The organism is Streptomyces sp. NPDC056144, from assembly GCF_042264145.1.
Taxonomy (GTDB): Bacteria; Actinomycetota; Actinomycetes; order Streptomycetales; family Streptomycetaceae; genus Streptomyces.
The window spans coordinates 908,826-963,930 of the sequence record NZ_JBHJVF010000002.1; the positions used below are offsets into that span (position 1 = coordinate 908,826).

Consider the following 55,105-nt stretch of genomic DNA (forward strand, 5'->3'; position numbering starts at 1 on the left):
TCCGCGTCGAAGATCCACAGCGGGTGGGCGTGTGTGAAGGCGGGCAGGTCCACGCCGCCCGGGGCGGGTCTGGCGCTGTCGACGGAGACGCCGATGCGGATGCCGAGGTCGGGATCGTCCTCCCACTGCCCGAGGACGAAGCGTCCCGGGCCCTCGATCTTCGGGAACGCGACCTTGACGCCCCCGCCGGCGAGCTGCGCGGGCAGGAGGTCGAGCGTGTTCCAGCCGGGCCAGAGCAGCCCTTCCTTCACCGCGAAGTCCTTGTCGACCCAGAGGCTCGCGCCGGGTGCGCCGAAGCCCTCCAGCTGCGGCACCTCCTCCCTCGGCGGGATGACGATCTCGTGGCGCGGGTCGAAGTGCAGCAGCACGTCGGAGGGTTCGCGCCAGACGGCGGTTCCGGGAACGGTCCCGTCCTTGATCCGGAACTCCAGACGCCCGTCGACCAGCCGGGCGGCCAGGTCGAGATGGCCGCCGTTCAGGACGACCCGCTCTCCGGCGGGCGCCTCGCGCGATGGCGGATCGGCGGCGCGTGCGGCCGGAGCGGCGGCCGCCAGGACGAGCAGGGCCCCGAGAGCGGCGGAGCGGAGAACCGGGGAGAGGGTGGGTGTGAGGCGTGCCCGCATGACGGGGCGGCTCCTTCGGGCGTACGGGGAGGGACGGGCGGACGGGTCCACGGCCGCGCCGGGGGCGGAGCGAACGGCGGGTGAGGCCGCCCCCGGCGCGGGGTTCGGGGAGGGGAGGGCGTCAGCCGATCTGGAAGGTGTACGTGGCGGAGGCGGCGGCGACCGGGGTGCCGTTGGCGAGGGTGCCGCTGACCGAGAAGGTCGCGGTGTACGAACCGGCCTTGGTGAAGACCCAGTTGGCGTGGTCGTGCTCGCCGGCGGTGACGGCCCGGGTGTTGGTGATCGTGGCGTCACCGCTGTCGAAGGAGCGGTTGTTCTTCGGGCAGAGGCCGTTCTTGTAGACGGTGAGCTTGCCGGGGCCGCTCACGGAGACGAGCTTGACCAGCACCTTGTCGCCCTGGAAGACGCCGGTGGCGAGGTGTTCGCCGGAGATGCCGGGCCAGAGCAGGCCGGTGTTCTCGACCTGCGGCAGGCGGTGGACGGTGGTGCCCGCCGCGCCGAGGTGGCTGTAGCAGGTGCCGGTGGGCACGGTGTACGCGGAGGCCGGCAGGGCGCGCAGGACGACGTCGGCCGGGGCGTACTCGACGCCCGGGGTCACGGACTCGTCGTGGACGTGCAGCGCGAGGCCGGTGCCGTCGTACTCGACGTCGAGGACGTCGACGTGACCGGTCGACAGGGTGGTCCCGGCGGCGTGGGCGACGGTCAGTCCGCCGACGGCGAGCGCGGCGGCGGCAGTTCCGGAAACGGCCAGAAAACGCGTGAAGGTACGCAAAAGAAGCCCCCCTTGGGCATCGTTGAGTGTGCGCGAACAAGGGAGACGATAATCGTTTTCATTAAGGGATGACAAGGGGCCCCTGGGGCCGAGCGGCTCCCCAGGGACGCGTGATGCCCCTGACCCGCTCAGCGGGTCAGGGGCATCACGGCACTACGCGTCGGATCAGCCGCCGAACTCGGCCATCCACGCCTCGACCTCGTCGGCCGTGCGCGGCAGGCCGGCGGAGAGGTTCTCGTGGCCCGACTCGGTGACGACGAGGTCGTCCTCGATCCGGACGCCGATGCCGCGCCACTCCTCCGGCACCGTCAGGTCGTCGGCCTGGAAGTACAGGCCGGGCTCGACGGTGAGGACCATGCCGGGCACGAGGGGACCGTCGACGTACTCGCCGTTCCGCGCGTCCGCGCAGTCGTGGACGTCGAGGCCGAGCATGTGGCCGGTGCCCGCGAGGGTGAAGCGGCGCTGGAGGCCGAGCTCGTAGGCGCGGTCGGCCGGGCCCTCGATGAAGCCCCACTCGACGAGCTTCTCGGTCATGCTCCGCTGGCAGGCCTCGTGGAAGTCGCGGTACGAGGCGCCGGGCTTGACCGTGGCGATGCCGGCCTCCTGGGCCTCGTACACCGCGTCGTACACCTTGCGCTGGACCTCGTTGAAGGTGCCGTTGATCGGGAGGGTGCGGGTGACGTCGGCGGTGTAGAGGGAGTTGGTCTCGACACCGGCGTCGAGCAGCAGGAGCTCGCCGGGGTTCACCGGACCGTCGTTGGTCGTCCAGTGCATGATCGTGGCGTGCGGGCCGGCGGCGCAGATCGAGCCGTAGCCGAGGGCGTTGCCCTCCAGGCGGGCGCGACGGAAGAAGGTGCCCTCGATCCAGCGCTCGGAGGTGGCGATGGCGCGGGAGAGCTCGGCGACGCAGTCGGTGAAGCCGCGGACCGTGGAGTCCACGGCCTTGCGCATCTCGCCGATCTCCCAGGCGTCCTTGACGAGGCGCAGCTCGCTGAGGACCTCCTCCAGCTCCTCGTCGGCGTCCTCGTCGCTGGTGACGGCGGCTTCGAGGGACGGGTCGATGCCGCGCACGATGCGGGTCGGGACGTCGGACGGGGCGGCGGCCAGGTCCTCGGCGATCTTGCGGACGTCGCGGGTGGCGACACCGAGGACGGTCGCGGCCTCGGCGAGGGAGCGGCGGCGGCCCATCCACAGCTCCGCGTGGTAGCCGAGCCAGAACTCGTCGTCGTCACGGCCGTCGCGGGGCAGCTGGTAACAGTAGGCGTCGTGGCCGCCCTCGGCGCGCGGCTCCAGGACGAGGGCGCAGTCGCGGGCCTGGTCGCCGGTCATGTGCACGTAGCCGGAGTACGGGCGGAAGGGGTACGTGTCGTCGTTCGAGCGGACCTTGAGGTTGCCGGACGGGATGACCAGGCGCTCGCCGGGGAAGCGGGCCGAGAGGGCGGCACGGCGGGCGGCCGCGTACGGGGCCTGCTCGGCGGGCTCCAGGTCCTGGAGCTCGGTGTCGGCCCACCCGGTCCGCATGAGGGCGGAGAGCTCCGGGGAGATCTCGTTGTACAGACCGTTCTTGCGCGCCTTCGCCTTGCCCATGCGATGCACCTTCTTCTCGGTGGGTTCCTGGGCCGCCGGTCCCCCCGGCGGCACCCGGACAGTACTGCTCGCGCGGCCCGCCGGGGGCGCGGTCGTGCCAGTGGCACGGATCGGCCATCCGGCCCGCGGTTCCCGGCCGGAGGGGAGGCCGCGCGGCGGGCCGTCGATAATGCTCACCATGGCGAACGCAAAGCTCAGCGAGGCTCTCCGGCTCCTGGGGATCGGTCCGGACGCGGGCCGGCTCTACCTGGAGCTCCTGGAGCGCGCGCCCGCGCCGCTGAGCGCGGTCGGCGCCGCCGCGGGGCTGGTGGGGGACGCGCTGTGGAGCGCGTACGGGACGCTGGTCGACGCGGGTCTCGCGAGCACGGCCGCCGGTACCGGGGACGTGGTGGTGCCGGTGCCGCCGGCCGCCGGTCTGGAGATCCTCGGCAGGCACCGGGCGGCCGAGCTCGACGAGTCACGGATCACCGTCGGGGGCGCGTTCGAGTCGTTCCGGCGGCAGCGGCTCGCGACCGAGAACGACCACCTGGTGGAGGTCGTCACCGGGGACGCGATCGGGCTGCGGATGCGCCAGGCCTGGGCCAGTGCCCGGAGCCAGATCCGGCAGCTGGACTCGCCCCCGTACTTCCCGCTGCCCGGCGCCACCGCCACCGAGGACGCGCTCGCGACCCTCGCGCGCGGGGTGACGCAGCGGGTCGTGTACTCGCGGGAGTCCCTCGAACTGCCGGGGAACCTGGAGACGGCGATCGAGCCGTGCATCGAGGCCGGTGAGCAGGCCCGGGTCCTGCCCTCGGTGCCGGTGAAGCTCGTCATCATCGACGAGTCGTACGCGCTGGTGTCCCTGTCGATCCGGGAGGTCGACGTCCACCACACGATGCTGGTCGTGCAGCCCTGCGGTCTGCTCTCGGCGCTCATCGCGCTCTTCGAGCAGACCTGGCAGAGCGCCCTCCCCTTCCACGGCCACACCGCGCGCCCCGGCGGTCTGCCGCCCGCCGACCGCCGTCTGCTGCGGCTCCTCGCCGGCGGCACGAGCGACGAGGTCATCGCCCGCGAGCTGGGCATCAGCCGGCGGACGCTGTTCCGCCGGATCCAGATCCTGATGGCCAGGCTCGGGGCGTCGAACCGGTTCCAGCTGGCCCTTCAGGCGCAGCGCTCCGGCTGGCTGTAGCCCGGGATCACGCGGTCCCGGGCCTCCGAGGTCAGGCGTCGGGGGCGCCCCCGAGCCGCTGCCGCAGGAAGGTGTACACCAGCGCGCTGTTGTGCGCGGCCTGCTCGTTGTCGCCCGCGCCCGCGTGGCCGCCGCCGGTGTTCTCGTGGAAGAGCACGGGGTGCCCGAGCTCCCGCAGCCGGGCCGCCGTCTTGCGCGCGTGGCCGGGGTGGACGCGGTCGTCGCGGGTCGAGGTCATGAGCAGGACCTGCGGGTAGACGGCGTCCGCCGCGAGGCGGTGGTACGGGGACAGGTCGCGCAGGTGCGGCAGGTCGGCCGCGTCGTCCGGGTCCCCGTACTCCGCGATCCAGGACGCGCCCGCCAGGAGCTTGTGGAAGCGGGTCATGTCGAGCAGGGGGACCTGTGCGACGATCGCGCCGAACAGGTGCGGGTAGCGGGTGAGCATCGCGCCCATGAGGAGGCCGCCGTTGCTGCCGCCCGAGGCGCCGAGCGTCTCCGGAGTCGTGACGCCCCGGGCGACGAGGTCCTCGGCGACGGCCGCGAAGTCCTCGAAGGCCCGCGGCCGCTCCGCGCGGAGCGCCGCCTGGTGCCAGTCGGGGCCGTACTCGCCGCCGCCCCGGATGTTGGCGATCACGTACGTGCCGCCGTTCTCCAGCCAGGCCCGGCCGCTGACGGAGGCGTAGTACGGGGTGAGGGAGACCTCGAAACCGCCGTATCCGTACAGCAGGGTCGGCCCGGGGCCCGTGGCGGTGTGGTCGGGGCCGATGACGAAGTACGGGACGCGGGTGCCGTCGGCGGAGGTCGCGAAGTGCTGCGCCACCGTCAGGCCGGCGGCGTCGAAGCGGGCGGGCGCCTCCTTGAGGACCTCCGACTCGCCGCCGATGACGCCCCGGTGGAGGCTGGACGGCTGGAGGAAGCCGGACACGTCGAGGAAGTACTCGTCGGACACGTCCGGGTCGGTGTCGACGACGCTGACGGCCGAGAGCTCCGGCACGCCGACGAGCGGCTCGCGGGTCCAGGCGCCGCCGTCGGTGGGGGTGAGGACCTCGATGCGGGTGCTGACGTCGCGCATCGTCTCCAGGATGAGGTGGTGCCGGGTCCAGGAGTGCCCGGCGAGGGCCGTGCGCGCGTCCGGGGTGAACAGCACCTCGAAGGTGCGGTCGCCGCCGAGGAAGGCGTCGAAGTCGAAGGCGAGGAGCGCGCCGGTCGGCTGCCCGAGCCAGGGGGACTTGAGCGTGACGATCAGGTGCCGGCGGTGGGCGTAGGCGACCGCGTCCTCGGGGACGTCGAGGCGGACGAGCGTGCCGTCGGGGCGCAGGAGGTGGGTCTCGCTGCGGAAGAAGTCGAGGGAGCGGCCGACGAAGTCCCGCTCGTAGCCGGGCGTGGCGTCGTGGTGGCCCCAGGACGACACGTCGGCCTGGTCGGCCTCGTACACGGTCTCGGCCTGCTCGACGGGGGTGCCGCGCCGCCAGCGGCGGACCTGGCGGGGGTAGCCGGAATCGGTGAGGGAGCCGGTGCCCGTGTCCGTGCCGACGAAGACGGTGTCCGCGTCGATCCAGCCGATCCGCGTCTTCGCCTCCGGCAGGCGGAAGCCGTCCTCGACGAACGTCTTGGTCGCGAGGGAGAACTCCCGTACGACCACGGCGTCCCCGCCGTCGCGCGAGAGCCGCACGAGCGCGAGGTCGTGCTCGGGGTAGCGCACCGAGGCACCGTCCCAGACCCACTTCTCGTCCTCGGCCGCCGCCAGCGCGTCGACGTCGAGGAGGAGCTCCCACTCGGGCGCGTCCTTGCGGTACTGCTCCAGGGTGGTGCGCCGCCAGACCCCCCGGACGTGCTCGGCGTCGCGCCAGAAGTTGTAGAGGTGCGCGCCGCGCCGGACGGTGTACGGGATGCGGTCCGAGGCGTCGAGGACCTCGCGCACGCGCTCCTTCAGCGGGGCGAAGGCGGGGTCGGCCGCGAGGACGTCGGCGGTCTCGGCGTTGCGCTCGGCGACCCAGGCGAGGGCGGCCTCGCCGGAGATCTCCTCCAGCCACAGGTACGGGTCGTCCTGGGTCATCGGTTCACTTCCCGTTCTCGCGTCGGAGGGTTGCCGCAAGGTGGTGCTGGAGGGCCTGGCCGACCGCCGCGAGGTCGTGGCGGAAGTCGAGGGTCCCGCCGTCCTCGGCCGGGGTGTAGCGGCGGCGGGTGGCGGTCACCTCCTTGGCCATGGGGGTCAGCGCGACGTGGTCGGTGGCGAGGTCGACCCCCTCGGCCGTCGCGGCGCCGACCAGGATCTCCGCGATCCCGGTGGGCTGGGTGATCAGCGCCTCGATCCGCCCCTCGGGCTGGATCCGCCACCAGCCGCTCTCGCGGGCGGCGGGCCGCTGCGGGAGGCCGTCGGCGTCGACGATCCAGGCGCGGGCCTCGTAGCGGAGGAAGGGGCGGCCGTCGTGGCTGAAGGTGACCTCCTGCTCGTACGCGAACTCCTCGGCGATCGTCGGGTACGCGCCCCGTCCCCGGCCGGTCCAGGTGCCGAGCAGCCAGGTCACCGGGGCGAGCTGGGGGTGGGGCACGGGAGCCTCGTCCGGCCCGAGGGCGTCGGGGTACGGGTGCTGCCGCTCGCGGTCGAACATGGGGTGCGCTCCTGGGTCGGGTCCGGTGCCGTGTCGCAGCTTAGGGCCTGTCCGGCGGACCCCAGGTGGCCCGCGCGTGCCGTGGCCCGACCGGCTCGGGAAGATCCTCGCCGCGCGCACGGTTGGTGGAACCGTGAACGAATTTGGGCCGGAGCCGGTCGCGGAGGTCAGGGCGGTGGACGTCGTCGTCATCGGCGCGGGGCAGGCGGGCCTTTCGGCCGCCTTCCACCTGCGGCGCACCGGTCTGGAGCCGGAGCGGGACTTCGTGGTCCTCGACCACGCCCCGCGCGCGGGCGGCGCCTGGCAGTTCCGGTGGCCCTCCCTCACGTACGGCAAGGTGCACGGGATGCACGCGCTGCCCGGCATGGAGCTGACCGGCGCCGACCCGGCGCGGCCCTCCTCCGAGGTGATCGGCGCGTACTTCGACACGTACGAGCAGACCTTCGGCCTGCGCGTCCACCGGCCCGTCGACGTCACCGCCGTCCGGGAGGGCGAGGGCGGGCGGCTGCGGGTCGAGACCTCCGAGGGCGCCTACGCGCCCCGGGCCCTGATCAACGCCACCGGCACCTGGGACCGGCCGTTCTGGCCGCGCTACCCCGGGCAGGAGACCTTCCGGGGCCGCCAGCTGCACACCGCCGCATACCCGGGCCCGGAGGCGTTCGCCGGGCAGCGGGTGATCGTCGTGGGCGGCGGGGCCTCCGGGACCCAGCACCTGATGGAGATCGCCGAGGTCGCGGCGGAGACGACCTGGGTGACCCGGCGCGAGCCCGTCTTCCGCGAGGGGTCCTTCGGCGAGGCCGAGGGGCGCGCGGCGGTGGCGCTCGTCGAGGAGCGCGTACGGCAGGGGCTGCCGCCGCAGAGCGTCGTCTCGGTCACCGGGCTCCCGCTCAACGACGCGATCCGCGCGGCGCGGGCGAGCGGGGTCATGGACCGGCTGCCGATGTTCGACCGGATCACCCCGACCGGGGTGGCCTGGGACGACGGGCGGACGGTCGACGCGGACGTGATCCTCTGGGCGACCGGATTCCGTGCCGCGATCGACCACCTGACCCCGCTGCGGCTGCGCGAGCCGGGCGGCGGCATCCGGGTCGAGGGGACGCGGGCGGTCCGCGACGAGCGGGTGCACCTCGTCGGGTACGGGCCTTCGGCCTCGACGATCGGCGCCAACCGGGCCGGGCGCGCGGCCGTCTCCGACATCCGGCGTCTGCTGGCGCGCTCGCCGGAACCGGAACCGGAACCGGCCCCGGCGGGCTGAGCCCCGGCGTCAGCCCGCGGCCCGGGCCTCGCGCCGGTTGGCGTTGAACTCCGCCACGTTCTCCTGATGGAGTCCGTAGTCGGCGGTGAAGCGGGTGTCCCCCGGCCCGACCGTGACGAAGTACAGCCAGTCCCCGTCCGCCGGACGGATCACCGCGTCCATCGCCTGCTCCCCCGGGTTCCCGATGGGCGTGGGCGGCAGGCCCTTCCGCTCGTACGTGTTGTACGGGTTGGCGATCTTCGTGTCCGCGACGGTCGTGTCGACGGTGCTGCGGCCGAGCGCGTAGTTGAGCGTCGAGTCCATCTGGAGCGGCATGCCCTGGGCGAGCCGGTTGTGCACGACCCGGGCGACCTTCGCCATGTCCCCGGGGCTGTCGGCCTCGGCCTGCACGATGCTGGCCGCGATCACGGCCTCGTAGGCGCTCATGCCGTGCTCCTTGGCGCCCTCGGCGATCCGCGCGGTGCCGAATCGCTTGCCCGCCGTGTCGACCATGTAGCGCAGGAGCGCTTCCGGGGTCGTGGCGTCGACGACCGGATAGGTGGCGGGGAAGAGGTAGCCCTCCGGATTGCCCTCGGCCGCCGCCGGGAGCGGGAGGTCGACCGCGGGCGCGGCCGCGGCCTTCCGCGCGGTCCCCTCGGGCAGGCCGAGCGCGCGGTCGACGGCCGTGTAGACCTGGCCGGCCCGGCGGCCCTCCGGGACGACGAGGGAGCGGGGCTGTTCCACGGCGGCCGGTTCGTCGTCCGGGAGCAGGATCATCGGGACGGTGATCACGGCGGTGACGGCGACGACGGCTCCGAGCAGGAGCGCGAGACGCCCGCGCCGGGTGAGCCGGGCCCGTCCGCGCGGCGCCCTGGGAGGGCGCGACGGGCGGGAAACGGAGGGGCGTTGGGGACGGAGGGGACGGGGGGAGGGTGCGTACGGTGAGGACTGCCGGTACGTCATGGCGGCACGCTAACCCGACGGTCACAAGATTCCCGGGAACCGCGCACGCGGCGGCGCCGCCGGTCCCCGGGGACGGGGAACCCGACGGCGCCGGGCACTGCGATCGTCAGACGAGCCAGCCAAGGAAGTGGAGGACGCCGGCGAGCAGGTTGGTGATGACGTTCATGGTGGTGCTTCTCCTCGTACACATACGTCAGTGGGACTGCGCGGTCGCGGTCTGCAGCCCGTCGCTCGCACTCCGTAATCTTCCGTCCCCGTACGGGAGTTGGGCAACGAATCCCGGGACGATCACACGTTCTGGGGAACAACCGCTCCCACGTTCGCCTGTTCGGTATCCGGGCGCCCGTCACGGCGGACCAGGGCCGCGTACCGCCCGTCCTGGGCGAGCAGCTCCTCGTGGGTGCCGCGCTCGGCGATCCGGCCGGACTCCAGGACGACGATCTGGTCCGCGTCCCGGACGGTGGAGAGCCGGTGGGCGATGGTGATGGTGGTGCGGCCGGCCGAGAGGGCGTCGATGGCCTGCTGGACCGCGTGCTCCGTCCGCGTGTCGAGGGCGCTGGTGGCCTCGTCGAGGATGAGCACCGGCGGGTCGCGCAGGATCGTGCGCGCGATAGCCAGGCGCTGCTTCTCGCCGCCCGAGAAGCGGTAGCCGCGCTCGCCGACCAGGGTGTCGTAGCCCTCGGGCAGCGAGGCGATGTGGTCGTGGATCTGCGCGGCGCGGGCCGCGGCCTCGATCTCCTCGTCGGTGGCGTCCGGCTTGGCGAAGCGCAGGTTGTCGGCGACGGAGGCGTGGAAGAGGTACGTCTCCTGGGAGACGACGCCGACCGCGCGCGCGAGGGTGTCGAAGTCCAGGTCGCGGACATCCACGCCGTCCAGGGCCACCCGGCCGCCGGTCACGTCGTAGAGCCGGGGCACGAGGTAGCTGAGGGTGGACTTGCCGGAGCCGGTCGGGCCGACGACGGCCAGGCTGCCGCCGGCGGGGACGGTGAGGTCGATGGCGTTGAGCGTGGCGCGGCCCAGGGGCTTCTTCGCCTGGTCGCGGGCGGCCTCCTCGGCGTCGTACCGGAAGTCGACCTTCTCGAAGGTCACCTCGCCGCGGACCTTCCCGAGCCGGACCGGCTCGTCGGGCTCCGTGATGTCGACGGGCAGGTCCAGGTACTCGAAGATCCGCTGGAAGAGGGCGAGCGAGCTCTGTATCTGCACGCCCGTGGAGAGCAGGCTCACGGCCGGCCGGAAGAGGCCCTGCTGGAGCGAGACGAAGGCGACGAGCGTGCCGAGGGAGATCTCGGGGGCGCCCGACTGGAGCGCGATGCCGGCGGCCCAGTAGATCAGGGCGGGCATGGCGGCCATGACGATGCCGATGGTGGACATCCGCCACCGTCCGGCCATGGAGGAGCGCACTTCGAGGTCGACGAGGCGCTCGGACTCCTCGGCGAAGGACTTGGTGAGCGAGTCGGCGCGGCCCATGGTGCGGCCGAGGAGGATGCCGCTCACCGAGAGGGACTCGGTGACGGTCGCGGCCATGGCCGCCATCTGCTTCTGGCGCTGGGTGGTGATCGCCTTGCGCTCACGGCCGACACGGCGGCTGATCCAGACGAAGACGGGCAGCAGGAGCAGCGAGACGAGGGTGAGCCGCCAGTCGAGGGCGAGCATGGCGACGACGGTCGCGACGACGGCGGTGAGGTTGGAGACGAGCGAGGTGGCCGTGGAGGTCACGGTCGACTGCATGCCGCCGATGTCGTTGGCGATGCGGGACTGGACCTCGCCCGTGCGCGTGCGCGTGAAGAAGGCGAGCGGCATGCGCTGGAGCTGCTCGTAGACCCCGGTGCGCAGGTCGTGCATGACGCGCTGGCCGACGGTGGTCGAGATGAGGGTCTGGAGAACGCCGAAGACGCTGGTCAGGACGGCGGTGGCGATCATGCCGAGGGCGAGCAGGCTGAGCAGCCCGGTGCGCCCTTCGGGGATCGCGGTGTCGAGGATCTCCCTGAGGAGGAACGGGGAGGCGACCGAGACGAGCGAGGCGGCGCCGACCAGGAGGCCGACGAGCGCGAGGCGGGCTCGGTAGGGACGGAAGAGCCGGAGGATGCGCCGCACCTGCGCGGGCTCCTTGGGGCGGCCTGCGTCACGGGGCGGGGGCGTCCAGTCGGACCGGTCGTGGGGATGCATGGGCTCCTACGGGTGTTCGATGAGTCTGCCGAAGCAGAGCCTAGCTCATTGTTACCTATGCTCACAATGAACAAGGTCCTGATATTGTTCCCGCATGAGCACCCCCGACGGCCCGCCCGCCGCCGCCGCCGACCCCGAGACGGACACCGAGACCGGCACCGAGACGGACGCCGCGACCGACGCCGACGGCCTCCTCGCCGAGCAGCTGCTGCGGCTCACCCGCCGCCTGCACCGCATCCAGAAGCGCCACCTGGAGCCGGTGGGCATCACCCCCGCGCAGTCCCGGCTCCTGCGCACCGTCGCGCACTTCGGCGAGCCGCCCCGGATGGCCGATCTCGCCGCCCGGCTCGAAGTCGTCCCGAGGGCCGTGACCAGTCTCGTCGACGGCCTGGAGGCGAGCGGCCGGGTGCGCCGGGTGCCCGATCCGAACAACCGCCGCGTGGTGCGGATAGAGCTGACCGACGCGGGGCGCGCCACGCTGCGGGAGCTGCGCAGCGCGCGAAGGGCGGCCGCAGAGGACATCCTTGATCCGTTGACCGTCGATCAGCGCGAGGTGCTCGGAGGTCTGCTGTCCGCCCTGGTCGACCGAGGCCCGGAGCGCGGCTGCTGATCCCCCGGGCACGTCCTCCCGGACACGGGCCGCGCCGAAGGGGAGCCGTGACATGCCGCTGCTTGAGCCGAACCCGCAGGCCCTCCGCCCCGGGACGAAGCGGACCCCCGCGCCGGACCGGGTCCCCGAGCTCACGGCGCGCGGAACCCCCCGGAGGCTGCGCGAGGACCTCGCCGCGCTCCTCGGCCCGGAGAAGGTCCTGTCGAAGGTCTCCGACCTCGTGCGGTACGCCTCCGACGCCAGCCCCTACCGGTTCGTGCCGCAGGTCGTCGTGGTCGCCGAGGACATCGACGACATCTCCGCCGTGCTGTCGTACGCGCACGGCAAGGGCCGCGAGGTCGTCTTCCGGGCCGCCGGGACCAGCCTCAACGGCCAGGCGCAGGGCGAGGACATCCTCGTCGACGTCCGGCGGCACTGGGTGGGCGTCGAGGTCCTCGACGAGGGCGCCCGGGCCCGGATCGGCCCCGGCACGACGGTCGTCCGGGCCAACGCGGCCCTCGCTCCGTACGGCCGTGTCCTGGGTCCGGACCCGGCCAGCGCCATCGCCTGCACGATCGGCGGGGTCGTCGCCAACAACGCCTCTGGCATGACGGCCGGGACGACCCGGAACTCGTACCGCACGCTCGCCTCGCTCACCTTCGTGCTCCCGAGCGGGACCGTGGTCGACACGGCCGACCCCGCCGCGGACGAGGAGCTGGAGCGCGCCGAACCCCGGCTGTGCGCCGGGCTGATGGCGCTCAAGGCCGAGATCGAGGCGGACACCGCCCTCACGGCCCGGATCCGCGCCAAGTACGCGATCAAGAACACCAACGGCTACCGGCTCGACGCCTTCCTCGACGGCGACACCCCCGCGCAGATCCTGCGCGGCCTGATGGTCGGCTCCGAGGGCACCTTCGGCTTCATCTCCGAGACCGTCTTCGACACCCTGCCGCTGGACCGCGAGATCTCCACGGCGCTCCTCTTCTTCCCCTCGCTCCCGGCCGCCGCGGCCGCCGTGCCGCTGTTCAACGACGCCGGAGCGCTCGCCGTCGAGCTGATGGACGGCAACACCCTGCGGGCCTCCGTGAGCGTGGCGGGCGTCCCCGCCGACTGGGCGGACCTGCCGAAGGAGACGGCGGCGCTCCTCGTCGAGTTCCGGGCTCCGGACGCGGCGGCGCGCGAGGCGTACGAGGAGGCCGCGCGGGCCGTCCTCGACGGGCTCGACCTGGTCGCCCCCGTGCCCTCCGTCGAGAACGTCTTCACCCGCGACCCCGGGAGGATCGGCGGCTACTGGAAGGCCCGCAAGGCCTTCGTGACGGCCGTCGGCGGCTCCCGCCCCTCCGGTACGACCCTGATCACCGAGGACTTCGCGGTGCCGCCGGACCGGCTCGCCGAGGCCTGCGCCGAGCTGCTCGACCTCCAGGCGCGGCACGGCTTCGACGCGGCCGTCGCCGGCCACGCGGCCCACGGCAACCTCCACTTCCTGCTCGCCTTCGACGCGGCCGACCCCGCCGACGTCGAGCGGTACGCGGCCTTCATGGACGAGTTCTGCAAGCTGACCGTGGAGCGCTTCGACGGCTCACTGAAGGCGGAGCACGCCACCGGCCGCAACATCGCGCCCTTCCTGGAGCTGGAGTGGGGCGCGAAGGCGACCGAGCTGATGTGGCGGGTCAAGGAGGTCGTCGACCCTGACGGGGTGCTCGCCCCGCGGATCGTCCTCGACCGCGACCCGCAGGCCCACCTCCGCGGCCTGAAGACGATCCCGACCGTGGAGCGGATCGCGGACCCGTGCATCGAGTGCGGCTTCTGCGAACCGACCTGCCCCAGCCACGACCTGACGACCACTCCCCGCCAGCGGATCGTGCTGCGCCGGGAGATGATGCGGCAGCCCGACGGCTCCCCCGTCGAGGCCCGTCTCCTGGAGTCGTACGGCTACGACGCCGTCGACACCTGTGCCGGTGACTCCACCTGCAAGCTGGCCTGCCCGGTCGGCATCGACACGGGCGCGCTGATGAAGGAGTTCCGGCACGAGCGGCACTCGCCGCGCGAGGAGCGGATCGCCGCGCTCGCGGCGAAGAACTTCCGGGCGGTCGAGGCCTCGGCGCGGCTCGCGGTCGCCGCCGCCGACCGGATCGGCGACCGGGTCCTGGAGAGGGCGACCGGCCTCGCGCGCAAGGCGGTGCGCCCCGACCTCGTACCGGAGTGGCTGCCGGAGATCCCCGGCGCGGCATCCCGGCGACTGCCCCGCACCCACCGCCCGGCGGCCACCGCCGTCTACTACCCGGCCTGCGTGAACCGCATCTTCGCCGGGCCCGACGGCGCTCCCGGCCCGTCGCTGCCCGAGGCGGTCGTCGCCGTGTCGGCGCGCGCCGGTAAGCCGGTGTGGATCCCCGACGACGTGGCCGGAACCTGCTGCGCCACCATCTGGCACTCCAAGGGGTACGAGCGGGGCAACGAGGTCATGGCGAACCGGATCGTGGAGGCGGCCTGGGGCTGGACGGCGGGAGGCCGCCTCCCGCTCGTCGTGGACGCCTCCTCGTGCACGCTCGGCATCGCGCACGAGGTCGTCCCGTACCTCACGGAGGACAACCGCGAGCTGCACGCCGAGCTGACCGTCGTCGACTCGCTCGTCTGGGCGGCGGACGAGCTGCTGCCCCGGCTCGACGTGCGCCGCCGGGTGGCCTCCGCCGTGGTCCACCCGACGTGCTCCATGCGCCACCTCGGCGACGCGGACAAGCTGACCGCGCTCGCCGAGGCCTGCGCGGAGGAGGTCGTCGTCCCCGCCGACGCGGGCTGCTGCGCCTTCGCGGGCGACCGGGGCATGCTGCACCCGGAGCTGACGGCCTCGGCGACCGCGCGCGAGGCGGCGGAGGTCACCTCCCGCCCCTTCGACGAGCACCTCTCGGCCAACCGCATGTGCGAGGTCGGCATGGACCGGGCGACGGGGCGTGGTTACGAGTCCGTGCTGCTGTCCCTGGAGCGCGCGACCCGGCCCTGACGGCCCTGGTGGAGGACCTCTCACCCCGCACGGTGAGAGGTCCTTCGTATGTTCGGGTGAGCTGCGGAGTTCGCTGACGCCGAGCGCGGGACACGGAACAGTACAGTCCGACTACCCGCCGTCTGCCCAGCTCCGGAGGTTCCGTGAACGATCAGGTGCCGCGCACTCCGAGCCGTCGGACGGTCCTCAGGACCACGGCGGGAGCCGCCGGGGCGGGCCTCGGCATCACGGCCCCCGAGACGGCGGCCGCGCGGCCGGCCACCGTCTCCGCCCCGGCCGAGACCGGGTCCACGCCGCCGCGCCGGGGCGCCACCATGGCGGGGGTCCCGTTCGAGGGCCGCTCCACGGTCCGGGTCGCCGTGATCGGCCTCGGCAACCGCGGCGGCGCCATGCTCGGCCTCTACCTCGCGCTCCCCTGGGTCAAGGTGGTCGCCGTCTGCGACCCGGTCAAGGAGAAGGCGCAGCGGGCCGCCGCGAAGGTGGTCGCCGCCGGCCAGCCGGCCCCCGCCGTCTACACGCACGGCGACGACGACTACGAGAACCTGTGCGCCCGTACCGACGTCGACTTCGTCCACGTGGCGACCCCCTGGGACCTCCACTTCACGATGGCCAAGGCGGCGATGCTGAACGGCAAGCACGTCGGCGTCGAGTGTCCGATCGCGATGCGCGTCCAGGAGCTCTGGGAGCTCGTGGACCTCTCGGAGCAGACCCGCCGCCACTGCATGCAGCTGGAGAACTGCTGTTACGGGCGGAACGAGATGCGGGTCCTGCGGATGGCCCACGCGGGGAAGTTCGGGCAGCTGCTGCACGGGGCGGGGGCGTACAACCACGACCTGCGCGGCCTGATGTTCTCGCCGACGTACTACGAGGGGCCCTGGCGGAGGCAGTGGCACACGCGACTGCGCGGGGACCTCTACCCCAATCACGGCTTCGGTCCCGTCGCCAACTACATGGACGTCAACCGCGGCGACCGCGTGGTGAGCATCAGCAGCTTCGGCACCCCGGCGCTCGGCCTCGCCGAGTACCGCGAGCAGCAGATGCCGGCCGACGACCCGAGCTGGAAGGAGACGTACATCGGGAGCGACCGGACGATCAGCCTGGTCCAGACGGCCAAGGGCCGGCTCATCCGCCTCGAACACGACGTGTCCACCCCGCACCCGTACAGCCGGATCAACAACCTGGGCGGCACGAAGGGCGTCTTCGAGGACTACCCGCCGCGGATCTACCTGGAGCCGGACCACAAGAACGACCAATGGGCCGACTTCGCCACGTACGCCGAGGAGTTCGACCACTGGCTGTGGAAGGAACACGCCAATCCGCCCGGCGGCCACGGCGGCATGGACTACATCATGCTGTACCGCCTGACCCAGTGCCTCCACCTCGGCCTGGTCCCCGACTTCGACGTGTACGACGCCGCCACGTGGACGGCCCCGGTACCGCTGAGCCACGCCTCGATCAAGGCGCAGGGAGCGCCGCAGTTCTTCCCCGACTTCACCCGGGGCGAATGGCGCAAGGCCCGCTCGGGCGTGGACTCGGTGAAGCCGGCCTGACCCCCGGCGAACCCGGCACCGCCGCGCCGACCGCCGGCTCCTAGGCTCCTCCCATGACGGGAACATGGTTCGTCCTCCTCGAAGAGGAGACGAAGGGGTACGCGAGCATCGACGGGCACGGACACGACCTGTACCGCTGGCACCTGACGCGGACCTCCGAGGCCCAGGCCACCCGGGCGGCGGCCGAAACCGCCGCCCGTGCGCTCGCCGACAGTCACGTCCCCGACGAGATCGCCCGGTCGCTCAACCCCGGTGGCCGGCCGGAGCGACGGGTCTACCGCATGCCGGACGGCGCTCTGCTGGTCCAGCTGGGGCGCGGATACGGCGAGTCCCGGTTCCGGGTGAGCGTCGGGGAACTGGTCAGCGCGCGGGAGGAGGTCAAGGGCAGGAGCGCCCCTTCCGCCCCGACAGGGCTCAGGCGTTTCTTCGGCTAGACACCCCGTAGATGTACGGACATGGCGCGATCTGTTCCCTCGTGGCCCGTCGCGCGGAAAATCGATTGCCTCGTCCCGGGGAAGACGCGAACCTTGCACGGTTTCCATCCCCCGCCGGACACCCGCGCCCCCTGGCCTTCGCACGCCACCGGTGCGTCCCCGGCAGACCGAAGACCCTGGGACGCCATGCAGATTCGAGATCTTCCCTACGCCGACCCAGGGGTCCCCGACGTCCGTTCGGGCACCCGGTTCCTGCTCTGGCTCGGCCGCAACCAGCTCGGCGGGCAGGTGAAGGCGCTCCTGTGGGGGCTGCTGCTCCAGCTGGGCATCGCCGCGCTGCCGGTGGGCATCGGGATCGCCGTGCAGGCGGTGGTGGACCGGGACGGCGGGCGGCTCGCCCTCGCCGGCGGGCTGCTCCTGGTGTTCGGTGTCGCGATCGCCGTCGGCGACACGATGCTGCACCGCACCGCCGTCACCAACTGGATCACCGCCGCCGCCCGCGTGCAGCAGCTGCTGTCCCGCAAGACCGCCGAGCTGGGTTCCGCCCTGACCCGGCGGGTCGCGGCGGGTGAGGTCGTCGCCGTCTCCACCGGTGACGTCGAGAAGATCGGCTGGTTCGTCGAGGCGCTCTCCCGGTTCGCCGCCGCGGCCACCACCCTGCTCGCCGTCTGTGTGGCGCTCGTCGTCTACCAGCCGGCGCTGGGCATCGTCGTCGCCCTCGGCGTCCCGGTCCTCGCGCTCGCCGTCCTGCCCCTGCTCCCCCGGGCGACGCGCCGGGCCGACGTCCAGCGCGAGAAGGCCGGCAAGGCCACGGAGCTGGCCTCCGACACCGTCGCCGGGCTCCGTGTCCTGCGCGGCATCGGCGGCGAGGAGCTCTTCCTCGGCCGCTACCGCGCCGCCTCCCAGGAGGTCCGCAGGGCGGCCGTGCACAGCGCGCGGATGTGGGCGCTGATCGCCGCGATCCAGGTCGTCCTGCCGGGCATCCTGCTCATCGTCGTGGTGGCGTACGGGGCGCGGCTCGCGCTCGACGGGCGCATCACGGTCGGCGAGCTGGTCATGATCTACGGGGCGGTGGCCCTCACCCACCACCCGCTGCGGAACTTCGAGGAGATCGCCATGGCGTACTCCTTCTCGAAGCCCTCCGCGAAGCGGGCCGCGCGGGTCCTCGCGCTGACCCGTACCGCCACGACCACCACGGCCAGCACGGCCAGCACGGCCACCGAGGGAGTGGACCGCGAGGCCGGCGGCGACCTGTACGACCCGCTGACCGGGCTCCTCGCCCCGGCCGGGCGGTTCACCGCCGTCGTCTGCGGCGACCCCGACGTCGCCGGGCGGCTCGCGGACCGGCTCGGCGGCCATCCCGCGGAGCCCGGCGAGGACCACACCTCGGTCCTGCTCGGCGGGGTCCCGCTCGACGAGCTGCCGCTGGAGACCGCCCGTACCGCCGTCCTCGTCCAGGACAAGGACCCGGTGCTGCTCTCCGGCACGCTCCGGGACCTCCTCGACGTGCCGTCCTCCGGGGCGGTGCGGGCCGAGGACGCGCTCGCCGCCGCCCAGTGCGGGGACGTCCTCGACGCTCTCGCGCAGGCCTCCGTCGACACGGACGGGGACCCGATGCGGACCCGGATCACCGAGCGGGGCCGGTCGCTGTCCGGCGGCCAGCGCCAGCGGCTCGCGCTCGCGCGCTCGCTGGTCACCGCCCCGTGCGTGCTCGTCCTCGACGAGCCGACCTCGGCCGTCGACGCGCACACCGAGTCCCGGGTGGCGGCCGGGATCGCGGAGCTCCGCGCGGGCGGGACCACCGTGGTCCTCGCCTCCTCGCCGCTCCTCCTGGACCGCGCCGACCGGGTCGTCCTCGTCCACGAGGGACAGGCCGTCGCCGTCGGCACCCATCGCGAGCTCCTCGCGAAGGAGCCGCGCTACCGGGCGGTCGTCACCCGCGAGACGGACGAGGAACTCGCCACCGCCTCCCGCGGCACCCATGAACTCACCGCACTGGAAGGGGAATCGGCATGATCGGCCTGGCGCCTCCGGAGTACGACCCGGCGGCCCCGACGACGGCGACGACGCTGCCCGTCGCGGGCGGCGCGACCGTGCGGGCCTACGTGCGCGAGCTGCTGCGCCGCCACCGCGGGGCCTTCACGCTGCTCATCGGGGTGAACGCGGTCGCCGTCATCGCCTCGATGGTCGGCCCGTACCTCCTCGGTTCGGTGGTCGACGAGCTCTCCGCCGGTGCCCGTGACCTGCATCTGGAGCGGACGGTCGCGTTCTTCGCGGTCGCGCTGCTCGTGCAGACCGTGTTCACCCGGCTCGTCCGGCTGCGCGGGGCGACGCTGGGCGAGGAGATGCTCGCCGACCTGCGCGAGGACTTCCTCGTCCGCTCGGTCGGTCTGCCGCCCGGCGTCCTCGAACGGGCCGGGACCGGCGACCTGCTGTCCCGGATCACCACCGACGTCGACCGGCTCGCCAACGCCATGCGCGAGGCCGTGCCGCAGCTCGTCATCGGCGTCGCCTGGGCGGGCCTGCTGCTCGGCGGGCTCGCGGTGACCGCTCCCCCGCTCGCGCTCGCCGCCCTGATCGCCGCGCCGGTGCTGATCGTCGGCTGCCGCTGGTACTTCAAGCGGGCGCCCTCCGCGTACCGCTCGGAGTCCGCGGGGTACGCGGCGGTCGCCGCCGCGCTCGCGGAGACCGTCGACGCGGGCCGTACGGTCGAGGCGCACCGCCTCGGCGCGCGGCGGATCGCGCTCTCCGAGCGGCGGATCACCGAGTGGGTGGCGTGGGAGCGGTACACGCTCTTCCTGCGCTCGGTCCTCTTCCCGGTCGTCACCGCGACCCACATGACGGTCCTGTGCGCGGTCCTGCTGCTCGGCGGGTTCTTCGTCTTCCGGGGCTGGATCGACGTGGGGCAGCTGACGACGGGCGCGCTGTTCGCGCAGATGCTGGTCGACCCGATCGGGATCGTGCTGCGCTGGTACGACGAGCTCCAGGTCGCCCAGGTGTCCCTGGGCCGCCTCGTCGGCGTCCGGGAGATCGAGCCGGACGCCGGCGACGGGAGCGTACGGCCCGAGGGCCGGGCGGTCCGGGCGGACGAGGTCCGGTTCGGCTACCGCGAGGGTGTCGACGTGCTCCACGAGGTGTCCCTGAAGGTGGCGCCCGGCACCCGGCTGGCCCTGGTGGGGCCCTCGGGCGCGGGCAAGTCCACGCTCGGGCGGCTGCTCGCGGGCATCTACGCGCCCCGCGCGGGTTCCGTGACGCTGGGCGCGGCCGAGCTGGCGCGGATGCCCGCCGAGCGGGTCCGCGAGCACGTGGCCCTGGTCAACCAGGAGCACCACGTCTTCGTCGGCTCGCTCCGCGACAACCTGCTCCTGGCCCGGACGGGCGCGGCCGACGAGGAGCTGTGGGAGGCCCTGGCGGCGGTGGACGCCGACGCCTGGGCGCGGGCGCTCGACGAGGGCCTGGACACCGAGGTCGGCTCGGGCGGCCGGGCGCTCACTCCGGCGCAGGCCCAGCAGATCGCGCTGGCCCGGCTCGTCCTGGCGGACCCGCACACGCTGGTCCTGGACGAGGCGACCTCGCTGCTCGACCCGCGCGCGGCCCGGCACCTGGAGCGGTCCCTCGCACGGGTCCTGGACGGCCGTACGGTCGTGGCGATCGCGCACCGGCTGCACACCGCGCACGACGCGGACCTGATCGCCGTGGTCGAGTCGGGCCGGATCAGCGAGCTCGGCAGCCACGACGAGCTGGTCGCGGCGGACGGGGCGTACGCGGCGCTGTGGCGGTCCTGGCACGGCTGAGCCGCGGGACACGAAAAAAGGGGGGCCGCGCCGGTGATCCGGCGCGGCCCCCTTTCCCGTACGGCTACAGGTAGCCGAGCGCCGAGGCCCCGCCCACGCCGCCGAGCAGCATGAAGACCGGCATGAGGACCTTCAGCTCGACCCAGCTGCCGGCGCGGAAGCGCAGCGCCTTCGGCGGGCCGACCGGGTACCAGCGCTTGCGGCCGACCGGGATCGGCCAGAGGACGGGGCAGCCGGAGACCGTCAGGGAGTCGCCGATGTCGTGGACGAGGGCGCCGAGGACGATCGGCAGGCCCAGCCACAGGTACTCCTGGCCGGGGGCGGTGAAGAGCCAGTCCGAGCCGTTGCCCGGCTTGTCGAGGACGCCCGCGAGTATCCAGGCGCTGGTCGCGCCGAGCAGCCACACCAGGACGTCGCTGGACATCCGGGCGGCCCGCCACAGCAGGCCCTCGACGGCGAGGACGAGGTGGACGAAGAGGATCGCGAGGACCGCCCACCGGCCGCCGGTGACGGCGGCGGCGGAGGCTCCGGCCCCGATCAGGACCGCCCAGAGCCACGTGTGGGTGAGCGTGCGGTGCCCGCCGGACCTGCGGGGGTCGGCGGAGGAGCGGGTCGCCTTGTAGACCGCGTACGACAGCTTGTCGACGATCTCGCACAGCCCGCGCGAGACCGGCCCGAAGGCGCGGGAGATCGTCGCCGACTTGTGGTCGAGGTCGGGCGCGAGGGCCGCGCCCGCGCAGATGAGCGCGCCGACGAGGAGTACGGGCCAGGGCATGGGGTGGTCGAAGGCGGCAGCCGCCGCTCCCACCCCGAGCCAGGCCGCCGCTCCGGACAGTGAGTGCGCCGGTCCCATCATGGTGTCTGCCGCCCCGTTTCTCGTACGCCGGCGCACAATTGACGACCGGTCGACGGACGAGCCTATCGTCCGTGAACAGCTCGTGATCAACGCGGTGGACCGCCGGTTCCCTCATCCGAGCGGATTCCGGGCAAGATGGGGTGGTGACCCTTATCGATCAGCTCCCGCCGAACGCCGACCCCGACGCCCTCTTCGAGGCCTTCTCCTCATGGGCCGAGGACCAGGGCATCACGCTCTACCCGGCCCAGGAGGAGGCGCTGATCGAGGTCGTTTCCGGGGCGAACGTGATCCTTTCCACCCCGACCGGCTCCGGAAAGTCCCTGGTCGCGGCCGGGGCGCACTTCACGGCGCTCGCCAACGACCAGGTGACCTTCTACACGGCGCCGATCAAGGCGCTGGTGTCGGAGAAGTTCTTCGACCTGTGCAAGCTCTTCGGCACGGAGAACGTCGGCATGCTGACCGGCGACGCCTCCGTGAACGCGGACGCGCCGGTGATCTGCTGTACGGCCGAGGTCCTCGCCTCGATCGCCCTGCGGGACGGCAAGGACGCCGACATCGGCCAGGTCGTCATGGACGAGTTCCACTTCTACGCCGAGGCGGACCGCGGCTGGGCCTGGCAGATCCCGCTGCTCGAACTGCCGCAGGCGCAGTTCATCCTCATGTCGGCGACGCTCGGCGACGTGTCGATGTTCGAGAAGGACCTGACCCGGCGCACGGGCCGGCCGACCTCGGTCGTCCGTTCGGCGACGCGGCCGGTCCCGCTCTCGTACGAGTACGAGATGACGCCGATCACGGACACGCTGACGGAGCTCCTGGAGACCAAGCAGGCGCCGGTCTACATCGTCCACTTCACGCAGGCGCAGGCCGTCGAGCGGGCGCAGTCGCTCATGAGCATCAACATGTGCACGCGCGAGGAGAAGGACCGGATCGCCGAGCTGATCGGCAACTTCCGCTTCACCACCAAGTTCGGCCAGAACCTCTCGCGGTACGTGCGCCACGGCATCGGCGTGCACCACGCGGGCATGCTGCCGAAGTACCGGCGGCTCGTCGAGAAGCTGGCCCAGGCCGGTCTGCTGAAGGTGATCTGCGGGACGGACACGCTCGGCGTCGGCGTCAACGTGCCGATCCGTACGGTGCTCTTCACGGCGCTGACGAAGTACGACGGCAACCGGGTGCGGACGCTCCGGGCCCGTGAGTTCCACCAGATCGCCGGGCGCGCGGGCCGGGCCGGCTTCGACACCGCCGGTCTCGTCGTCGCGCAGGCTCCCGAGCACGTCATCGAGAACGAGAAGGCGCTGGCGAAGGCCGGCGACGACCCGAAGAAGCGCCGCAAGGTGGTCCGCAAGAAGGCCCCGGAGGGCTTCGTCGCCTGGAGCGAGACGACCTTCGAGAAGCTGATCGCGGCCGAGCCCGAGCCGCTGACCTCGCGCTTCAAGGTCACCAACATCATGCTGCTCTCGGTGATCGCCCGGCCGGGCAACGCCTTCGAGGCGATGCGCAAGCTCCTGGAGGACAACCACGAGCCGCGCAAGAACCAGCTGCGGCACATCCGCCGGGCCATCGCGATCTACCGCTCGCTGCTCGACGGCGGTGTGGTGGAGCAGCTGGACACGCCGGACGCCGAGGGCCGCACGATCCGGCTGACCGTCGACCTCCAGCAGGACTTCGCGCTCAACCAGCCGCTGTCGACGTTCGCGCTCGCCGCCTTCGACCTCCTGGACCCCGAGTCCCCCTCGTACGCCCTGGACATGGTGTCGGTCGTCGAGTCGACGCTCGACGACCCGCGCCAGATCCTCGCCGCGATGCAGAACAAGGCGCGCGGCGAGGCGGTCGGCCGGATGAAGGCGGACGGGGTCGAGTACGAGGAGCGGATGGAGCGGCTCCAGGAGATCTCGTACCCGAAGCCGCTGGAGGAGCTGCTCTGGCACGCGTACGACGTCTACCGGAAGTCGCACCCGTGGGTCGGCGACCACCCGGTGTCGCCGAAGTCGATCATCCGTGACATGTACGAACGGGCTCTGACCTTCACGGAGTTCACGTCCTGGTACGAGCTGGCGCGGACCGAGGGCATCGTGCTCCGCTACCTGGCGAGCGCGTACAAGGCGCTCGACCACACCATCCCGGACGACCTGAAGACCGAGGACCTGGAGGACCTGATCGCCTGGCTGGGCGAGATGGTGCGGCAGGTGGACTCCTCGCTGCTCGACGAGTGGGAGCAGCTGGCGAACCCGGAGATCCAGACGGCCGAGGAGGCCCAGGAGAAGGCCGACCAGGTCAAGCCGGTCACGGCGAACGCGCGCGCCTTCCGGGTCCTCGTGCGGAACGCGATGTTCCGCCGGGTGGAGCTGGCGGCGCTCGACAACGTGGACGCGCTCGGCGAGCTCGACGCGGACGCCGGCTGGGACGCGGACGCGTGGGGCGAGGCGATGGACGCGTACTGGGACGAGTACGAGGACCTCGGTACGGGTCCGGACGCGCGCGGCCCGAAGCTGCTCTCCATCGAGGAGGACCCGGCGCACGGTCTGTGGCGCGTCCGGCAGACGTTCGCCGACCCGAACGGCGACCATGACTGGGGCATCAGCGCGGAGGTGGACCTCGCGGCCTCCGACGAGGAGGGCCGGGCCGTGGTCCGCGTGACGTCCGTCGGACAGTTGTAGAGGACCTTCCGGGACAAGGAGCGCAGCCGTGACCAACCCCGCCGAGAGGCTCGTGGATCTGCTCGACCTGGAGCGGATCGAGGTGAACATCTTCCGCGGGCGCAGCCCGCAGGAGTCGTTGCAGAGGGTCTTCGGCGGGCAGGTCGCCGGGCAGGCGCTCGTGGCGGCCGGACGGACCACCGAGGGCGACCGTCCGGTCCACTCGCTGCACGCGTACTTCCTGCGGCCTGGGCGGCCCGGTGTGCCGATCGTCTACCAGGTGGAACGGGTGCGCGACGGCCGGTCGTTCACGACGCGGCGGGTCACGGCGATCCAGGAGGGGCGGACGATCTTCAACCTGACGGCCTCCTTCCACAAGCCGGAGGAGAGCGCCTTCGAGCACCAGCTGCCGCCGAGGCACCTCGGCGACCCGGAGGCGCTGCCGAACCTCGCGGACGAGATCCGCGAGCACCTCGGCGCGCTGCCGGAGGCGCTGGAGCGGATGGCGCGGCGCCAGCCGTTCGACATCCGGTACGTCGACCGGCTGCGGTGGACGCAGGAGGAGGTCAAGGACGCGGACCCGCGCAGCGCGGTGTGGATGCGGGCCGTGGGGCCGCTGGGCGACGACCCGCTCGTCCACACCTGCGCGCTGACGTACGCCTCGGACATGACGCTGCTCGACGCGGTCCGCATCCCGGTGGAGCCCCTGTGGGGCCCGCGCGGGTTCGACATGGCGTCCCTGGACCACGCGATGTGGTTCCACCGGCCGTTCCGGGCGGACGAGTGGTTCCTGTACGACCAGGAGTCGCCGATCGCCACGGGCGGGCGGGGGCTGGCCCGGGGGCGCATCTACGACCGCGAGGGCCGGCTTCTCGTGTCGGTGGTGCAGGAGGGGCTGTTCCGCCCCCTGGCGCCGTAGGGCCTGTTACTGCCAGCCGGCGGAGTCGGTGCCGGTCGTCGTGCCGGTGGTGGTCGCGGCGGCCTCGGTGACGGTCGCCGTCGCCGAGATCGCGTGGTGCGGCGCGTCGGCCGCCTGGGCCACGGCCACGGGGGTGCCGAGGGCGAGGACGGTGAGGGCGGCGCAGGCAAGCTGAAGAGAACGCGTCATGGCAGGGCTCCGTGCGGTGTTCCGTGCGGTGGGTGGGTCGTGCGGCGAGCGCCGCCCCGTCATCGTGGACCGCAGGTCGGGCCGTGTGCCAGGGCCTGGGACGGCACCTTGGTGACGGGGCCGGAAGCTGCCATCGGAGGCCCGGGCGGCAGGGTGTTGCCACCCCGGAAGGTGACACGAAGCTGCCCCCGTGAACCGTCGACAGGCGCCCCGCCGCCGGGGGAAGGTGACGTCGGACGCCGGAGACCCGCTCCGCGTCCCGGCCCCGTCGTCGACCGCCATCGGGAGTGGGCGCATGTACCTGATCCACGTCCGTTTCCGGTCCTCGACCGTCGCGCCCGCCCCGCTGTGCCCGCCCGCCCGGCGGGCGGGGGTGCTCGCGTCCGTGGGGATCGAGCACCTGACCGAGTACCGGGGAGAGGAGCCGGGGACCGTCGTGCTGACCCTCTTCGTGCGCGCCTCCTCGCTGCCGCTCGCCGAGCTCAGGGCCCGTGCCGCCTGCCGGCCGCTGGCCGTGGGACCGTGGCACCTGGACGGGGTCTGGCCGGGCATGGTCGCCGAGTACTACGAAAAGCTGATCACTCGGGACGCACCGTGAGGGCGGCGCTCCGGCCGGCTCCGGTCAACCGTCCATCCGGGCGGGTCCCGGCCCCGGCTTTCGCCACCGTGTCAGGACGCTTCGTCGGCCTCCTCCAGCATGATCGGTTCTTCGTACACGAGGGGACCCCCATGCTCGAAACACTTGGCCTCGATCCACTGGCCGAGGCGACCTACCAGCTGATGCTCGGCGAACCCGAGATCGACGTGGCCGGGATCGCGCGCCGGACCGGCGCGGCGCCCGAGGAGGTGCGGGCCGCCATGGACCGGCTGGCCGCCCTCTCCCTGCTGCGCCGCCCCTACGAGGACGGCGCCCCCGCCCGGGTCGTCAGCCCCGAGTACGGCCTTGAGGCCCTCCTCGCCCAGCAGCAGGCGGAGCTGGTCGAGCGTCAGCACCGCATCGAGCAGAGCCGCGCGGCCGCCGCCGCGCTCATCGCGAAGTTCGCCCAGTCGCACGGGCTCGGCTCCCACCCGCACGTCGAGCACCTCGACGGCGTCGAGGCCGTACGGTCCCGCCTCGCCGAGCTCGTCGAGGACGTCACCGAGGAGCTGGCCGCCTTCAGCCCCGGCCGGGTGCAGACCGAGGAGAACCTCAACGCCGCCCGCCCGCTCGACGAGAAGCTCCTCGCCCGGGGCGTGCGGATGCGGACCCTGTACGCGGACAGCGTCCGCGGCCACCAGCCGAGCGCCGCCTACGCGGCCTGGCTGGGCGCCCGGGGCGGCCAGACCCGGACCGTCGCGGCGCTGCCGCTCCGCATGGTCATCTTCGACCGGCGCTCGGCCCTCGTGCCCGCCAACCCGGAGCGCAGCGACGAGGGCGCGGTCCTGCTGCACGGTCCCGGTACGGTCACCGCGCTGTGCGCGCTGTTCGAGCACGTGTGGGCGACCGGCATGCCGCTGATCGAGTCGCTGCCGGCCGAGGACGACCTCCTGGGCCGGCAGGAGCGCGAGGTGCTCCGGCTGCTCGCGCAGGGGCTCACCGACGAGGCGGTCGCCCAGCGGCTCGGCGTCTCGGTGCGCACCACACGCCGGATCACCGCGAAGATCATGGAGATCCTGGGAGCGAAGAGCAGATTCCAGGCGGGACTCCGAGCGGCGGAGCTTCGCATTCTCTGAGAAGCGTCCTTTCCCTTTTTCTTTCCCTTACCCCTCCGACGAAAGTGTGCATTCATGTCGAACGACATCAAGGTCCGTGCCGCCCGCGCCGAGGACTTTCCGCAGTGGCGCGCCCTTTACCGCGGTTACGCCGACTTCTACAAGGTCGAGCAGACCGAGGAGCAGGCGGAGCGCGTCTGGTCGTGGGTGAACGACCCCGCCCACGAGGTCAACGCGCTCGTCGCCGAGGACGGCGAGGGCCGGCTCGTCGGCCTCGCCCACTACCGCCCCTTCGCCCGGCCGCTCTCGGCCACCACCGGCGGCTTCCTCGACGACCTCTTCGTCGCCCCCGAGAGCCGTGGCTCCGGCGCCGCCGACCTGCTGCTCGGCGCGCTGCGCGAGGTCGCCGCCGAGCGCGGCTGGAGCGTCGTCCGCTGGATCACCGCGGACGACAACCACCGCGCCCGCTCCAAGTACGACCAGCTGGCGACCCGCACCATGTGGGTCACGTACGACATGGCGCCCGGCGGCAACTGACGCCTCCCCGCCGCGCACAGCGCGTTCGGCATTCCCTTTTTCCGGGGATGCCGGGCGCGCTTTTCCTTTTTCTCCCGCGCCGCCCATGGCATCCCTCTGCCATGTCACCTACCTGAACCGGCGATCCCTCGACACCGCCCTCCTCTTTTCGGCAGAGTTTTCCGCGAAGGGTTTCTCCCTTTCCGAATCCTCATTCGTTCCCTCGCGAAGCACGGACCTGCCATCATGAATTCGCCCTCCGCACGGCTCCACGGACTCTCCCGGTCCGGCGAGCGGTACTTCCTCGCCCCCGTCTGCCTGGTGCCCAACGGCCGCGCTCACCTCGGCCACATCGCCGGCCCCCTCCTGCGCATGGACGTCCTCAAGCGCCACCTGCGCTGGAGCGGCGCCGACGTCGCCATGGTGGCCACCAGCGACAGCCACGAGTCGCACGTCGCCATCCGGGGCCACAAGGAGGGCCGCACCTCGGTCGAGGTGGCCCGGGACTACCACGAGCAGATCCGGGGCGACCTCGGCGCGCTGCTCCTGGAGTACGACGACTTCATCGACCCGCTCTCCCCCGAGTGGGCGGAGCGCTACGCCGAGGTCAACCACGCCCTCCTGGACGCGGTGATCGCGGCCGGCAGCACCCGGATCGTCACCGACCCGATGCCCCGCCTGACCGCCGTCCCCGAGGGCGCCGACACCCCGGCCACGGGCCCGCGCCTCGGCGACATCGTCACCAGCGGCTGGCACCAGGGCTCCTGCCCGGACTGCGGCGAGGGCATGACCGGCTACTCCTGCGAGGGCTGCGGCGGCCTGCACGCCCCGCACCAGGTCGACGGCCTGCGCCCCGCGCACTTCGAGGGCGAGCTCACCTTCGACGACGTCCGGGTCCTCCACCTCGACCTGGCCGACGGCCCGGCCCGGCTCCGCGCCGCCGCCGAGGCGGCGGGCGTCCGCGGCGACTTCCTCGCTCTCCTCGACCGCTACCTCGCCCGCAACGGCACCGACGTGCGGCTGACCGTCCCGAGCCGCTGGGGCGTCCCCCGCACCGACGAGGGCCTCACCGAGGAGCAGGTCGTCTGGCACGGCGCCACGCTCCAGATCGCCTGCCACTACCTGGCCGCCGAGCGCTACAGCGAGCTGACGGGGCACCCGTACCCGCTGGCCACCGGTTCCGACATCACCACGGTCGTCGGCTTCGGCATCGACAACGCCCTGCCGTACCTGGTGGGCGGCCTCGGCGCGATCCTCGGCCAGGACACGTACAAGGCGATCGACCACTACCTGATCAACCAGTTCTACCGACTGGACGGGAAGAAGTTCTCCACCAGCCGCCGTCACGTCATCTGGGCCGGCGACCTGATCGAGACCGGCGGCGCCGACCCGGACCTGGCCCGCCTCTACCTGTGCTTCCGCAACCCCGAGTTCACCTCGGAGAACTTCGACCCGCGCGAGTTCGTGGAGTTCCACAACACCACCGCGGCGGAGATCGAGGCGGGCGTCGCCGAGGCCCTCGGCCTGCTCTCCGGCGCGCTCGCGCTGACCGACGGCCCGGTCGCGCCCTCGCACTGGGAGCGCGCGTTCCTCGCCGCCCACCTGGAGCGCCTCACCAGCGCCCTCGGCCTCGAAGGCCACACCGTCAACGGCGCCTACCGCGTGCTGCGCGAGTGGCTGGACCGCGGCGAGCTGCTGCTCCGCACGCCGTCCGGCGCCGCCACCTACCTCGCCGGTCTCGCGCACCTCGCGCTCCCGCTCATGCCGCGGTTCGCCACGGCCCTGTGGCAGCACCTCACCGGCGAGACCTCGCCCACGCTGGCCGGCCTGGACGCCGTCCTCGACGCGGGTCTCGACCTCCACCGGGCCACGGACGGCCTGCCGCCGGTCCTCGGCCGGCTCGACGCGGAGCGGTTCGCCGGCTGCGTCTCCCTCGACGGCGTCACGATGAACGCGGGAGTCTGATCATGTCCTCCGACACCTCCACCACCCACGTGGAAATGGAAGCCACCGCGATCGGGATCAACTTCGGTTCGATGCTGCTCACGGTCGACCCGGGCGGCCGCACCGAGGGCCACTCCCACGACAGCGCCGAGGTCTGGGTGACCGACTCCGGCGCCGGATACGTCGAACTCCCCGACGGCCGCCTGGAGATGCGTCCCGGCACGCCCGTGGAGATCCCGGCGCGCGCCTTCCACACCGTGTACTGCACCAGCGACGAGCCGATGGTCTTCCTCGCCCTGTGGTGGAAGCGGGTGAAGCCGTGAGAGCGGCGGTCATCGGCGCGGGCGCCGTCGGTCTGACCGTCGCCCACCTGCTCGCGGAGTCGGACGCCGTCTCCGAGGTCCACGTGTACGAGGCCCGCCCCGAGGCGGCCGGCGGCGCCACCGCGTACGCCGGCGCCAGCGACGTGCCGCACGGCTGGACCGAGCGGCACCGGCGCCTCGTCGAGAGCGGCGAGGAGTGGCACCGCTCCTTCGGTGCCGGGCTCGGCGCCGACGAGCGGTACCGGCACCGCACCGGCACGTTCTGGCGCTCCGGCACCCCGGAGTCCGACACCCGGATCCGCTGCATGGCCTACGGCGACCTCGCCGAGGTCACCCGCCCCCTGGCCCTCGACGGCGAGACGCCGGTCCGCGGCCTCCTCGGCGAGGGGTACGTCATCTCGCCGCAGCGGCTCACCGCCCTGCTGCTCGACCGGCTCCGCTCCGGCGGCCGGACGACGTTCCGCTTCGGCACCCCCGTCGCGGCGGACTCGCCCCTGGCCGACGGCGTCGTCGTCGACGCGGAGGGCGGGCGCGAGGAGTACGACGCCGTCGTCCTCGCGGCGGGCCCCTGGGCCACCGGCCTCCTCCCGGCGCTCGCCGAGGGCTCCGACGGCTCCGGCCTCGGAGTCCGTACGAAACAGGTGTACGGGTACCGCTTCGCGGGCGACCCGGAGCGCCCCCTCACCACCACCGTGGTCGACCTGGAGCAGGGCGCGTTCCTCTTCCCGCAGCCGACCCTCCCCGGCAGCTACGCCATGAGCGTCAAGCACGACGTCTTCGACGTGCCGGTCGCCGAGGGCGAGCCCAGCCCGGAGGCGGACGCGCGGGCCCTGGCCGTGGCCCGCGACCACCTCGGCCCCGAGGCCCGGCTCACCGAGCGCCGCATCTTCGTGGACACGTACACGGAGGGCAGCGTCCCCGTCGTCGCCGACCTGTCCGGCACCCGCCGCCTCGTCTGCGTCTCGGGCACCCACGGCTCGGGCATCCGGCTCGCCGCGGGCCTCGCCGTAGAGGCCTGCGGGCTCCTGGGGGTGGCGGCCTGATGGCGGCCCAGCTCCCGAAAGAGGCCGCCGTCCACGACCTCGTCGTGGTCGGACTCGGCCCCAAGGCCGCGGCGGTCTGCGCCAAGGCCGCCGCCGTCCGCGAGCTCGGGCTCGGCGCGCCCCGCGTCCTCGTCGTCGAGCAGCACGACCCGGCGGCCCACTGGGGCGGCGCGCACGGCTTCACCACCGGCACCGAGCACCTCGGCACCCGGCCCGAGAAGGACGTCGGCTTCCCCTACGCCAGCGCGGCGGCCTTCGGGCCGCGCGCGGCCGAGCTCGACCGGCTGATGACCCGCTACAGCTGGCAGGCGTTCCTCACCGAGACCGGCCGCCTCGGCGACTGGGTCGACCAGGGCTGCCCGGCACCGGAACACCGGCTGTTCGGCGCCTACCTGGCGTGGGTCGTCCGCTCCTGCGGCGACGCCGTCGAGGTCGTCCGGGCCCGGGTCACCGCGCTCGACGTGGTGGACGGGGAGTGGCTGGTCCACACCACGGGCCCCGCGGCGGCGGGTGCCCTCCGCGCCCGGGCCGTCCTGGTGACCGGCCCCGGCGTCCCGCGCCGGCTGGAGCCCGCGTCCTTCGCGCACCCGCGCCTCGTCGACGCCGGGGTCCACCGGCCCGAGCTCGCCCGGCTGCTCGGGGAGCGGCCGTCCGCCCGGGTCGCCGTGATCGGCGGCGGCGAGTCCGCCGCCAGCCTCGCCCTGTACGTGCACGGGCTCGTCCCGGACGCGCGCCTCGAACTCTTCACCCCTGGCGGGCTGCGGGTCCGCGACGAGTCCGACGACGTCAACCGCACGTACACGGCCGGTTCCGGCACCGACTGGGCCGCGCTCACCGAGGGCGACCGGCGCACGTTCATCTCCCGGACCGACCGGGGCGTGGTCTCCCCCGCCCTGTCCCAGCGGCTCGCCGAGGCCGTCGGCGGGCGGGTGCACCGGGCGGCGATCCGTTCGGTGACGGCGGTGGACGGCGAGCACGGCGAGTCCGGCGAGTCCGGCGAGTCCGGCGTCCTCGAACTCCACGGCGACGCGGGCTCGCTCGGCCGCTTCGACCTGGTCCTCAACGCCACGGGCTTCGACCCCTGGCAGCAGATCGACGGCCTCCTGACGGCCGGCGCCCGGGCGCTCCTCACCGACGGAGCGGACGGCACGTTCGACCTGGCGGCGGCCCAGCGCCGGATCGGCCCGAGCCTGCGCTTCGACGGCGCCGCGCCCGCCCTGTACGCCCCGGCGCTCGCCGGTGTCACCCAGGGCCCCGGCTTCGCCAACCTCAGCTGCCTCGGCCACCTGTCGGACCTCGTCGTCAGGGACGTCCTGGCACGCCGTACGGAGGAGCCGACCGCGCCCGCCGTGCCCGACGGCCGCTCCGCCGTCCGGTTCCACCACCTCGTCGCCCCCGCGCGGGCCCCCAGGAAAGAGGCCGTCCATGCCCAGGTCTGACCGCCACGAAGCGCCCCCGGTGACGGCCCCGCTCGTCGCCTTCGTCGAGGGCGCGTCCACCGGCAGCGGGCTGCGGCTCCTCGCGCACGCCGAGGCCGCCGGGTACCGCCCGGTGTTCGTCACCACGGACCCCGGCAAGTACGCCGAGGCACCCGGCCGCGAGGTGCTCGACACCCTGCGCGCCGACGGGCGGCTCGTCGTCTGCGCGTCCCTGGACGAGCCCGAGGTCCCCGCCGAGCTGGCGGCCACCGGACTGCTCCCCCGGATCAACGGCGTGGTCTGCGCCGCCGACCGGTTCCTGCTGAGCGGCGCCGCGATCAGCGAGGCCTGCGAGGCCGAGCTCTTCGGCGTCGAGGCCGCCGCCGTCATCCGCGACAAGCGGCGGATGCGCGAGCTCCTCGACCGGCTCGGCATCGCCAACATCGCCTGGACCGACGCCCGTTCGGAGGCGGAGGCGAGCGCCTTCACCCAGCTCCTCGGCAAGCCCGTGGTGCTGAAGAACGTGCGGGGCAGCGGCAGCCAGCAGGTGGCGTACGCGGCCACACCGGCGGACGCGGCCGGGAAGTTCACCGAACTCCTCGCCGAGGACCGCTACCTGGGCGGCGAGCTGATGCTGGAGGAGTTCGTCGACGGCCCGCTCGTCAGCGTGGAGGGCCTGGTCACCGGCGGCCGGTTCACGGCGCTCGGCGTCACCGACCGCGAGTTCGGCGCGCTGCCCTACTTCGTCGAGCTCGGCTGGACCTACCCGGCGGCGCTGCCCGCCGCCACGGTCGCGGAGATGACGGAGACCGTCCAGCGGATCGCCGACGCGCTCGGCATCCTCGGCGGCCCGCTGCACGTCGAGTTCATGCTCGGCGCGAACGGACCGGTCCTCGTCGACTTCAACGCCCGCCTGCCCGGCGGACTCATCACGCCGATGCTCCAGGACGTGTACGAGGGCAGGTACTACGACCTCGTCCTCTCCACGGCCACCGGCGTCACCCCGGCCGCCGTGCCCGCACCCGGCACCTTCGGGGCGATCCGCAAGGTGTTCCCCACGCAGGAGGGCGTCCTCGACGGCCTCTCCGGCCTCGACCTCGCGGAGAACGCGCCCGGGGTCCGCGAGGTCACCGGCGTCGCCGCGCCCGGCACCGCCGTGGCGCCGCCGCGCGACTACCGCGGCTCGCTCTTCCACCTGCGCGGGGTCGGCGACTCCGCCGCCGGAGCCCGCCAGGCCCTGCTCGACGCGGCGGCCGCCGTGACCGTCCGCGTCACCCCCCGCCCGAACCCCACGACCCCCACTCCCCCCTCGAACGAAACGAGCCGACCCCCCATGTACCGCACCCTCTTCAGCGCCAAGATCCACCGCGCCACCGTCACCCAGGCCGACCTGCACTACGTCGGCTCGGTCACCATCGACCGCGACCTGCTCGACGCGGCCGACCTGCTGCCGGGCGAGAAGGTCGCCATCGTGGACGTCACGAACGGCGCCCGTCTGGAGACGTACGTCCTGGAGGGCGAGCGCGGCAGCGGCGTCATCGGCATCAACGGCGCGGCGGCCCACCTGGTCCACCCCGGCGACCTGGTGATCATCATCGCGTACCAGCAGGTGCCGGAGTCCGAGGCGCGGGACTTCCTGCCCCGCGTGGTCCACGTCGACGCCGACAACCGCGTGATCCACCTCGGCGACGACGCCTCCGAGGCGCTCTCCGAGGGCGTCGAGCGGTCCCCGCTCGCGACGGGACGCCGGTGACGCCGGGAGCGGCCGCGGCCGCCGCCGGCCTCCGGGCCGAGGAGCCCTCCTGGGAGGACGCACCCGACGAGGAGACCGCCGAGGACCTGGCCGTCCACCGCTTCGCCTCCCTCGCCGAGGTCCCCGAGGACGTCTGGGCCGCCCTCTCCGAGGCCGACTCGCTGTACGTCAGCCGGCCGTGGAGCGAGGCCCTGACCCGCTCCAACCCGGCGCTGCCCGTCGCCTTCTGGGCCGTCGCCGGCCCGGACGGCGGCTGGCTCGCCGGGGCCCCCGTCCACCTCTTCGACGCGGCCCCGCCCAGCCCCACGTACAGCCCCTGGAGCCTGCACCCCGGGCTCGTCGAGGACGCCGACGCCGTCCGCGCCCTCCCGCACGCCCTCGTGGGCACCCGCAACGGCCAGGGCAACGGCCTCCTGTGGGCGCCCGGGGCGGCCGGTACGGAGCTCCGCGCGGCCGCCGTCACCGCGCTGGCCGCCGGAATCCGTGCCGCCCTGCCCGGCCACGCCGTCGTGTGGACGTACACGCCGCCCGCCCTGGCCCACCGCCTCGCCGAGGCGCTGCCCGGCGCGCGGGTCCTGTTCGCGGACACCACCGCCGAGCTCCGGGTCCCCGAGGCACGGGCGGAGAACGAGGAACCGGACTTCCTCGGGTCGGTACGGGCGAGCCAGCGGCGGCGCCTGCGCGCCGACCTGGCCGCGATCGCCGCGGCCGGCGGCCCGGTGGAGCCCGAGCTCGACCCGGAGGCCGTGGCCGGGCTGAGCGAGGAGCTCGCGCCCCTGCTCGGCCAGGTCATGGCCCGCCACGGCCACACCCCCGACGTCCCGGCCCTCGCCCGCTACCTGCGCGCGTGCGCCGCCCCCGACCTCCGCCCCGCCGCGTTCGTCGTCCGCGAGGAGGGCCGCGCGATCGCCTTCTCGCTGTGCGTGAGCCACGGGGACGAGATGTCGGTCCGCGTCTGCGGCCTCGACCACGAGGCCGTCGAGGCGCGCGGGGCCATGGACTACGCCCAGGTGTCCGTCCACGGCCCGGTCGCGCTCGCCGCCCGCACCGGCGTGCGCCGGATCGACCTCGGCGTCGGGACGCTCGACGCCAAGCTCATGCGCGGGGCCCACCCGCGCGCCCTGGCGACCGTCGTGTCGCTGCCGTCGGACGGCGGCCACGCGCTGCTGCCCGGCCTCGAACTCGCCCGTCTGCCGCTCCTGGTGGAGCAGAGCCGGGTGCTCGCCGCCCGCCGCCCCGAGGGTTGGAGTGACCTTGAGGACTGACGAACGGTGCGCCCCCGCGGCGGCCCCCACCCGCCCGTGGGACGACTTCAACCGTTTCTGGCTCAGCCAGTCGTGCGCCCAGACCGCCGGCCAGGTGCTCTACTACGCGTACCCGCTGATCGCCGCCGCGCTGCTCGGCCTCGACCCGGCCGAGATCGCGATCACCACCTCGCTCCAGTTCCTGCCGACGCTCGTGATGACGCCGATCGGCGGCATGATCGTCGACCGGGTCAACCGGCGCGTCCTGCTGCTCGTCTGTCACCTGGGCCGGGCCGCGCTGCTGGCCCTGGCGGCGGTGCTCGCCGCGGGCGGTCAGCTGTCGACGCCGCTGTTCTGGGTGCTGGTGACGGCCACCGGCGCGATCTCCTCCGTGGCCGACCTGACCACCCTCGCGGTGATCCCGCAGGTCTCCCCGAAGGGCGAGATCCTGGCGGCCAACTCCAAGATGCAGCTGACGCTGTCGGTCGCCCAGGTCGTCGGACCCGCGGTGGCCGGTGTGCTCATCGGGCTGTCCGGCGCGGGCGTCCTGGGCGCCATCGCCGCCGTGTTCACGCTCGGCGCGGTCCTGAGCCTGCGGGCGCGGCTGCACCTCGGCGAGCGGGTGACCACCGCCGAGTCGTGGTGGTCGCGCTTCACCCGGGGCGCGCGCGTCGTGCGGTCGAGCCCGCTGCTGCGGGCCCTGCTCGTCCAGGGCGGTCTGTTCAACTTCTTCGAGCAGGCGCTGATCACCCTGTACCTGATCCACGCCCTGCGGGTGCTCGGCATGTCGACGACGACGGTCGGCCTGCTGCTCGGCGTCGGCGCCTTCGGTTCGGTGGCGGGCGCGGCGGCGGCCTCGAAGCTCGCGACGCGGATGAAGCGGACCCACGTCATGGCCTGGGCCATGGGCTTCGCCTCCCTTGCGCCGTGCGCGCTGCCGCTGTCCCCTGCGGGTGCCCCGTACCTGGCGGCGGCCCTCGCGGCCCTGGCCTTCTTCGCGTACGGCGTCGGGCTCACGGTCTTCAACGTGCACTCGATCGCCATCCGGCACGAGAGCGTGGCGGCCGAGTACCAGGGCCGGGTCGGCGCGGTCTACCGCTTCTTCGCCTTCGGCGGTACGGCCCTGGGGGCGGCCTTCGCGGGCTGGCTGACGTCCTGGTTCACGCCGGACACGGCGATGTGGATCCCGTGCGTGGGCCTGGTGGCGGCGCTGCTGCTCTTCGTCCGCTCGCTGGGGCGGCTGCCCGAGGCCGGTTAGGACAGGCCTTATGCCCCGGGGAGCGTGTCCTGCACCACTTCGTGGCGGCGGGTGCGGATGTCGGGTCCGGCCGGGTGGAGCTTGGCGTCGCAGGTCGGGCCCAGGCCGGTGCGTCGGGAGTCCGCGCCGGTCAGGGGACGGCCGCAGAGGCGGCACCACACCCGGGCCGGCCCTTCGGCGGGTGCGGAATCGATCGCGAGGTCCAGTGGTTCGTCTCCCATGGTGTGATCCAACCCTATTTCCGTGTTTCCGACGAGGAGCAGCCCATGAGCCTGTACGACATTCCGCTGAAGACCCTGACCGGCGAGCCGGTCTCGCTCGCCGACTACCGGGACCACGCGGTCCTCGTCGTGAACGTGGCGTCGAAGTGCGGTCTGACCCCGCAGTACGCGGGTCTGGAGCGGCTGCAGAAGGCGTACGGGGAGCGCGGCTTCACGGTGCTCGGCGTGCCCTGCAACCAGTTCGCGGGCCAGGAGCCGGGGAGCGCGGAGGAGATCGCGACCTTCTGCTCGGCGACGTACGGCGTGTCCTTCCCGCTCCTGGAGAAGACGGACGTCAACGGGGCGGAGCGGCACCCGCTCTACTCGGAGCTGACGAAGGTCGCGGACGCCGAGGGCGAGGCCGGGGACGTCCAGTGGAACTTCGAGAAGTTCCTGATCGGCCGGGACGGGCAGGTCACCCGCTTCCGTCCGCGCACCGAGCCGGAGGCCGCCGAGGTCGTGGCGGCGATCGAGGCGCAGCTCGCCTGACGTACGCCCTCTCGCCGAAACGGCCCGCCCCTGACCGGGGGCGGGCCGTTCGCGTCATACGGCCCTGGGGCGCAGCCGGCAGCGGGCCGGGCCCTGCGGGGTGAGGGTGATCGCGACGGTGACGGGGACCTCGGTGTCGACGGCCTCGACGTCATACTTCTGGAGCATCATCGCGAGGGCGATGACGGACTCCAGCATGGAGAAGTGCTGGCCTATGCAGGCCCGCGGGCCGCCGCCGAAGGGGTACCAGGCGTACCGGGGGCGGGCGGCCTCCGCCTCGGGCGTGAAGCGGTCGGGGTCGAAGGTCTCCGGGTCGTCCCAGTAGTCGGGGTGCCGGTGGGTGACCCAGGAGGCGACGATGACGTCCGCTCCGGCGGGGATGTGCACACCGTCGACCTCGGTGGCCTCCACGGAGCGGCGGCCGATGGCCGGGGCGGCCGGGAAGAGCCGCATCGTCTCCTTGAGGACCCGGGTGACGTACGGCAGGGCGTCCAGGTCGGCGGCGTTCGGCGTCCGGCCCGCGAGGACCGTGTCCACCTCCTCCTGGGCCCGCTTGAGGACCTCGGGGTGGCGGCCGAGGAGGTGGAGGGCGAAGCCGAGCGAGGTCGCGGTCGTCTCGTGCCCGGCGAGCAGGAAGATGAGGACCTGCTCGCGCAGCTCGGTGGCGTCGAAGCTGCCGTCCTCGGCGCTCTCCGCCTCGGCGAGGAGGGTGAGGAGGTCCTGTCCCTCGCCGTCGGCCCGGCCGGTGTCGCGGCGGGCGGCGATGATGCGGTCGCAGACCTCGTACAGCGCCCGGTGGACGGCGGCGGCCTTGCGGTTGCCGGGGGTGGGCCACTGGCGCGGGATGGTGACCGGGGAGTAGCCGCGGCTCAGGACGTACTGGCCGAGCTCGGGGAAGCTGCGCTCGACGATGTCCACGGCCTCGTCGACGTCGGTGCCGAAGAGGATGCGGGCGACGGCCCGCAGCGCGAAGCGGGTCATCTCGTGGAGGACGTCGACGACCTCGGCGCCGCCCTCGCGCCACTCGTCCATGAGGGTGGTGACCTCGGTGGCGACGGCGGCGGCGTAGCCGTCGACGCGGCGCTTGGTGAAGAGGGGCTGGACCAGTCGGCGCTGGCGGAGGTAGTCCTCGTCCTGGCTGGTGAGCAGGCCGTTGCCGAAGGACTCGCGGATCTCCTGGTAGAAGGCGTTGTCCTTGCGGAAGTTGGCGGACTGCGTGGCGAGGACCTGCTGGGCGCCCTCGGCGGAGAACACGCCGTAGACGGTGGCGCGGATTCCGGGCGGGCCGGCGGTGATGCGGACGACGTCGCCGTGCTCGCGGTAGGCGCGCAGGAAGGTGCTGAGGGAGTCCTTCTTGAGTTCGAACATGGAGCCGAGCAGCGGGAGTCCCGCGAGCTCGGGCGCTTCGGCTGGAGTGGTGGTGGCCATGATCGCTTCCCCCTGGTCGGTCACCGGTCGGCGCCTGGACGGCACCTGGTCGTCACCGGCTGGGCGATTCTGCCTCAGCCCCTGACCTGCCGACAGGGCGCACTGAACTCCCGTCCGATTAAGAGGGGTTGGTCCGCGGCGTTACGTCCGGAAGGCGACTGTCAGTGGCATCTGAGAGGCTCGTCGCATGGACCGACCCGAGCTCAGCCTGCAGCTGACCATCGACTGCGACGACCCGCAGCGCCTCGTGCCCTTCTGGATCGACGCCCTGCGGTACGTCCCCGATCCGCCGCCGGGCGGGCACGCCAGCTGGCGGGAGTACTGGCGGGCGATCGGCGTGCCCGAGGAGGAGCTCGGCGAGGACGCCGGGGAGCTGCCGGAGTCGATCGTGGACCCGAAGGGCGTGGGCCCCCGGGTCTGGTTCCAGCACGTCCCCGAGCCCAAGACCGTGAAGAACCGCCTGCACCTCGACCTGAAGGTCGGCGGCGGGCGCGAGGTGCCTCTCGCGGTGCGCCGGGAGCGGGTGGACGGCGAGGTGGCCCGGCTGACGGCGATCGGCGCGACCGTGCTCTACACGATGGACGAGCCGAACGGCATGGACTACTACGCGGTGGTGCTCCAGGACCCGGAGGGCAACGAGTTCTGCATCGTCTGAGAGGGGGCGTGTCCGCCCCCTCTCAGCCTCTCAGCCTCTCGCCGTCTCGCCGCCTCGCCGTGCGGCTACTTGGCCAGCGCGCGGCTGATGACCATGCGCTGGATCTCGCTGGTGCCCTCGAAGATCGTGTAGATCGCCGCGTCGCGGTGCATCCGCTCGACCGGGTACTCGCGGGTGTAGCCGTTGCCGCCGAGGATCTGGATGGCCTGGCCGGTGACCTGCTTGGCGACCTCACTCGCGTACAGCTTCGACATGGAGCCCTCGGCGGAGGTGAAGGGCTTGCCGGCGGTCGCCATCCAGGAGGCGCGCCAGACGAGGAGGCGGGCCGCGTCGATCTGGGTGCGCATGTCGGCGAGCTGGAAGGCGACGCCCTGGTTCTCGATGATCGGGCGGCCGAACTGCACGCGGGTCTTCGCGTAGTCGAGGGCGACCTCGTACGCGGCACGGGCGGTGCCGACGGCCATGGCGCCGACGGCGGGGCGGGAGGCCTCGAAGGTCGCCATGGCGGCGTTCTTCACGCCCGCGCCGCCGCCCTGCTTCGCCTTCTCGCGGGCACGGGCGAGGCGCTCGTCGAGCTTGTCCTTGCCCCCGAGGAGGCAGTGGCCGGGCACGCGGACCTGGTCGAGGACGACCTCGGCGGTGTGGGAGGCGCGGATGCCGTGCTTCTGGAACTTCTGCCCCTGGGAGAGGCCGGGGGTGTTCGGCGGGACGATGAAGGAGGCGTGGCCGCGGGAGCCGAGCTCGGGGTCGACGACGGCGACGACGACGTGGACGTTGGCGATGCCGCCGTTGGTCGCCCAGGTCTTGGTGCCGTTCAGGACCCACTCGTCCTTGGCCTCGTCGTAGACGGCCCGGGTGCGCATGGCGGCGACGTCGGAGCCTGCGTCGGGCTCGGAGGAGCAGAAGGCGGCGACCTTCACGTCGTTGGCGTCGCCGTACATCTGCGGGACCCAGGTGCCGATCTGCTCCTCGGTGCCGTTGGCGAGGACGCCGACGGCGGCGAGGCCGGTGCCGACGATGGACAGCGCGATGCCGGCGTCGCCCCAGAAGAGCTCCTCCATCGTCATCGGGACGCCGAGGCCGGTCGGGTCGAAGAACTGCTGGGCGTAGAAGTCGAGGGAGTAGATGCCGAGCTTGGCGGCCTCCTGGATGATCGGCCAGGGGGTCTCCTCACGCTCGTCCCATTCGGCGGCCGCGGGGCGCATGACATCGGCGGCGAAGCCGTGCAGCCAGTCGCGGACCTGCTTCTGGTCGTCGTTGAGTTCGAGCGTGAACTCGGTCATCGTTCCCTCCCCAGCAGACGTTACTTGCGGTAACGTCAGTCTGTTACCGGCGGGTACGGGCTGTCAACCTGCGGCGGAGCGGTTCGGACGGCTCGGCGCCGAACGGCGTGCGGGTGTTACTTTGCGACAGCCTCACGGAATCGCACGGGCGGGGAGAGACGCTATGGACATCACACACCGGACCACCGACCAGCAGAAGCCCGCCGAACAAAGGCGGCGCGAACTGCTGGAGGCGGCGGACCGGGTGGTGCTCCGGGACGGGCCCAAGGCCTCGATGAACGCCATCGCGGCGGAGGCCGGCATCACCAAGCCGATCCTCTACCGGCACTTCGGCGACAAGGGCGGCCTCTACCGGGCCCTCGCGACCCGCCACACCGACGCGCTCCTCTCGGCGCTCCGCGCCTCGCTCGACGCCCCCGCCGACCGGCGCCGCCGCGTCGAGGCCACGCTCGACACCTACCTCGCCTCGATCGAGGCCATGCCGCAGGTCTACCGCTTCCTCATGCACCCCGCGGAGGAGACGCACCAGACCGAGCAGGGCTTCGACGTGGGCCGCCACTCGGCACCGCTGCTGCGCCGCATGGGCGAGGACCTCGGCCAGGTCATCGCCGAGCGCGTCGACCTCGGCCCCGCCGCCCAGACCCAGGCCCGGATCTGGGGGCACGGCATCGTCGGCATGATGCACGCGGCGGGCGACTGGTGGCTCGGCGAGCGGCCCTGCTCGCGGGCCGAGCTCGTCACCAGCCTCGCCGACCTGCTCTGGGGCCGCCTGGCCCTGGCGGACGACCGCCCCGGCGGGCCGGGCTTCTGACCCGTACGCCTTCCGCCCCGTAGGGAGCCCGTACGCCTTCCGAGCCGTGGGGAGAACGCGTACGGGAAGGGCTCAGGCGATGCGGTCGGCGCCGCTCCCCCACGGCTGCTTGCGCACCGCGCGCAGCAGGCGTGACTTGCGCCACCCCGTCACGTGATCGGCGTAGACCCCGCCCTCCAGGTGGTCGGTCTCGTGCTGGAGGCAGCGGGCGAAGAAACCCGTGCCCTCGATCCGTACCGGCGTCCCGTCGATCCGTACCCCTTCCACGACCGCGCGGTCGAACCGGGGCGTCGGCGCTTCGAGGCCCGGCAGGGAGAGACAGCCCTCCGGGCCCGGGATCACGTCGCCGTCGGCCGCGACGAGCGTCGGATTCACCACATGGCCCAGGTGGCGGACGTCCTCGTCGTCCGGGCAGTCGTAGACGAAGACCCGCAGCCCCACGCCGACCTGGTTCGCCGCCAGACCCACGCCGTTCGCCGCGTACATCGTGGCGAACATGTCCTCGACGAGCCGGGCCAGTTCGGGTCCGAAGTCGGTGACGGGCTCGCAGGGCGCGTGCAGCACGGGGTCGCCGAGCAGAGTCATCTCTCGCACGAGGCCGGAACTGCCGGGGATGGGGCGATTTCGCATGGCCGTAAGGGTACGGTCCGCCGCCACCAGGCTGTTTATCACCCTTCAGGACGGTGCCGCTGTTCGGGCTGCTGGCCGGATCTCGATAGGCTGAGCCCGGACCGACGCAAGGAGGAACAAGAACGATGTCAGGACACCCCGGTAATCCAGAGCCGCTGTCGCCGCGCGCCAAGCTGGCCGTGACGGCGGGCAAGGCCGCGGCCGCGGTGTCGCGGGCTGCGGGGCGCGGCAGCGGATCGGTGATCGGCGGCCGGGTGGCGCTCAAGCTCGACCCGGACCTCCTCGGTCGGCTCGCGCAGCATCTGGACGTCGTCCTGGTGTCGGCGACCAACGGCAAGACGACGACGACCCGGCTCATCGCCGAGGCCCTGCGCGCCAGCGGCCCCGTGGTCTCCAACGCCCTCGGCGCGAACATGCCCGCGGGCATCACCTCGGCGCTGGCCGGCGGCTCGGACGCCAAGTACGGCGTCATCGAGGTCGACGAGAAGTACCTCGCCGGCGTCGCCCGCGACACCACGCCCAAGGCCATCGCGCTGCTCAACCTCTCCCGCGACCAGCTCGACCGCGCCGCCGAGACGCGGATGCTCGCCGAGAAGTGGCGCGAGGGGCTCAACGGCACCAAGGCCGTCGTCATCGCCAACGCCGACGACCCGCTGATCGTGTGGGCCGCCTCCTCCTCGCCGAACGTGGTGTGGGTCGCCGCCGGCCAGGAGTGGAAGGACGACGCCTGGTCGTGCCCCGCCTGCGGCGGTGTGATGCAGCGTCCGGGCGACGACTGGTTCTGCGGCGAGTGCGGCTTCCGCCGTCCCGCGCCGAGCTGGGCGCTCTCCGGCGACCACGTGCTCGACCCGCACGGCTCCGCCTGGCCGATCCGGCTCCAGCTGCCCGGCCGCGCCAACAAGGCGAACGCCGCCACCTCGGCGGCCGTCGCCGCGGTCTTCGGCGTGCCGCCGCAGGTCGCCCTGGAGCGCATGTACCAGGTGCAGGCCGTCGCCGGACGCTACGACGTGGTCAACTTCCAGGGCCGCGACCTGCGTCTGCTGCTCGCGAAGAACCCGGCCGGCTGGCTGGAGACCTTCTCCCTCATCGACGGGCCGCCCGCTCCGGTGATCCTCTCCGTCAACGCCCGCGGCGCCGACGGCACGGACACCTCCTGGCTGTGGGACGTGGACTACGGCCGGCTCGCCGGCCACCCGATCATGGTGATCGGTGACCGGAAGCTGGACCTCGCGGTCCGCCTGGAGGTCGCGGGCGTGGACTTCCGCGTGTGCGAGACGCTCGACGAGGCCGTCGCGATGGCCCCGCCCGGACAGATCGAGCTCATCGCCAACTACACCGCCTTCCAGGACGTCCGCCGCCGCGTCGGCAACTGACCCGCAAAGGACTTGCAGCATGAGTGACAGCAGCCTGCGCCTGGTCTGGGTCTACCCGGATCTGCTCAGCACCTACGGCGACCAGGGCAACGTCCTCGTCGTCGAGCGCCGCGCCCAGCAGCGCGGTCTCCACGTCGAGCGCGTCGACGTCCGCAGCGACCAGCCCGTCCCGACCTCGGGCGACATCTACCTGATCGGCGGCGGCGAGGACCGGCCCCAGCGGCTGGCGGCCGAGCGGCTGCTCCGCGACGGCGGTCTGAGCCGGGCGGCGTCGAACGGCGCGATCATCTTCTCGGTCTGCGCCGGGTACCAGATCCTGGGCCACGAGTTCGTCAACGACGTCGGCGAGCGCCAGGCGGGCCTCGGCCTGCTCGACGTGACGACCGTCCGCGGCGAGGGCGCCCGGTGCGTCGGCGACGTCCTCGCGGACATCGACCCGCGCCTCGGCCTGCCCCAGCTGACGGGCTTCGAGAACCACCAGGGCGTCACCCACCTCGGCCCGACGGCCCGGCCCTTCGCCCGGACCGTCTTCGGCAACGGCAACGGGACCGGCGACGGCACCGAGGGCGCGTACAACGACACCGTCTTCGGTACGTACATGCACGGCCCCGTCATGGCCCGCAACCCGCAGGTCGCGGACCTGCTCCTGAAGCTGGCCCTCGACGTGAACGCGCTGCCGCCGGCCGACGACCGGTGGTACGAGGCGCTGCGCGCCGAGCGCATCGCGGCGGCGACGCAGCCCTCCTGAGGCCTCGCGCGTCCTCCGTGCCCCGCAGTGGACCCCTCGTACACCCGTACGTTGTCCACTGTGCGGACAGCCGGTTCGGCCCCGCCACCCTGCGGCGATAGGGTGGCGGGGATCCAGCCGGACGACGTGGTCCGGGAGTCGGCCCACGTTGCAAAGGTTTTTGGGCTATGCGCATTGGCGTGCTCACCTCCGGCGGAGACTGCCCCGGTCTGAACGCTGTCATCCGTTCCGTCGTGCACCGCGCCGTCGTCGACCACGGTGACGAGGTCATCGGCTTCCACGACGGGTGGAAGGGTCTCCTGGAGTGCGACTACCGCAAGCTGGACCTGGAGGCCGTGAACGGCATCCTGGCCCGCGGCGGCACCATCCTCGGATCCTCCCGGGTCCAGCCCGCGCACCTGGTCGGCGGCGTCGAGACCGCCCGGGGCCACGTCGCGGACCTCGGCCTCGACGCGATCATCCCGATCGGCGGCGAGGGCACCCTCAAGGCGGCCAACCTCCTCTCCGAGGCGGGTCTGCCCATCGTCGGCGTCCCGAAGACGATCGACAACGACATCGCCTCCACCGACGTCACCTTCGGCTTCGACACGGCCGTCACCGTCGCCACCGAGGCCCTCGACCGGCTGAAGACCACCGCCGAGTCCCACCAGCGGGTCCTGGTCGTCGAGGTCATGGGCCGTCACACCGGCTGGATAGCGCTCCAGTCCGGCATGGCCGCCGGCGCGCACGCCGTCGTCGTCCCCGAGCGCCCCTTCGACATCGCGGAGCTCGCCGCCCGCGTCGGCGCCCGCTTCGAGGCCGGCAAGCGCTTCGCCATCGTCGTCGTCGCCGAGGGCGCGAAGCCGCGCGAGGGCACGATGGACTTCAAGAGCGCCGGCACCGACATCTACGGCCACGAGCGCTTCACCGGCATCGCCAACCAGCTCTCCGCCGAGCTGGAGCACCGCCTCGGCAAGGAGGCCCGCCCGGTCATCCTCGGCCACGTCCAGCGCGGCGGCACCCCCACCGCGTACGACCGCGTCCTCGCGACCCGCTTCGGCTGGCACGCGGTGGAGGCGGCGCACCGCGGCGAGTTCGGCATGCTGACGGCGCTGCGCGGCACGGACATCGTCATGGTCCCGCTCGCCTCGGCCGTGGAGTCCCTGAAGACGGTCCCGGCCGACCGGTACGCCGAGGCGGAGTGCGTGCTCTGACCACGCTCCGACGGAGTGCTCCGGCGACTCCCCTGCGTGACAACCGCCCCCGGTCGCCTTCGCGGCCGGGGGCGGTTCTAGTCTGGTGCGGACAACAAGCGCGAATCGGGCTCCAGGAGTAAGCAGATGGATCACAGCGGGCACGGCATGACGATGGATCTGCCGCCGTTCACGCTGGGTCGGGCCCTGGAGTTCTCGCCCGACCTCTTCTTCCTGATCGGCTGCCTCGCGGCACTCGGTCTCTACGGCTGGGGCGTGGCGCGGCTGCGGCGGCGCGGTGACGCGTGGCCGGTCAGCCGGACGGTCTTCTTCACCGTCGGCGTGCTCACCATCGCCCTGGTGATGTGCACCAAGCTCAACGACTACGGCATGGTCATGTTCAGCGTGCACATGGTGCAGCACATGGTGATCTCCATGCTGTCGCCGATCCTGCTGCTGCTCGGCGCTCCGGTGACGCTGGCGCTCCGCGCGCTGCCGGTCGCGGGCCGGGGCTCCCTGGGGCCGCGCGAGCTGCTCCTGAAGCTGCTGCACAGCCGGTACATGCGGATCATCACGCACCCGGCGTTCACGATCCCGATGTTCATCGCGAGCCTGTACGCGCTGTACTTCACGCCGCTCTTCGACTTCCTCATGGGCTCGAAGCCCGGGCACATCGCGATGATGGTGCACTTCCTCATGGTCGGCCTGGTCTTCTTCTGGCCGATCATGGGCGTCGACCCGGGCCCGCACCGGCCCGGCTACGTGATGCGGATGCTGGAGCTCTTCGCGGGCATGCCGTTCCACGCCTTCTTCGGCATCGCGCTGATGATGGCCAGCGAGCCGATGATCAAGACATACGCGAACCCGCCTGCCTCGCTCGGCATCGACGCCCTCGACGACATGCACGCGGCGGGCGGCATCGCCTGGGCGTTCAGCGAGATCCCGTCCGTGCTCGTCCTGATCGCCCTGGTCTACCAGTGGTACCACTCCGAGCAGCGGCAGGCGGTCCGGCTGGACCGGGCCGCCGACCGGAACGGCGACAAGGAGCTGGAGGCGTACAACGCGTACCTGGCCTCGCTCAGGACGGGCAGCGGCAGCCGCTGACCCCGCCCCCCGCCCTCACGGACCGCCTTCCGGGTCCGGTGCCGACATCGGCGCCGGGCCCGGTTCGCGTTCCCGGGGAGTGGCGGGCACCCCTCCGGTCGCGTCACGATGGGCTGGACGGCCCGTTCGGCCCGGGCCGGGAGGAGGGCGGACCGATGTCCGGTGCCACGAAGACGATGGCGGCGACCACCGGTGCGGCGCTGCTGCTCACGACGGCCTACACGGTCGCCCTCGGCAGCAGCGGCTGGCTCTGGTTCTGTCTGATCCTGCTGGTGGTGGTGACGATCGGGATGGCGGCGGCGGACGACTCCGCACCGGCGTCGTCCCCGCGCCCCCGTACCCCGGGCGGTCCCGGCACGTCGCGGCCCTGAGCCCCGGCGGCCCCGAGTCCCCCCGCGGCCCTGAGCGCCCGGCCCCGGCACCGCGGGTTCAGTCCGTCGCGCCCTGCGTCCGGCGGGCGTAGGCCCGGGCCGCGCGGGCGCGGTCGCCGCAGCGCACCGAGCACCAGTGACGTCGGCCGTGCCGGAGCAGGTACCGGTTGCAGGGGGGCGATCCGCAGGCGGTGAGGCGTTCGGCGTCGGGGCCGGTGAGCAGGTCGGCGGCGTCGGCGGCGAGGACGGCGAGGGCGTGCTCGACGATCTGGGTCGTCGGGTGGGAGGTCTCGCGGTGCAGCCCCCTGGTCGGGTCCCAGCGCAGCAGGGGGGCGGACGGGGCCCGGGTGAGCGCGTCGTTGAGCGCGGTGAGGGCCGAGGCCGGGGCGGGCGCTCCGGCGAGGTGCGCGGCGAGCAGGACGCGGATCTGCTCGCGCAGCGAGCGGACGAGGCTCGCGCAGAACTCCTGCATGCCGGTGTCGGCCGGGGCCAGGCCGCGCTCGACGAGCCACCGCTCGGCGTCGGCGGGCGTGCCGAGGAGGTCGGTGTGGTGGCCGCCGGGTGCGACGACGGCGCTGTTGGCGAGGTCCAGCGAGGGGTACTGCTCGGCGCCGGGCGCGGGCGGCAACGGTTCCACGATCACGTTCTCCTTCATCTCTCTCATGGTACGGCTTGTGCTGATCCGTGAGAACTCCTAGAGTCACGGATAACGAAGCTCCTATCCGTGAGGTTTTCCATGGCTGACCAGAGCTCCACCCCCAGCGCCTCCGCTTCCTTCCCCGTCCGCGTCTTCGGCGGCCCGACCGCCCTCTTCGAGTACGGCGGGCTTCGCTTCCTGACCGACCCCACCTTCGACGCCCCCGGCGAGTACCCCACGCCCGTCGGCGCCCTGGTGAAGACCGCTCCCGCCACCGGCACGCCCGAGGACCTGGGGCGCGTCGACGTCGTCCTGCTCTCCCACGACGAGCACCCGGACAACCTCGACGTCTCGGGCCGCGCCCTGCTCGCCGGGATACCCCGCACCCTGACCACCCCCGGCGGCGGAGAGCGGCTCGGCGAGCGGGCCACGGGCCTCGCCGACTGGGAGGCGGTCGAGCTCGACCGCCCCGGCGGCGGCACCGTCACCGTCACCGCGGTCCCCGCCGTGCACGGGCCCGGCGCCCGGGAGGACGTGGAGCCGATCTCCGGCCAGGTCGTGGGCTTCGTCCTGACCGGCGAGGGACTGCCCTCGGTCTACGTCAGCGGTGACAACGCCTCCCTCGACGCGGTCAAGGAGATCGCCGCACGCTTCGGGCCCGTCGACACCGCCGTCCTCTTCGCGGGCGCCCCCCGCTTCTCCGTCCTCTACGGCGGCGAGACGCTCGTCCTCGACAGCGCCCAGGCCGCCGAGGCGGCCGGGATACTCGGCGCCCGCCGGATCCTCCCGGTCCACTACGACAGCTGGGCGCACTTCACCGAGGGCCGTGACGAGCTGGTCGCCGCCTTCGACGCCGCGGGCCTGGCCGACCGGCTCGACCTGGGCGACCGTTCTTGAACACCCCCTAGCCGCGCGGCGCGAGGACGATCCAGGTCTGCCCCGGCGCGAGGGCGAGCGGGGCGCCGGCCGGGGTGGTGAACGTCGTTCCCGAGGCCGCCGTGGGCCGGGACCAGCGGGCCTCGTACGAGCGGCCGTCGCGCAGCACCAGGGCCGTACCGCTGCCGACGGTCTCGGTGTACGGGGAGACCGAGCCGAACTTGTCATGGTACCGCGACGGGCGGATCGTGACGCGCTGGACGACGACCGTCTCCGGGGTGAGCGGCCCGGAGTCGGTGGCGCGGGCCTCGCGGCCGTCCATGGCCACCCGCCAGGCGCGGTCGGCGGCCGACCACGTGAAGGTGTAGCGGGCGGCGGGGAAGCGGACGGTCGAGGTGGGAGCCGCCGTGCCGCCCGTGTCCGGGGCGGGCCCGAAGCGGAGTCCGATGTCCCGGGCCTCCGAGGCGTCCGGGGCGGTGGCGAGCGCCGCGGCGGGCCGCAGGTAGAGGTTGTGCGGGGCCGGCCGGGCCGGGGAGCGCAGGAACGCCCCGGGGTGCGTGGTCTCGGTGACGAGGTGCGGCGGCGCCGCCTCCAGGAGGGGGTTGAGGGCGGACTGGGCGCCCGAGTAGGCGAGGACCGGCGCCCCGAAGGGCGCGAGGAGGGCGATGTCGGACTCGCGGGCGCTGCGGACGGGGCCGGTGCGTTCGGGGAGGTCGCCGGAGTAGACGGCGAGGAGGCGGGTGACGCCGCCCTCGACCTGTTCGACGTAGACGAGGTCGGCGGAGCCGAGCCCGGTCTGCGGGCGGGCCGCCGTCACGTTGTCGATCTTCACGGCGAGGACCGGGGCGGGCTCGGCGGGGAGGCCGGTGAGCGGGGACGTCCCGGACGGTATCCCCGAGGGAGTGGTGGGGGCGCTGCTGGTCGCCGGTGGCGGTGGAGACGGTTCCGGTCGCGTCGGGGCCGGATCCGAGCAGCCGTACAGCCCGGCCGCCGTCAGCGCGCAGAGGAGCGCGGTGAGGGCGCGGCCGGGGCGTCTGGCTCCGCGCTCGCCCGTCATCATGACGCTCCCCCACCAGTGGACCACGGGCCCCGGGGCGGATACAACGGCCTTGACGACGGCGAAGAGACGACCGACCGACCGACGACGACGGGGGCCGCTGTGTTCTACCAGTTCATGAAGTACGTGCTGCTCGGTCCGCTCCTGCGGCTGCTCTTCCGGCCGCGGATCGAGGGGCTCGAACACGTCCCGGAGGAGGGGGCCGCGATCATCGCGGGCAACCACCTCTCCTTCTCCGACCACTTCCTGATGCCCGTCGTCCTCGACCGGCGGATCACCTTCCTCGCCAAGCAGGAGTACTTCACGGGGCCCGGGATCAAGGGCCGGCTGACGGCCGCCTTCTTCCGGGCCGCCGGGCAGATCCCGGTGGACCGCTCGGGCAAGGAGGCCGGGCAGGCCGCGATCCGCGAGGGGCTCGGCGTCCTGGCCAAGGACGAACTCCTCGGGATCTATCCCGAGGGGACCCGCTCGCACGACGGCCGGCTCTACAAGGGCAAGGTCGGGGTGGCGGTGATGGCGCTGACCGCCGGGGTGCCGGTGGTGCCGTGCGCGATGATCGGCACCTTCGAGATCCAGCCGCCGGGAAAGGTCGTGCCGAGGATCCGCCGGGTCACCATCCGCTTCGGCGCCCCGCTGGACTTCTCCCGCTTCGCGGGGCAGGAGGGCGAGCGGGCCGTGGTGCGGGCGGTGACCGACGAGATCATGTACGAGATCCTGCGTCTCTCGGGCCAGGAGTACGTGGACGAGTACGCGGCCGTCGTGAAGGCGGCGGAGGCGGAGGGCGGCGCCCCCGCCCGAAAGTTCCCGCGCCGCCGACGCTGAGGGCGGATCCGCGCACGGCGCAATCCCTTGGGCGTCCGGATCCGGCCGCCGTAGCGTCTCGATCATGACCAAGGGACACGCGTTCGTGCTGGGTGCGACGGGACAGGTGGGGAGGGCGTCCGTGCGGGCGCTGCTCGCGGACGGCTGGGAGGTGACGGCCGCCTCGCGGGGCGGCGTCAGGGACGAGGGGTGGCCGGACGAGGTCCGGACGGTGCGGCTCGACCGTACCGAGGAGGGGGCGCTGGCGGCCGGGCTGGGCGAGGGCGCCGACGTGCTGGTCGACATCGTCGCGTTCGACGAGGGGCACGGCCGGCAGCTGACGGGCCTGGCCGGCCGGATCGGCTCGGCGGTCGTGGTGTCGAGCTGCGCGGTGTACGAGGACGACCGGGGGCGCAGCTTCGACACCCAGGCCGAGCCGGACGGCTTCCCCGCCTTCCCGGTGCCGGTCGCGGAGGACTGGCGGACGGTCGCCCCGGGCGACAGCTCGTACAGCACCCGGAAGATCGCCCTGGAGCGGGAGCTGCTGGGGGCGGGCGACGCGCTGCCGACGACGCTGCTGCGCGCGGGCGCCATCCACGGTCCGTACAGTCCCGGCCCGCGCGAGCTGTGGTTCGTGAAGCGCGTGCTCGACGGGCGGCGGGTGCGCCCGCTCGCGTACGGCGGCGCCTCGCGCTTCCACCCGGTGCACGTGGACAACCTCGCGGAGCTCGTACGGCTCGCGGCGGCGAACCCGGGAAGCCGGGTCCTGAACGGCGGGGACCCCGAGGCGCCGACGGTGGCGGAGATCGGGGCGGCGATCGACGCGGTGATGGGGGTGGAGGGCGAGTCGGTGCTGATCGAGGGCGCTCCGCCCGGCGATCTCGTGGGGGCGACGCCGTGGACGGCCCCGCACTCCGTCGTCCTCGACATGGCGGCGGCGGAGCGCGAGCTCGGGTACCGGCCGGTCGTGTCGTACGCGGAGTCGCTGCCGGAGACGGTCACCTGGCTCACCGCGCACCTGGGCGACCGGGACTGGCGGGAGGCCTTCCCGGGCCTCGCCAAGTACCCGCTCGACCTCTTCGACTACGCGGCGGAGGACGCCTGGCTGGCGGAGCACCGGGGCTGAGCCGGTACGCCGGGGCTGAGCCGGTACGCCGGGGCTGAGCGGGGACGCCGGGGCTGAGCCGGTACGCCGGGAGGGGGCGGCCGTCGGACGGCCGCCCCCTCGGGTCACGCTCGCACCGTGGTTACGGCTTCGGCGTGGCGTGCGGGGCGCAGGTCTGGTCCGTGGCGTCCAGCTTGCCGCCGACCAGGTAGGCCTCGACCTTGGTGTTGAGGCACGGGTTCAGGAGGTTGGTGATGCCGTGCGAGCCGGCGTCCTTCTCCGTGATGAGGCGCGAGCCCTTGAAGCGCTTGTGGAGCTCGACCGCGCCGGCGTACGGCGTGGCGGCGTCGCGCTCGGACTGGGCGATGAGCACCGGCGGCAGGCCCTTTCCGGTCTTCACCTGGACCGCGGTCTGGCGCGGCGCGGACCAGGTCGCGCACGGCAGGTTCATCCAGGCGTTCGACCAGGTCATGAACGGGTACTGCTCGTGGAGCCGGCTGTTGTCCCGGTCCCACTTCTTCCAGCTCGTGGGCCAGCGGTTGTCGTTGCACTCGACCGCGGTGTAGACGGCGTTGCCGTTCTCGGCGGAGGTGTTGCCCGCGACGTCGGTCGGGTCCGAGGCGGCCGAGTCGATCAGCGGCTGCGGGTCACCGGCGGCGTACGCGCTCCACGCCTCCGCGACCGGCTTCCACATGGAGTCGTAGTACGGGGCGTTCTGGAAGAAGCCGACGAGCTCGGCCGGTCCGACCTTGCCGCCGAGCGGCGCCTTCTTGGCGGCGGCGCGCAGGGTCTCCCACTGCTGCCGGACCTCCTCGTAGGTGTCGCCGAGGTGGTAGGCGGCGTCGTTCTGGGCGACCCAGGTCATCCAGTCCTTGAGGCGGCCCTCGAAGGCGATGTCCTGGTCGAGGTTGACCTCGTACCAGATCTTGCGGGTCGAGGGGTTCACGACGCTGTCGAGGACCATGCGGCGGACGTGGCTCGGGAAGAGCGTGCCGTAGACGGCGCCGAGGTAGGTGCCGTACGAGACGCCCACGTAGTTGAGCTTCTTCTCGCCGAGCGCGGCACGGACGACGTCGAGGTCGCGCGCGGTGTTGAGGGTGTTGATGTACGGCAGGATGTCGCCGCTGCGCTCGACGCAGCCGTCGGCGTACTCGGCGGCGAGCTTGCGCTGCGCGCGCTTGTCGGCCTCGGTGTCCGGGACCGGGTCGGCCTTCGGGCCCTTGACGAACTCGGTCGGGTCGGCGCAGGAGATGGGCGCCGAGTGGCCGACACCGCGCGGGTCGAAGCCGACGAAGTCGTAGGCCTTGGCGGTGTTCGCCCAGATCGCGTTCTTGGTGGTGACGCGGCGCGGGAAGCGGAGGCCGGAGCCGCCGGGGCCGCCCGGGTTGTAGAGCAGCGCGCCCTGGCGCTCGGCGGGGGTGCCGGTGGCGCCGATGCGGTCGACGGCGATCTTGATCTTCTTGCCGTTCGGCTTCGCGTAGTCGACGGGGACGGTGACCCAGCCGCACTGGATCGGCTTCTCCAGGCCCCAGTCCTCGGGACAGTCCTGCCAGTCGATGCCGCTCTGCGCGGCCCTCGCGGCGGCGACGGCGACGCCGATCGACTCGGCGTCGCGCAGCTGCCGGTTGCTGTCGGCGTTCGCCGCCGGGGCGGCGAGCGCGCCCACGACGAGCGTGCCCGCTATGAGCGTGCCGGCCGAGCCGAGCGCAGCAGTACGTCTCAAGGGTCCTCCCCCAGAAGGTGAATGTCTGTTCGGGGGATCCTGCTTCCTCGCGACATATGAGGAAAGGGCGTACACCTGTTTCGCGTGTTTCTTTACCGAACCCATACCGGAGATCGCTGTACCGCTGAGCGGACACCCCTCCTGGAGGCCAGCGACCTTCAGAGCGGGGCGAGTTCGGCGAGAGCCGCGTCGAGGAGCCGGCGCAGCGCGAGGGCGTCGGCGGCGACGGCGGTGACGAGGGCGGCGGGTCCGGCGAGCGGCGCGATCACGGCGTTCTCCCCGAGAAGCCGTGCTTCCACCGGTTTGTCCGCGAAGTCGGGGTCGACGACGAGGAGTTGCCCGGTGGCCCGGTGGCCGCCGAGGACGGCACCGCCGTCCCACCCGCCGGGCGCCCCCGGCCCGTACGCCAGTTCCTGGTCGAGCAGCGGCCGTCCGGCGCGGCGGACGGTGAGCCGGGCCGCGAGCGTGCCGGGCGGTTCCCCGTGGCGGCCGAGGACCTGCTCCTCGCGGAGCACCAGCCGGGCCGTGGCGGCGAGGTCGACGGTGGTGCGCGTGCGCAGGTCGGAGCCGTCGGCGGAGACGAGCTGCTCGGGGAGCCAGCGGAGCACCGCCCCCTCCCCCACCGTCATTCGCAGCTCGTACGCGGCGGGCTCGCGCTCGCGCCCCGGCAGGGCGATCGTGGCGGCGGCCGCGTCGACGAGGAGCCTGGCCCCGTCCCGTACCTCCGTCTCGATCGCGAGCCGGTCGCCGCCGAGCGGGGCGCTCATCGCCCCGACGACGGTGACCCGGGTGTACGGCTCCGGGCCCCGGGTCCGGCGCAGGGCGAGGGGCCCGGCGCTCTCCAGGACGGGCAGGCTGCCGTCGGCCTCGGCGGCGAGGCGGGCGGTGGCGCGCAGGCTCATGCGACCCAGGCGGCGAGCTTGGCGCGGACCCAGGCGGCGACGGGTCCGACGCCGTTCTCGGCGCGCAGCGAGGTGAAGGCGACGGGCAGCTCGCCGCGCTGCTCGGCCGCGTCGCGGGCCATGCGCTCCAGGTCGGAGCCGACGTAGGGGGCGAGGTCGGTCTTGTTGACGACGAGCAGGTCGGCGGTGGTGACACCGGGGCCGCCCTTGCGGGGGATGTCGTCGCCGCCCGCGACGTCGATGACGAAGATCTGGGCGTCGACGAGGCCCTTGGAGAAGGTGGCGGTCAGGTTGTCGCCGCCGGACTCGACGAGGATCAGGTCGAGCGGACCGACCGACTCCTCCAGTTCCTCGACGGCTTCGAGGTTGGCGGAGATGTCGTCGCGGATCGCGGTGTGCGGGCAGGCGCCGGTCTCGACGGCCTGGATGCGCTCGGGCGGCAGGACGGCGTTGCGGAGCAGGAACTCGGCGTCCTCGCGGGTGTAGATGTCGTTGGTGACGACGGCGAGCGAGAGGGTGTCGCGCAGCTCCCGGCAGAGGGCGGCGACGGTCGCGGTCTTGCCGGACCCGACGGGCCCGCCGAGACCGATGCGGAGCGCGCGGCGGGTGCCGTCGGGGCGGTGGGCGTCGGCGGAGACGGCGCCGTGGTGGTGGTCGTGGCCGTGGTCGAGGTGCATGGGGCGGCTCCCTGGGATCGGAGGGCTAGGAGGCGAAGAGGCGTACGGGCCAGTTCGCGTGCTGTTCGGCGGTGAGGTCGAGCAGGGGCGCGGACGCGGCGGGGAGCGCGTCGACGCCCTCCCGCGCGGCCTCCGCCGCCCGCTCGGCGACCCGGTCCATCTCGGGCGCGAGGCGGGCGAGGACGGCGGTCGCCTGGTACGGGTCGAGGCCGAGGAGGCGTACGGCGGCGGTGGCGGGGCCGCCGACCGTCTCGTACGCGACACAGTGGGCGGCGTCCTCCGGCCCGAGTCCGGCGGCCCTGGCGGTGACGCCGAGGACGACGGGCTGGTGGGCACCGCGCGGGAAGGCGGCGGCGAGCGCGTCGAGTTCCGGGCTCGGCCAGGCGGCCCGCGCCGCCCGCATCAGCTGGCGGCCGAGCCGGCGGGCGGCGGCCCGGAGGGCGGGTGAGGGCGTCCGGGCGTCGGCGGCGGCGTCGAGCGCGTACGGGTCGAGTCCGCGCGCGGCTCCGGCGGCGAGTCCGGCGGAGGTGAGGCCGGTCGTGTGCAGCCGGCCCCGGCAGAAGGCCTCCAGGTCGGCGGCGTCCTTGAGCCGGCCGGCCTTGACGGCGGCCTCGGCGCCGCCGGAGTGGGCGTGCCCGCCGGCGGGGAACCGCCCGTCGGCGAGCACGAGGAGCGCGGAGCGTGACGTGGGCGGCATCAGAACAGGAAGTAACGCTGGGCCA

The 55,105-nt window shown here is 73.2% G+C and carries 51 protein-coding genes and 1 pseudogene (2 of these 52 only partly in view); 32 read left to right on the top strand and 20 right to left on the bottom strand.

What is annotated here, in order from left to right; all coding sequences use genetic code 11:
- The 3 genes from ACFC0Z_RS10560 to ACFC0Z_RS10570 form a co-directional block, all read right to left on the bottom strand.
- Positions 1-623: the 5' portion of a choice-of-anchor M domain-containing protein gene (locus ACFC0Z_RS10560; protein WP_376434902.1), read on the bottom strand. It extends 580 nt beyond the left edge of the window; 623 of the gene's 1,203 nt are visible here — the first part of the coding sequence; its start codon is at positions 621-623; its stop codon lies beyond the left edge, outside the window.
- 121 nt (positions 624-744) lie between these two features.
- A complete protein-coding gene (locus ACFC0Z_RS10565) occupies positions 745-1,395 on the bottom strand; it encodes a choice-of-anchor M domain-containing protein (RefSeq protein WP_376434904.1) in 651 nt (216 codons plus the stop codon).
- Between the two features lie 165 nt (positions 1,396-1,560).
- Positions 1,561-2,982, bottom strand: a complete 1,422-nt coding sequence (locus tag ACFC0Z_RS10570; RefSeq protein WP_376434906.1) for an aminopeptidase P family protein — start codon at positions 2,980-2,982, stop codon at positions 1,561-1,563.
- Positions 2,983-3,160: 178 nt separating this feature from the next.
- Between ACFC0Z_RS10570 and ACFC0Z_RS10575 the strand changes: the two genes are divergently transcribed.
- Entirely contained in the window at positions 3,161-4,150 is a 990-nt protein-coding gene (locus tag ACFC0Z_RS10575) for a LuxR C-terminal-related transcriptional regulator (protein WP_376434908.1), read from the top strand.
- A gap of 31 nt (positions 4,151-4,181) precedes the next feature.
- On the opposite strand, the gene ACFC0Z_RS10580 is transcribed toward ACFC0Z_RS10575, so the two are convergent.
- Both ACFC0Z_RS10580 and ACFC0Z_RS10585 read right to left on the bottom strand, forming a co-directional pair.
- Entirely contained in the window at positions 4,182-6,206 is a 2,025-nt protein-coding gene (locus ACFC0Z_RS10580) for a prolyl oligopeptidase family protein (protein WP_376434910.1), read from the bottom strand.
- Between the two features lie 4 nt (positions 6,207-6,210).
- A complete protein-coding gene (locus ACFC0Z_RS10585) occupies positions 6,211-6,762 on the bottom strand; it encodes an FABP family protein (RefSeq protein ID WP_376434912.1) in 552 nt (183 codons plus the stop codon).
- A 133-nt stretch (positions 6,763-6,895) separates the two neighbouring features.
- On the opposite strand from ACFC0Z_RS10585, the gene ACFC0Z_RS10590 reads away from it, so the two are divergent.
- Positions 6,896-8,017, top strand: a complete 1,122-nt coding sequence (locus tag ACFC0Z_RS10590; RefSeq protein WP_376434914.1) for an NAD(P)-binding domain-containing protein — start codon at positions 6,896-6,898, stop codon at positions 8,015-8,017.
- A gap of 9 nt (positions 8,018-8,026) precedes the next feature.
- On the opposite strand, the gene mltG is transcribed toward ACFC0Z_RS10590, so the two are convergent.
- Both mltG and ACFC0Z_RS10600 read right to left on the bottom strand, forming a co-directional pair.
- The gene (gene mltG, locus ACFC0Z_RS10595; RefSeq protein WP_376434916.1) at positions 8,027-8,959 is read right to left on the bottom strand and encodes an endolytic transglycosylase MltG; all 933 of its coding nucleotides are present in this window, start codon (positions 8,957-8,959) and stop codon (positions 8,027-8,029) included.
- 288 nt (positions 8,960-9,247) lie between these two features.
- On the bottom strand, positions 9,248-11,125 hold the full coding sequence (locus tag ACFC0Z_RS10600) for an ABC transporter ATP-binding protein (RefSeq protein WP_376434918.1): 1,878 nt from the start codon (positions 11,123-11,125) through the stop codon (positions 9,248-9,250).
- 94 nt (positions 11,126-11,219) lie between these two features.
- On the opposite strand from ACFC0Z_RS10600, the gene ACFC0Z_RS10605 reads away from it, so the two are divergent.
- The 6 genes from ACFC0Z_RS10605 (at position 11,220) to ACFC0Z_RS10630 (ending at position 20,490) form a co-directional block, all read left to right on the top strand.
- Positions 11,220-11,735: a MarR family winged helix-turn-helix transcriptional regulator gene (locus ACFC0Z_RS10605; protein WP_376434920.1), complete on the top strand. Its 516-nt coding sequence runs from the start codon at positions 11,220-11,222 to the stop codon at positions 11,733-11,735.
- A gap of 52 nt (positions 11,736-11,787) precedes the next feature.
- Positions 11,788-14,712 (top strand): FAD-binding and (Fe-S)-binding domain-containing protein, encoded by a 2,925-nt coding sequence (locus ACFC0Z_RS10610; RefSeq protein ID WP_376434922.1) that lies wholly within the window; start codon positions 11,788-11,790, stop codon positions 14,710-14,712.
- A 143-nt stretch (positions 14,713-14,855) separates the two neighbouring features.
- Positions 14,856-16,262, top strand: a complete 1,407-nt coding sequence (locus ACFC0Z_RS10615; RefSeq protein ID WP_376434923.1) for a Gfo/Idh/MocA family protein — start codon at positions 14,856-14,858, stop codon at positions 16,260-16,262.
- A gap of 53 nt (positions 16,263-16,315) precedes the next feature.
- A complete protein-coding gene (locus ACFC0Z_RS10620; protein WP_376434925.1) occupies positions 16,316-16,696 on the top strand; it encodes a hypothetical protein in 381 nt (126 codons plus the stop codon).
- Positions 16,697-16,882: 186 nt separating this feature from the next.
- On the top strand, positions 16,883-18,712 hold the full coding sequence (locus ACFC0Z_RS10625) for an ABC transporter transmembrane domain-containing protein (RefSeq protein ID WP_376434927.1): 1,830 nt from the start codon (positions 16,883-16,885) through the stop codon (positions 18,710-18,712).
- Entirely contained in the window at positions 18,709-20,490 is a 1,782-nt protein-coding gene (locus ACFC0Z_RS10630) for an ABC transporter ATP-binding protein (protein ID WP_376434929.1), read from the top strand. Before ACFC0Z_RS10625 ends, ACFC0Z_RS10630 begins: the two co-directional genes overlap by 4 nt.
- A gap of 64 nt (positions 20,491-20,554) precedes the next feature.
- Here ACFC0Z_RS10630 and ACFC0Z_RS10635 read toward each other — a convergent pair whose 3' ends face one another.
- Positions 20,555-21,346 (bottom strand): metal-dependent hydrolase, encoded by a 792-nt coding sequence (locus ACFC0Z_RS10635; RefSeq protein ID WP_376434931.1) that lies wholly within the window; start codon positions 21,344-21,346, stop codon positions 20,555-20,557.
- 143 nt (positions 21,347-21,489) lie between these two features.
- Here ACFC0Z_RS10635 and ACFC0Z_RS10640 point away from each other — a divergent pair, with 143 nt between their 5' ends.
- Positions 21,490-24,003 carry a DEAD/DEAH box helicase gene (locus ACFC0Z_RS10640; protein WP_376434933.1) on the top strand — a complete coding sequence of 838 codons (2,514 nt, stop codon included), beginning with the start codon at positions 21,490-21,492 and terminating at the stop codon, positions 24,001-24,003.
- A gap of 28 nt (positions 24,004-24,031) precedes the next feature.
- A complete protein-coding gene (locus tag ACFC0Z_RS10645) occupies positions 24,032-24,901 on the top strand; it encodes an acyl-CoA thioesterase (protein ID WP_376434935.1) in 870 nt (289 codons plus the stop codon).
- A 6-nt stretch (positions 24,902-24,907) separates the two neighbouring features.
- Here the strand turns inward: ACFC0Z_RS10645 and ACFC0Z_RS10650 are convergent, their stop codons facing one another.
- On the bottom strand, positions 24,908-25,090 hold the full coding sequence (locus ACFC0Z_RS10650; RefSeq protein ID WP_376434937.1) for a hypothetical protein: 183 nt from the start codon (positions 25,088-25,090) through the stop codon (positions 24,908-24,910).
- A 295-nt stretch (positions 25,091-25,385) separates the two neighbouring features.
- Between ACFC0Z_RS10650 and ACFC0Z_RS10655 the strand changes: the two genes are divergently transcribed.
- The 11 genes and pseudogenes from ACFC0Z_RS10655 to ACFC0Z_RS10705 all read left to right on the top strand — a co-directional run bounded on the left by ACFC0Z_RS10655 (position 25,386) and on the right by ACFC0Z_RS10705 (position 36,281).
- A complete protein-coding gene (locus ACFC0Z_RS10655) occupies positions 25,386-25,688 on the top strand; it encodes a hypothetical protein (protein ID WP_376434939.1) in 303 nt (100 codons plus the stop codon).
- 131 nt (positions 25,689-25,819) lie between these two features.
- Entirely contained in the window at positions 25,820-26,803 is a 984-nt protein-coding gene (locus ACFC0Z_RS10660; RefSeq protein WP_376434941.1) for a LuxR C-terminal-related transcriptional regulator, read from the top strand.
- 54 nt (positions 26,804-26,857) lie between these two features.
- A complete protein-coding gene (locus ACFC0Z_RS10665) occupies positions 26,858-27,319 on the top strand; it encodes a GNAT family N-acetyltransferase (RefSeq protein ID WP_376434943.1) in 462 nt (153 codons plus the stop codon).
- 225 nt (positions 27,320-27,544) lie between these two features.
- On the top strand, positions 27,545-29,263 hold the full coding sequence (locus tag ACFC0Z_RS10670) for a class I tRNA ligase family protein (protein ID WP_376434945.1): 1,719 nt from the start codon (positions 27,545-27,547) through the stop codon (positions 29,261-29,263).
- Positions 29,264-29,265: 2 nt separating this feature from the next.
- Complete coding sequence (locus ACFC0Z_RS10675; RefSeq protein WP_376434947.1) at positions 29,266-29,565, top strand: cupin domain-containing protein; 300 nt, start codon at positions 29,266-29,268, stop codon at positions 29,563-29,565.
- A complete protein-coding gene (locus tag ACFC0Z_RS10680; RefSeq protein ID WP_376434949.1) occupies positions 29,562-30,608 on the top strand; it encodes an NAD(P)/FAD-dependent oxidoreductase in 1,047 nt (348 codons plus the stop codon). Before ACFC0Z_RS10675 ends, ACFC0Z_RS10680 begins: the two co-directional genes overlap by 4 nt.
- Entirely contained in the window at positions 30,608-32,047 is a 1,440-nt protein-coding gene (locus tag ACFC0Z_RS10685; protein WP_376434951.1) for a SidA/IucD/PvdA family monooxygenase, read from the top strand. The genes ACFC0Z_RS10680 and ACFC0Z_RS10685 overlap by 1 nt, the downstream gene beginning before the upstream one ends.
- A gap of 385 nt (positions 32,048-32,432) precedes the next feature.
- Positions 32,433-33,287, top strand: a pseudogene (locus ACFC0Z_RS10690) (ATP-grasp domain-containing protein); the annotation flags it as partial.
- 72 nt (positions 33,288-33,359) lie between these two features.
- Positions 33,360-33,779 (top strand): aspartate 1-decarboxylase, encoded by a 420-nt coding sequence (panD, locus tag ACFC0Z_RS10695; RefSeq protein WP_360808677.1) that lies wholly within the window; start codon positions 33,360-33,362, stop codon positions 33,777-33,779.
- The gene (locus tag ACFC0Z_RS10700; protein WP_376434953.1) at positions 33,776-35,044 is read left to right on the top strand and encodes a GNAT family N-acetyltransferase; all 1,269 of its coding nucleotides are present in this window, start codon (positions 33,776-33,778) and stop codon (positions 35,042-35,044) included. The genes panD and ACFC0Z_RS10700 overlap by 4 nt, the downstream gene beginning before the upstream one ends.
- Positions 35,034-36,281 (top strand): MFS transporter, encoded by a 1,248-nt coding sequence (locus ACFC0Z_RS10705; RefSeq protein WP_376434955.1) that lies wholly within the window; start codon positions 35,034-35,036, stop codon positions 36,279-36,281. Before ACFC0Z_RS10700 ends, ACFC0Z_RS10705 begins: the two co-directional genes overlap by 11 nt.
- 8 nt (positions 36,282-36,289) lie before the next feature.
- On the opposite strand, the gene ACFC0Z_RS10710 is transcribed toward ACFC0Z_RS10705, so the two are convergent.
- On the bottom strand, positions 36,290-36,502 hold the full coding sequence (locus ACFC0Z_RS10710) for a DUF6011 domain-containing protein (protein WP_376434957.1): 213 nt from the start codon (positions 36,500-36,502) through the stop codon (positions 36,290-36,292).
- A 45-nt stretch (positions 36,503-36,547) separates the two neighbouring features.
- On the opposite strand from ACFC0Z_RS10710, the gene ACFC0Z_RS10715 reads away from it, so the two are divergent.
- On the top strand, positions 36,548-37,030 hold the full coding sequence (locus tag ACFC0Z_RS10715; RefSeq protein ID WP_376434959.1) for a glutathione peroxidase: 483 nt from the start codon (positions 36,548-36,550) through the stop codon (positions 37,028-37,030).
- 54 nt (positions 37,031-37,084) lie between these two features.
- On the opposite strand, the gene ACFC0Z_RS10720 is transcribed toward ACFC0Z_RS10715, so the two are convergent.
- Complete coding sequence (locus tag ACFC0Z_RS10720; protein ID WP_376434961.1) at positions 37,085-38,458, bottom strand: cytochrome P450; 1,374 nt, start codon at positions 38,456-38,458, stop codon at positions 37,085-37,087.
- 187 nt (positions 38,459-38,645) lie between these two features.
- Here ACFC0Z_RS10720 and ACFC0Z_RS10725 point away from each other — a divergent pair, with 187 nt between their 5' ends.
- Positions 38,646-39,113, top strand: coding sequence for a VOC family protein (locus ACFC0Z_RS10725; protein ID WP_376434963.1), 468 nt, complete (start codon positions 38,646-38,648; stop codon positions 39,111-39,113).
- A gap of 65 nt (positions 39,114-39,178) precedes the next feature.
- Here ACFC0Z_RS10725 and ACFC0Z_RS10730 read toward each other — a convergent pair whose 3' ends face one another.
- Positions 39,179-40,396: an acyl-CoA dehydrogenase family protein gene (locus ACFC0Z_RS10730; protein WP_376434964.1), complete on the bottom strand. Its 1,218-nt coding sequence runs from the start codon at positions 40,394-40,396 to the stop codon at positions 39,179-39,181.
- A 163-nt stretch (positions 40,397-40,559) separates the two neighbouring features.
- Between ACFC0Z_RS10730 and ACFC0Z_RS10735 the strand changes: the two genes are divergently transcribed.
- A complete protein-coding gene (locus tag ACFC0Z_RS10735) occupies positions 40,560-41,207 on the top strand; it encodes a TetR family transcriptional regulator (RefSeq protein ID WP_376434965.1) in 648 nt (215 codons plus the stop codon).
- A 72-nt stretch (positions 41,208-41,279) separates the two neighbouring features.
- Here the strand turns inward: ACFC0Z_RS10735 and def are convergent, their stop codons facing one another.
- Positions 41,280-41,837, bottom strand: a complete 558-nt coding sequence (gene def, locus ACFC0Z_RS10740) for a peptide deformylase (protein WP_376434967.1) — start codon at positions 41,835-41,837, stop codon at positions 41,280-41,282.
- 125 nt (positions 41,838-41,962) lie between these two features.
- On the opposite strand from def, the gene ACFC0Z_RS10745 reads away from it, so the two are divergent.
- The 5 genes from ACFC0Z_RS10745 to ACFC0Z_RS10765 all read left to right on the top strand — a co-directional run bounded on the left by ACFC0Z_RS10745 (position 41,963) and on the right by ACFC0Z_RS10765 (position 46,605).
- Positions 41,963-43,210, top strand: coding sequence for a MurT ligase domain-containing protein (locus tag ACFC0Z_RS10745; protein WP_376434969.1), 1,248 nt, complete (start codon positions 41,963-41,965; stop codon positions 43,208-43,210).
- 19 nt (positions 43,211-43,229) lie between these two features.
- A complete protein-coding gene (locus tag ACFC0Z_RS10750) occupies positions 43,230-43,958 on the top strand; it encodes a type 1 glutamine amidotransferase (protein WP_376434971.1) in 729 nt (242 codons plus the stop codon).
- Between the two features lie 167 nt (positions 43,959-44,125).
- The gene (locus ACFC0Z_RS10755) at positions 44,126-45,151 is read left to right on the top strand and encodes a 6-phosphofructokinase (protein WP_360808417.1); all 1,026 of its coding nucleotides are present in this window, start codon (positions 44,126-44,128) and stop codon (positions 45,149-45,151) included.
- Between the two features lie 126 nt (positions 45,152-45,277).
- Positions 45,278-46,234 carry a cytochrome c oxidase assembly protein gene (locus ACFC0Z_RS10760; protein WP_376434973.1) on the top strand — a complete coding sequence of 319 codons (957 nt, stop codon included), beginning with the start codon at positions 45,278-45,280 and terminating at the stop codon, positions 46,232-46,234.
- A gap of 155 nt (positions 46,235-46,389) precedes the next feature.
- Entirely contained in the window at positions 46,390-46,605 is a 216-nt protein-coding gene (locus ACFC0Z_RS10765) for a hypothetical protein (protein ID WP_376434975.1), read from the top strand.
- A 58-nt stretch (positions 46,606-46,663) separates the two neighbouring features.
- On the opposite strand, the gene ACFC0Z_RS10770 is transcribed toward ACFC0Z_RS10765, so the two are convergent.
- Positions 46,664-47,269, bottom strand: coding sequence for a CGNR zinc finger domain-containing protein (locus ACFC0Z_RS10770; protein WP_376434977.1), 606 nt, complete (start codon positions 47,267-47,269; stop codon positions 46,664-46,666).
- Positions 47,270-47,341: 72 nt separating this feature from the next.
- On the opposite strand from ACFC0Z_RS10770, the gene ACFC0Z_RS10775 reads away from it, so the two are divergent.
- Positions 47,342-48,139 carry an MBL fold metallo-hydrolase gene (locus ACFC0Z_RS10775; protein ID WP_376434978.1) on the top strand — a complete coding sequence of 266 codons (798 nt, stop codon included), beginning with the start codon at positions 47,342-47,344 and terminating at the stop codon, positions 48,137-48,139.
- Positions 48,140-48,146: 7 nt separating this feature from the next.
- On the opposite strand, the gene ACFC0Z_RS10780 is transcribed toward ACFC0Z_RS10775, so the two are convergent.
- Positions 48,147-49,175: a DUF3048 domain-containing protein gene (locus ACFC0Z_RS10780; RefSeq protein ID WP_376435087.1), complete on the bottom strand. Its 1,029-nt coding sequence runs from the start codon at positions 49,173-49,175 to the stop codon at positions 48,147-48,149.
- Positions 49,176-49,277: 102 nt separating this feature from the next.
- On the opposite strand from ACFC0Z_RS10780, the gene ACFC0Z_RS10785 reads away from it, so the two are divergent.
- Both ACFC0Z_RS10785 and ACFC0Z_RS10790 read left to right on the top strand, forming a co-directional pair.
- Entirely contained in the window at positions 49,278-49,997 is a 720-nt protein-coding gene (locus ACFC0Z_RS10785) for a lysophospholipid acyltransferase family protein (RefSeq protein ID WP_376434980.1), read from the top strand.
- A 64-nt stretch (positions 49,998-50,061) separates the two neighbouring features.
- Positions 50,062-51,102 carry an NAD-dependent epimerase/dehydratase family protein gene (locus tag ACFC0Z_RS10790; RefSeq protein WP_376434982.1) on the top strand — a complete coding sequence of 347 codons (1,041 nt, stop codon included), beginning with the start codon at positions 50,062-50,064 and terminating at the stop codon, positions 51,100-51,102.
- A gap of 121 nt (positions 51,103-51,223) precedes the next feature.
- Here the strand turns inward: ACFC0Z_RS10790 and ACFC0Z_RS10795 are convergent, their stop codons facing one another.
- The 5 genes from ACFC0Z_RS10795 to ACFC0Z_RS10815 all read right to left on the bottom strand — a co-directional run.
- Complete coding sequence (locus tag ACFC0Z_RS10795; protein ID WP_376434984.1) at positions 51,224-52,804, bottom strand: alpha/beta hydrolase; 1,581 nt, start codon at positions 52,802-52,804, stop codon at positions 51,224-51,226.
- Positions 52,805-52,962: 158 nt separating this feature from the next.
- Complete coding sequence (locus tag ACFC0Z_RS10800) at positions 52,963-53,706, bottom strand: urease accessory protein UreD (RefSeq protein ID WP_376434986.1); 744 nt, start codon at positions 53,704-53,706, stop codon at positions 52,963-52,965.
- On the bottom strand, positions 53,703-54,383 hold the full coding sequence (gene ureG, locus ACFC0Z_RS10805) for an urease accessory protein UreG (protein WP_376434988.1): 681 nt from the start codon (positions 54,381-54,383) through the stop codon (positions 53,703-53,705). Before ureG ends, ACFC0Z_RS10800 begins: the two co-directional genes overlap by 4 nt.
- A 25-nt stretch (positions 54,384-54,408) precedes the next feature.
- Positions 54,409-55,080, bottom strand: a complete 672-nt coding sequence (locus ACFC0Z_RS10810; protein WP_376434991.1) for an urease accessory protein UreF — start codon at positions 55,078-55,080, stop codon at positions 54,409-54,411.
- Positions 55,080-55,105, bottom strand: partial view of an urease subunit alpha gene (locus ACFC0Z_RS10815; RefSeq protein ID WP_376434994.1) — the end only. The gene runs 1,696 nt beyond the window's last position; only the last 26 of its 1,722 coding nucleotides appear in the window; its start codon lies beyond the right edge, outside the window; it ends in the stop codon at positions 55,080-55,082. Before ACFC0Z_RS10815 ends, ACFC0Z_RS10810 begins: the two co-directional genes overlap by 1 nt.

Excerpts from the sequence above, each read along its gene's own strand:
- ACFC0Z_RS10775 (WP_376434978.1), top strand. The coding sequence starts at position 47,342 with ATGGCTGACCAGAGCTCCACCCCCAGCGCCTCCGCTTCCTTCCCCGTC.
- ACFC0Z_RS10725 (WP_376434963.1), top strand. The coding sequence starts at position 38,646 with ATGGACCGACCCGAGCTCAGCCTGCAGCTGACCATCGACTGCGACGAC.
- ACFC0Z_RS10810 (WP_376434991.1), bottom strand. The coding sequence starts at position 55,080 with ATGCCGCCCACGTCACGCTCCGCGCTCCTCGTGCTCGCCGACGGGCGG.
- ACFC0Z_RS10735 (WP_376434965.1), top strand. The coding sequence starts at position 40,560 with ATGGACATCACACACCGGACCACCGACCAGCAGAAGCCCGCCGAACAA.
- ACFC0Z_RS10585 (WP_376434912.1), bottom strand. The coding sequence starts at position 6,762 with ATGTTCGACCGCGAGCGGCAGCACCCGTACCCCGACGCCCTCGGGCCG.
- ACFC0Z_RS10650 (WP_376434937.1), bottom strand. The coding sequence starts at position 25,090 with ATGACGCGTTCTCTTCAGCTTGCCTGCGCCGCCCTCACCGTCCTCGCC.
- ACFC0Z_RS10655 (WP_376434939.1), top strand. The coding sequence starts at position 25,386 with ATGTACCTGATCCACGTCCGTTTCCGGTCCTCGACCGTCGCGCCCGCC.
- ACFC0Z_RS10600 (WP_376434918.1), bottom strand. The coding sequence starts at position 11,125 with ATGCATCCCCACGACCGGTCCGACTGGACGCCCCCGCCCCGTGACGCA.
- ACFC0Z_RS10730 (WP_376434964.1), bottom strand. The coding sequence starts at position 40,396 with ATGACCGAGTTCACGCTCGAACTCAACGACGACCAGAAGCAGGTCCGC.
- ACFC0Z_RS10750 (WP_376434971.1), top strand. The coding sequence starts at position 43,230 with ATGAGTGACAGCAGCCTGCGCCTGGTCTGGGTCTACCCGGATCTGCTC.
- ACFC0Z_RS10625 (WP_376434927.1), top strand. The coding sequence starts at position 16,883 with ATGCAGATTCGAGATCTTCCCTACGCCGACCCAGGGGTCCCCGACGTC.
- def (WP_376434967.1), bottom strand. The coding sequence starts at position 41,837 with ATGCGAAATCGCCCCATCCCCGGCAGTTCCGGCCTCGTGCGAGAGATG.
- ACFC0Z_RS10580 (WP_376434910.1), bottom strand. The coding sequence starts at position 6,206 with ATGACCCAGGACGACCCGTACCTGTGGCTGGAGGAGATCTCCGGCGAG.
- ACFC0Z_RS10715 (WP_376434959.1), top strand. The coding sequence starts at position 36,548 with ATGAGCCTGTACGACATTCCGCTGAAGACCCTGACCGGCGAGCCGGTC.
- ACFC0Z_RS10660 (WP_376434941.1), top strand. The coding sequence starts at position 25,820 with ATGCTCGAAACACTTGGCCTCGATCCACTGGCCGAGGCGACCTACCAG.
- ACFC0Z_RS10710 (WP_376434957.1), bottom strand. The coding sequence starts at position 36,502 with ATGGGAGACGAACCACTGGACCTCGCGATCGATTCCGCACCCGCCGAA.
- ACFC0Z_RS10605 (WP_376434920.1), top strand. The coding sequence starts at position 11,220 with ATGAGCACCCCCGACGGCCCGCCCGCCGCCGCCGCCGACCCCGAGACG.
- ACFC0Z_RS10685 (WP_376434951.1), top strand. The coding sequence starts at position 30,608 with ATGGCGGCCCAGCTCCCGAAAGAGGCCGCCGTCCACGACCTCGTCGTG.
- ACFC0Z_RS10575 (WP_376434908.1), top strand. The coding sequence starts at position 3,161 with ATGGCGAACGCAAAGCTCAGCGAGGCTCTCCGGCTCCTGGGGATCGGT.
- ACFC0Z_RS10755 (WP_360808417.1), top strand. The coding sequence starts at position 44,126 with ATGCGCATTGGCGTGCTCACCTCCGGCGGAGACTGCCCCGGTCTGAAC.
- ACFC0Z_RS10800 (WP_376434986.1), bottom strand. The coding sequence starts at position 53,706 with ATGAGCCTGCGCGCCACCGCCCGCCTCGCCGCCGAGGCCGACGGCAGC.
- ACFC0Z_RS10780 (WP_376435087.1), bottom strand. The coding sequence starts at position 49,175 with ATGACGGGCGAGCGCGGAGCCAGACGCCCCGGCCGCGCCCTCACCGCG.
- ACFC0Z_RS10765 (WP_376434975.1), top strand. The coding sequence starts at position 46,390 with ATGTCCGGTGCCACGAAGACGATGGCGGCGACCACCGGTGCGGCGCTG.
- ACFC0Z_RS10635 (WP_376434931.1), bottom strand. The coding sequence starts at position 21,346 with ATGATGGGACCGGCGCACTCACTGTCCGGAGCGGCGGCCTGGCTCGGG.
- ACFC0Z_RS10760 (WP_376434973.1), top strand. The coding sequence starts at position 45,278 with ATGGATCACAGCGGGCACGGCATGACGATGGATCTGCCGCCGTTCACG.
- panD (WP_360808677.1), top strand. The coding sequence starts at position 33,360 with ATGTACCGCACCCTCTTCAGCGCCAAGATCCACCGCGCCACCGTCACC.
- ACFC0Z_RS10610 (WP_376434922.1), top strand. The coding sequence starts at position 11,788 with ATGCCGCTGCTTGAGCCGAACCCGCAGGCCCTCCGCCCCGGGACGAAG.
- ACFC0Z_RS10620 (WP_376434925.1), top strand. The coding sequence starts at position 16,316 with ATGACGGGAACATGGTTCGTCCTCCTCGAAGAGGAGACGAAGGGGTAC.
- ACFC0Z_RS10770 (WP_376434977.1), bottom strand. The coding sequence starts at position 47,269 with ATGAGAGAGATGAAGGAGAACGTGATCGTGGAACCGTTGCCGCCCGCG.
- ACFC0Z_RS10745 (WP_376434969.1), top strand. The coding sequence starts at position 41,963 with ATGTCAGGACACCCCGGTAATCCAGAGCCGCTGTCGCCGCGCGCCAAG.
- mltG (WP_376434916.1), bottom strand. The coding sequence starts at position 8,959 with ATGACGTACCGGCAGTCCTCACCGTACGCACCCTCCCCCCGTCCCCTC.
- ACFC0Z_RS10630 (WP_376434929.1), top strand. The coding sequence starts at position 18,709 with ATGATCGGCCTGGCGCCTCCGGAGTACGACCCGGCGGCCCCGACGACG.
- ACFC0Z_RS10665 (WP_376434943.1), top strand. The coding sequence starts at position 26,858 with ATGTCGAACGACATCAAGGTCCGTGCCGCCCGCGCCGAGGACTTTCCG.
- ACFC0Z_RS10790 (WP_376434982.1), top strand. The coding sequence starts at position 50,062 with ATGACCAAGGGACACGCGTTCGTGCTGGGTGCGACGGGACAGGTGGGG.
- ureG (WP_376434988.1), bottom strand. The coding sequence starts at position 54,383 with ATGCACCTCGACCACGGCCACGACCACCACCACGGCGCCGTCTCCGCC.
- ACFC0Z_RS10570 (WP_376434906.1), bottom strand. The coding sequence starts at position 2,982 with ATGGGCAAGGCGAAGGCGCGCAAGAACGGTCTGTACAACGAGATCTCC.
- ACFC0Z_RS10675 (WP_376434947.1), top strand. The coding sequence starts at position 29,266 with ATGTCCTCCGACACCTCCACCACCCACGTGGAAATGGAAGCCACCGCG.
- ACFC0Z_RS10670 (WP_376434945.1), top strand. The coding sequence starts at position 27,545 with ATGAATTCGCCCTCCGCACGGCTCCACGGACTCTCCCGGTCCGGCGAG.
- ACFC0Z_RS10720 (WP_376434961.1), bottom strand. The coding sequence starts at position 38,458 with ATGGCCACCACCACTCCAGCCGAAGCGCCCGAGCTCGCGGGACTCCCG.